Origin of the sequence: Zoogloea ramigera (assembly GCF_006539865.1) — a bacterium.
GTDB lineage: Bacteria > Pseudomonadota > Gammaproteobacteria > Burkholderiales > Rhodocyclaceae > Zoogloea > Zoogloea ramigera.
This window is the reverse complement of sequence record NZ_BJNV01000004.1, coordinates 1-53053: the sequence shown is the minus strand read 5'-3', so window position 1 is coordinate 53053 and position 53053 is coordinate 1. Positions and strand designations below refer to the sequence as shown.

59 protein-coding genes (1 of these 59 cut by a window edge) are annotated in these 53053 nt (G+C 67.5%); 32 read left to right on the top strand and 27 right to left on the bottom strand.

What is annotated here, in order from left to right:
- The 8 genes in view from lpxD to ZRA01_RS20795 are tightly spaced (at most 19 nt apart) and all read left to right on the top strand, a layout consistent with a single transcriptional unit that may run on beyond the window.
- Nucleotides 1-777: the 3' portion of a UDP-3-O-(3-hydroxymyristoyl)glucosamine N-acyltransferase gene (gene lpxD / locus ZRA01_RS01285; RefSeq protein ID WP_141348937.1), read on the top strand. The gene continues 252 nt to the left of window position 1, outside the view; the window shows 777 of its 1029 coding nt (coding positions 253-1029); its start codon lies off the left edge, out of view; it ends in the stop codon at nt 775-777.
- An 8-nt stretch (nt 778-785) separates the two neighbouring features.
- On the top strand, nt 786-1217 hold the full coding sequence (fabZ, locus tag ZRA01_RS01280; protein ID WP_141348985.1) for a 3-hydroxyacyl-ACP dehydratase FabZ: 432 nt from the start codon (nt 786-788) through the stop codon (nt 1215-1217).
- The gene (gene lpxA / locus ZRA01_RS01275) at nt 1214-1987 is read left to right on the top strand and encodes an acyl-ACP--UDP-N-acetylglucosamine O-acyltransferase (protein ID WP_141348936.1); all 774 of its coding nucleotides are present in this window, start codon (nt 1214-1216) and stop codon (nt 1985-1987) included. The genes fabZ and lpxA overlap by 4 nt, the downstream gene beginning before the upstream one ends.
- 3 nt (nt 1988-1990) lie before the next feature.
- Nucleotides 1991-3142 (top strand): lipid-A-disaccharide synthase, encoded by a 1152-nt coding sequence (gene lpxB / locus ZRA01_RS01270; RefSeq protein ID WP_141348935.1) that lies wholly within the window; start codon nt 1991-1993, stop codon nt 3140-3142.
- Nucleotides 3139-3747 carry a ribonuclease HII gene (gene rnhB / locus ZRA01_RS01265; RefSeq protein WP_141348934.1) on the top strand — a complete coding sequence of 203 codons (609 nt, stop codon included), beginning with the start codon at nt 3139-3141 and terminating at the stop codon, nt 3745-3747. Before lpxB ends, rnhB begins: the two co-directional genes overlap by 4 nt.
- Nucleotides 3744-4199 (top strand): CopD family protein, encoded by a 456-nt coding sequence (locus ZRA01_RS01260; RefSeq protein WP_141348933.1) that lies wholly within the window; start codon nt 3744-3746, stop codon nt 4197-4199. Before rnhB ends, ZRA01_RS01260 begins: the two co-directional genes overlap by 4 nt.
- Nucleotides 4200-4214: 15 nt before the next feature.
- A complete protein-coding gene (locus ZRA01_RS01255; RefSeq protein ID WP_141348932.1) occupies nt 4215-5042 on the top strand; it encodes a TrmH family RNA methyltransferase in 828 nt (275 codons plus the stop codon).
- A gap of 19 nt (nt 5043-5061) precedes the next feature.
- Nucleotides 5062-5571 carry a hypothetical protein gene (locus ZRA01_RS20795; RefSeq protein WP_218028628.1) on the top strand — a complete coding sequence of 170 codons (510 nt, stop codon included), beginning with the start codon at nt 5062-5064 and terminating at the stop codon, nt 5569-5571.
- Here ZRA01_RS20795 and ZRA01_RS01245 read toward each other — a convergent pair.
- The 10 genes from ZRA01_RS01245 to ppk1 all read right to left on the bottom strand — a co-directional run bounded on the left by ZRA01_RS01245 (nt 5548) and on the right by ppk1 (nt 18780).
- The gene (locus tag ZRA01_RS01245; RefSeq protein ID WP_141348931.1) at nt 5548-6903 is read right to left on the bottom strand and encodes a KAP family P-loop NTPase fold protein; all 1356 of its coding nucleotides are present in this window, start codon (nt 6901-6903) and stop codon (nt 5548-5550) included. The two genes, ZRA01_RS20795 and ZRA01_RS01245, sit on opposite strands and share 24 nt — an antisense overlap.
- Nucleotides 6904-7107: 204 nt before the next feature.
- Nucleotides 7108-9174, bottom strand: a complete 2067-nt coding sequence (locus ZRA01_RS01240; RefSeq protein ID WP_141348930.1) for an ATP-binding protein — start codon at nt 9172-9174, stop codon at nt 7108-7110.
- A 200-nt stretch (nt 9175-9374) separates the two neighbouring features.
- On the bottom strand, nt 9375-9740 hold the full coding sequence (locus tag ZRA01_RS01235; protein WP_141348929.1) for a hypothetical protein: 366 nt from the start codon (nt 9738-9740) through the stop codon (nt 9375-9377).
- 641 nt (nt 9741-10381) lie between these two features.
- Nucleotides 10382-11050 carry a dethiobiotin synthase gene (gene bioD, locus ZRA01_RS01230; protein ID WP_141348928.1) on the bottom strand — a complete coding sequence of 223 codons (669 nt, stop codon included), beginning with the start codon at nt 11048-11050 and terminating at the stop codon, nt 10382-10384.
- The gene (gene bioC, locus ZRA01_RS01225) at nt 11047-11823 is read right to left on the bottom strand and encodes a malonyl-ACP O-methyltransferase BioC (RefSeq protein WP_141348927.1); all 777 of its coding nucleotides are present in this window, start codon (nt 11821-11823) and stop codon (nt 11047-11049) included. The genes bioD and bioC overlap by 4 nt, the downstream gene beginning before the upstream one ends.
- A gap of 2 nt (nt 11824-11825) precedes the next feature.
- Nucleotides 11826-12659: an alpha/beta fold hydrolase gene (locus ZRA01_RS01220; protein ID WP_141348926.1), complete on the bottom strand. Its 834-nt coding sequence runs from the start codon at nt 12657-12659 to the stop codon at nt 11826-11828.
- On the bottom strand, nt 12656-13840 hold the full coding sequence (gene bioF, locus ZRA01_RS01215) for an 8-amino-7-oxononanoate synthase (RefSeq protein WP_141348925.1): 1185 nt from the start codon (nt 13838-13840) through the stop codon (nt 12656-12658). The genes ZRA01_RS01220 and bioF overlap by 4 nt, the downstream gene beginning before the upstream one ends.
- The gene (bioA, locus tag ZRA01_RS01210; protein ID WP_141348924.1) at nt 13833-15155 is read right to left on the bottom strand and encodes an adenosylmethionine--8-amino-7-oxononanoate transaminase; all 1323 of its coding nucleotides are present in this window, start codon (nt 15153-15155) and stop codon (nt 13833-13835) included. Before bioA ends, bioF begins: the two co-directional genes overlap by 8 nt.
- Nucleotides 15156-15261: 106 nt before the next feature.
- Entirely contained in the window at nt 15262-16584 is a 1323-nt protein-coding gene (locus ZRA01_RS01205; RefSeq protein WP_141348923.1) for a WD40/YVTN/BNR-like repeat-containing protein, read from the bottom strand.
- Between the two features lie 108 nt (nt 16585-16692).
- On the bottom strand, nt 16693-18780 hold the full coding sequence (ppk1, locus tag ZRA01_RS01200) for a polyphosphate kinase 1 (RefSeq protein ID WP_141348922.1): 2088 nt from the start codon (nt 18778-18780) through the stop codon (nt 16693-16695).
- 162 nt (nt 18781-18942) lie between these two features.
- Here ppk1 and ppx point away from each other — a divergent pair, with 162 nt between their 5' ends.
- Genes ppx through ZRA01_RS01165 form a run of 7 tightly spaced genes read left to right on the top strand, consistent with a single transcriptional unit; the run spans nt 18943 to nt 25664 of the window.
- Entirely contained in the window at nt 18943-20454 is a 1512-nt protein-coding gene (gene ppx, locus ZRA01_RS01195) for an exopolyphosphatase (RefSeq protein WP_141348921.1), read from the top strand.
- A gap of 9 nt (nt 20455-20463) precedes the next feature.
- The gene (locus ZRA01_RS01190; RefSeq protein WP_371859281.1) at nt 20464-21594 is read left to right on the top strand and encodes an ABC transporter permease; all 1131 of its coding nucleotides are present in this window, start codon (nt 20464-20466) and stop codon (nt 21592-21594) included.
- 10 nt (nt 21595-21604) lie between these two features.
- On the top strand, nt 21605-22378 hold the full coding sequence (locus ZRA01_RS01185; RefSeq protein ID WP_141348920.1) for an ABC transporter ATP-binding protein: 774 nt from the start codon (nt 21605-21607) through the stop codon (nt 22376-22378).
- A complete protein-coding gene (locus tag ZRA01_RS01180; RefSeq protein WP_141348919.1) occupies nt 22378-23322 on the top strand; it encodes an MlaD family protein in 945 nt (314 codons plus the stop codon). The genes ZRA01_RS01185 and ZRA01_RS01180 overlap by 1 nt, the downstream gene beginning before the upstream one ends.
- 30 nt (nt 23323-23352) lie before the next feature.
- Complete coding sequence (locus tag ZRA01_RS01175; protein WP_141348918.1) at nt 23353-24000, top strand: ABC-type transport auxiliary lipoprotein family protein; 648 nt, start codon at nt 23353-23355, stop codon at nt 23998-24000.
- Nucleotides 24001-24041: 41 nt separating this feature from the next.
- Complete coding sequence (locus ZRA01_RS01170; protein ID WP_141348917.1) at nt 24042-24842, top strand: enoyl-CoA hydratase; 801 nt, start codon at nt 24042-24044, stop codon at nt 24840-24842.
- 15 nt (nt 24843-24857) lie between these two features.
- Nucleotides 24858-25664, top strand: a complete 807-nt coding sequence (locus tag ZRA01_RS01165) for a TatD family hydrolase (protein ID WP_141348916.1) — start codon at nt 24858-24860, stop codon at nt 25662-25664.
- Here ZRA01_RS01165 and ZRA01_RS01160 read toward each other — a convergent pair.
- Entirely contained in the window at nt 25633-26214 is a 582-nt protein-coding gene (locus ZRA01_RS01160) for a TetR/AcrR family transcriptional regulator (protein WP_141348915.1), read from the bottom strand. The genes ZRA01_RS01165 and ZRA01_RS01160 overlap by 32 nt on opposite strands.
- 228 nt (nt 26215-26442) lie before the next feature.
- Here ZRA01_RS01160 and ZRA01_RS01155 point away from each other — a divergent pair, with 228 nt between their 5' ends.
- From ZRA01_RS01155 to ZRA01_RS01140, 4 genes are all read left to right on the top strand, one after another.
- The gene (locus ZRA01_RS01155; protein WP_141348914.1) at nt 26443-27192 is read left to right on the top strand and encodes an electron transfer flavoprotein subunit beta/FixA family protein; all 750 of its coding nucleotides are present in this window, start codon (nt 26443-26445) and stop codon (nt 27190-27192) included.
- Nucleotides 27192-28133, top strand: coding sequence for an electron transfer flavoprotein subunit alpha/FixB family protein (locus ZRA01_RS01150; protein ID WP_141348913.1), 942 nt, complete (start codon nt 27192-27194; stop codon nt 28131-28133). The genes ZRA01_RS01155 and ZRA01_RS01150 overlap by 1 nt, the downstream gene beginning before the upstream one ends.
- 34 nt (nt 28134-28167) lie before the next feature.
- Nucleotides 28168-28833: an energy-coupling factor ABC transporter permease gene (locus ZRA01_RS01145; protein ID WP_141348912.1), complete on the top strand. Its 666-nt coding sequence runs from the start codon at nt 28168-28170 to the stop codon at nt 28831-28833.
- A 73-nt stretch (nt 28834-28906) separates the two neighbouring features.
- Nucleotides 28907-30703, top strand: a complete 1797-nt coding sequence (locus ZRA01_RS01140) for an acyl-CoA dehydrogenase (protein ID WP_141348911.1) — start codon at nt 28907-28909, stop codon at nt 30701-30703.
- Between the two features lie 61 nt (nt 30704-30764).
- Here ZRA01_RS01140 and ZRA01_RS01135 read toward each other — a convergent pair whose 3' ends face one another.
- The 9 genes from ZRA01_RS01135 to ompR all read right to left on the bottom strand — a co-directional run bounded on the left by ZRA01_RS01135 (nt 30765) and on the right by ompR (nt 36440).
- Complete coding sequence (locus ZRA01_RS01135) at nt 30765-31109, bottom strand: hypothetical protein (protein ID WP_141348910.1); 345 nt, start codon at nt 31107-31109, stop codon at nt 30765-30767.
- A 145-nt stretch (nt 31110-31254) separates the two neighbouring features.
- A complete protein-coding gene (locus ZRA01_RS01130) occupies nt 31255-32061 on the bottom strand; it encodes a peptidylprolyl isomerase (RefSeq protein ID WP_281279817.1) in 807 nt (268 codons plus the stop codon).
- A gap of 7 nt (nt 32062-32068) precedes the next feature.
- Nucleotides 32069-32332, bottom strand: coding sequence for a BolA family protein (locus ZRA01_RS01125; RefSeq protein ID WP_141348908.1), 264 nt, complete (start codon nt 32330-32332; stop codon nt 32069-32071).
- Entirely contained in the window at nt 32329-32628 is a 300-nt protein-coding gene (locus ZRA01_RS01120; protein ID WP_141348907.1) for a YciI family protein, read from the bottom strand. Before ZRA01_RS01120 ends, ZRA01_RS01125 begins: the two co-directional genes overlap by 4 nt.
- Nucleotides 32628-33164 carry a septation protein A gene (locus ZRA01_RS01115; RefSeq protein ID WP_141348906.1) on the bottom strand — a complete coding sequence of 179 codons (537 nt, stop codon included), beginning with the start codon at nt 33162-33164 and terminating at the stop codon, nt 32628-32630. The genes ZRA01_RS01120 and ZRA01_RS01115 overlap by 1 nt, the downstream gene beginning before the upstream one ends.
- A 36-nt stretch (nt 33165-33200) precedes the next feature.
- The gene (locus ZRA01_RS01110; protein WP_141348905.1) at nt 33201-33599 is read right to left on the bottom strand and encodes a group II truncated hemoglobin; all 399 of its coding nucleotides are present in this window, start codon (nt 33597-33599) and stop codon (nt 33201-33203) included.
- Nucleotides 33589-34299 (bottom strand): MBL fold metallo-hydrolase, encoded by a 711-nt coding sequence (locus ZRA01_RS01105; protein ID WP_281279816.1) that lies wholly within the window; start codon nt 34297-34299, stop codon nt 33589-33591. The genes ZRA01_RS01110 and ZRA01_RS01105 overlap by 11 nt, the downstream gene beginning before the upstream one ends.
- A 44-nt stretch (nt 34300-34343) precedes the next feature.
- The gene (locus ZRA01_RS01100) at nt 34344-35693 is read right to left on the bottom strand and encodes a sensor histidine kinase family protein (protein WP_246093244.1); all 1350 of its coding nucleotides are present in this window, start codon (nt 35691-35693) and stop codon (nt 34344-34346) included.
- Nucleotides 35694-35711: 18 nt separating this feature from the next.
- The gene (ompR, locus tag ZRA01_RS01095; RefSeq protein ID WP_141348904.1) at nt 35712-36440 is read right to left on the bottom strand and encodes an osmolarity response regulator transcription factor OmpR; all 729 of its coding nucleotides are present in this window, start codon (nt 36438-36440) and stop codon (nt 35712-35714) included.
- 209 nt (nt 36441-36649) lie between these two features.
- On the opposite strand from ompR, the gene ZRA01_RS01090 reads away from it, so the two are divergent.
- From ZRA01_RS01090 to ZRA01_RS01060, 7 genes are all read left to right on the top strand, one after another.
- A complete protein-coding gene (locus tag ZRA01_RS01090) occupies nt 36650-36958 on the top strand; it encodes a hypothetical protein (RefSeq protein WP_141348903.1) in 309 nt (102 codons plus the stop codon).
- 168 nt (nt 36959-37126) lie between these two features.
- Nucleotides 37127-37819: a tRNA (adenosine(37)-N6)-threonylcarbamoyltransferase complex dimerization subunit type 1 TsaB gene (gene tsaB, locus ZRA01_RS01085; RefSeq protein WP_141348902.1), complete on the top strand. Its 693-nt coding sequence runs from the start codon at nt 37127-37129 to the stop codon at nt 37817-37819.
- Nucleotides 37816-38283 (top strand): ribosomal protein S18-alanine N-acetyltransferase, encoded by a 468-nt coding sequence (rimI, locus tag ZRA01_RS01080; protein WP_307724328.1) that lies wholly within the window; start codon nt 37816-37818, stop codon nt 38281-38283. The genes tsaB and rimI overlap by 4 nt, the downstream gene beginning before the upstream one ends.
- A 10-nt stretch (nt 38284-38293) precedes the next feature.
- A complete protein-coding gene (locus ZRA01_RS01075) occupies nt 38294-39136 on the top strand; it encodes a uracil-DNA glycosylase (RefSeq protein ID WP_141348901.1) in 843 nt (280 codons plus the stop codon).
- A gap of 113 nt (nt 39137-39249) precedes the next feature.
- Nucleotides 39250-39876 carry a LemA family protein gene (locus tag ZRA01_RS01070; protein WP_141348900.1) on the top strand — a complete coding sequence of 209 codons (627 nt, stop codon included), beginning with the start codon at nt 39250-39252 and terminating at the stop codon, nt 39874-39876.
- Between the two features lie 19 nt (nt 39877-39895).
- Nucleotides 39896-40789 (top strand): TPM domain-containing protein, encoded by an 894-nt coding sequence (locus ZRA01_RS01065; RefSeq protein ID WP_141348899.1) that lies wholly within the window; start codon nt 39896-39898, stop codon nt 40787-40789.
- A gap of 1 nt (nt 40790) precedes the next feature.
- Nucleotides 40791-41288: a TPM domain-containing protein gene (locus tag ZRA01_RS01060; protein ID WP_141348898.1), complete on the top strand. Its 498-nt coding sequence runs from the start codon at nt 40791-40793 to the stop codon at nt 41286-41288.
- A gap of 66 nt (nt 41289-41354) precedes the next feature.
- On the opposite strand, the gene ZRA01_RS01055 is transcribed toward ZRA01_RS01060, so the two are convergent.
- Entirely contained in the window at nt 41355-43688 is a 2334-nt protein-coding gene (locus tag ZRA01_RS01055) for a PAS domain S-box protein (protein WP_141348897.1), read from the bottom strand.
- Nucleotides 43689-43793: 105 nt separating this feature from the next.
- Here ZRA01_RS01055 and tadA point away from each other — a divergent pair, with 105 nt between their 5' ends.
- The 3 genes from tadA to ZRA01_RS01040 are packed head-to-tail and all read left to right on the top strand — an operon-like array spanning nt 43794 to nt 45186.
- Entirely contained in the window at nt 43794-44276 is a 483-nt protein-coding gene (tadA, locus tag ZRA01_RS01050) for a tRNA adenosine(34) deaminase TadA (protein ID WP_141348896.1), read from the top strand.
- 5 nt (nt 44277-44281) lie between these two features.
- Nucleotides 44282-44761: a L,D-transpeptidase gene (locus tag ZRA01_RS01045; RefSeq protein WP_141348895.1), complete on the top strand. Its 480-nt coding sequence runs from the start codon at nt 44282-44284 to the stop codon at nt 44759-44761.
- Nucleotides 44758-45186, top strand: a complete 429-nt coding sequence (locus ZRA01_RS01040) for a GNAT family N-acetyltransferase (RefSeq protein WP_141348894.1) — start codon at nt 44758-44760, stop codon at nt 45184-45186. The genes ZRA01_RS01045 and ZRA01_RS01040 overlap by 4 nt, the downstream gene beginning before the upstream one ends.
- 442 nt (nt 45187-45628) lie before the next feature.
- Here the strand turns inward: ZRA01_RS01040 and ZRA01_RS01035 are convergent, their stop codons facing one another.
- Genes ZRA01_RS01035 through ZRA01_RS01015 form a run of 5 tightly spaced genes read right to left on the bottom strand, consistent with a single transcriptional unit; the run spans nt 45629 to nt 50128 of the window.
- Nucleotides 45629-46303, bottom strand: a complete 675-nt coding sequence (locus ZRA01_RS01035; RefSeq protein ID WP_141348893.1) for a dienelactone hydrolase family protein — start codon at nt 46301-46303, stop codon at nt 45629-45631.
- A 45-nt stretch (nt 46304-46348) separates the two neighbouring features.
- A complete protein-coding gene (amrS, locus tag ZRA01_RS01030; protein ID WP_141348892.1) occupies nt 46349-47422 on the bottom strand; it encodes an AmmeMemoRadiSam system radical SAM enzyme in 1074 nt (357 codons plus the stop codon).
- Between the two features lie 4 nt (nt 47423-47426).
- Nucleotides 47427-47993, bottom strand: a complete 567-nt coding sequence (gene amrA, locus ZRA01_RS01025; protein ID WP_141348891.1) for an AmmeMemoRadiSam system protein A — start codon at nt 47991-47993, stop codon at nt 47427-47429.
- Nucleotides 47980-48798, bottom strand: a complete 819-nt coding sequence (gene amrB, locus ZRA01_RS01020) for an AmmeMemoRadiSam system protein B (protein WP_141348890.1) — start codon at nt 48796-48798, stop codon at nt 47980-47982. Before amrB ends, amrA begins: the two co-directional genes overlap by 14 nt.
- A 37-nt stretch (nt 48799-48835) precedes the next feature.
- Nucleotides 48836-50128 carry an MgtC/SapB family protein gene (locus ZRA01_RS01015; RefSeq protein ID WP_246093243.1) on the bottom strand — a complete coding sequence of 431 codons (1293 nt, stop codon included), beginning with the start codon at nt 50126-50128 and terminating at the stop codon, nt 48836-48838.
- 48 nt (nt 50129-50176) lie between these two features.
- On the opposite strand from ZRA01_RS01015, the gene ispD reads away from it, so the two are divergent.
- Genes ispD through thpR form a run of 3 tightly spaced genes read left to right on the top strand, consistent with a single transcriptional unit; the run spans nt 50177 to nt 51898 of the window.
- Complete coding sequence (gene ispD, locus ZRA01_RS01010; protein WP_141348889.1) at nt 50177-50884, top strand: 2-C-methyl-D-erythritol 4-phosphate cytidylyltransferase; 708 nt, start codon at nt 50177-50179, stop codon at nt 50882-50884.
- Complete coding sequence (gene ispF / locus ZRA01_RS01005) at nt 50881-51372, top strand: 2-C-methyl-D-erythritol 2,4-cyclodiphosphate synthase (protein ID WP_141348888.1); 492 nt, start codon at nt 50881-50883, stop codon at nt 51370-51372. The genes ispD and ispF overlap by 4 nt, the downstream gene beginning before the upstream one ends.
- A complete protein-coding gene (thpR, locus tag ZRA01_RS01000) occupies nt 51365-51898 on the top strand; it encodes an RNA 2',3'-cyclic phosphodiesterase (RefSeq protein WP_141348887.1) in 534 nt (177 codons plus the stop codon). The genes ispF and thpR overlap by 8 nt, the downstream gene beginning before the upstream one ends.
- Here the strand turns inward: thpR and ZRA01_RS00995 are convergent.
- Nucleotides 51895-52704: a PEP-CTERM sorting domain-containing protein gene (locus tag ZRA01_RS00995; protein ID WP_141348886.1), complete on the bottom strand. Its 810-nt coding sequence runs from the start codon at nt 52702-52704 to the stop codon at nt 51895-51897. The two genes, thpR and ZRA01_RS00995, sit on opposite strands and share 4 nt — an antisense overlap.
- Nucleotides 52705-53053 lie beyond the last annotated feature (349 nt).

The following is a 53053-nucleotide window of genomic DNA, read 5'->3' as shown; positions in this document are numbered from 1 at the left end:
GCGGCCCAGCTGTTCAACCCGCCCAAGGCGGTGCCGGCGGGCATCCACCCGAGCGCGGTGGTGGCCTCCGAGCTGCCGGCGTCGGTGTCGGTGGGCCCCAACGCGGTGGTCGGCGTTGATTGCCACATCGGCGAAGGCGCCGTAGTCGGTGCCGGCTGCCTGATCGGCGACGGCGTCTCCATCGGTGCGGGGTCGCTGCTCCATGCGGGGGTCAAGATCTACGACGGCTGCACCATCGGTGCCCGCGCCATCCTGCATTCCGGCGCGGTCATCGGGGCCGACGGCCTGGGCTTCGCGCGGGACGCCGACAAGCGCTGGGTGAAGATCCCCCAGATCGGCGGCGTCGTCATCGGTGACGACGTCGAGATCGGTGCCAACACCACCGTCGACCGCGGCGCCCTCGAAGACACCGTGATCGGCAACGGCGTGAAGCTCGACAACCTCATCCACGTCGCCCATAACTGCCGCGTCGGTGAAGACACCATCATGGCGGCGATGGCCGGCCTGGCGGGCAGCACCACCGTCGGCAAGCGGGTGCAGGTCGGCGGCAAGGCCGGCTTCTCGGGCCACCTGGAGGTCGGCGACGACATCGTGATCTCCGCCGACACCAACGTCACCAAATCCATCGACAGGCCCGGGGTCTACACGGCCATGATTCCGCTGCAGCCGCATGCGGACTGGGTGAAGAATTTTTCGCACCTGCGTCGTCTCGACGCTATGGCCGAACGCGTGCGCGAGCTCGAGAAGAAGCTCGCCGAACAGGACAAAAAATCATGAGCGCCATCATCGACATCAACGAGATCAAGCAGTACATCCCCCACCGCTACCCCTTCCTGCTGGTGGATCGGATCGTCGAGCTGGAAATCGGCAAGCGCATCGTCGGCCTCAAGAACGTCACCATCAACGAGCCCTTCTTCCCCGGCCATTTTCCGCACAACCCAGTGATGCCGGGCGTGCTGATCATCGAAGCAATGGCCCAGACCGCCGCCGTGCTGGCCTTCAAGACCGACGGCTCGGTGCCCGACGAAGGCTCCACCGTTTACTTTGCCTCCGTCGACAACGTTCGCTTCAAGCGCCCCGTGGTGCCGGGCGACCAGCTCGTGATGGAAGCCCAGATCGTGCGCAAGATGCGCAACATCTGGAAGTTCTCGGCGGTTGCCCGCGTCGATGGCGAGCTCGCCACCGAGGCCGACTTCATGTGTGCGATCAAGCGATGAGCATCCACCCGACCGCCATCGTCCACCCGGGCGCGCGGATCGCCGAGGGCGTCCAGATCGGCGCCTATTCGGTGATCGGCGAGCATGTGGAGATCGGGGAGGGCAGCAGCATCGGCCCCCACGTGGTCGTCGAAGGCCACACCCGCATCGGCCGCAACAACCGGATCTTCCAGTTCTGCTCGATCGGCTCCGAACCCCAGGACAAAAAATACGCCGCCGAGCCCACCCGCCTCGAGATCGGCGACGGCAACACCATCCGCGAGTTCTGCAGCTTCAGCACCGGCACCGTCCAGGACGGCGGCCTGACCCGCGTCGGCAACGACAACTGGATCATGGCCTACGTGCACGTGGCCCACGACTGCATGGTCGGCAACAACACCATCTTCGCCAACAACGCCACCCTCGCGGGCCACGTCAGCGTGGGCGACTGGGCGATCCTCGGCGGCTTCACCGGCGTGCACCAGTTCGTGCGCGTCGGCGCCCACAGCTTCTGCGGCGTCGGCACCGTGCTGCTGCAAGACCTGCCGCCCTTCGTCACCGTGTCGGGCAACCCGGCCTCGCCCCACGGCATCAACAGCGAAGGCCTCAAGCGCCGCGGCTACAGCAGCGACGGCATCATGGCCATCAAGCGCGCCTATAAAACCCTCTACCGCAGCGGCCTGCCGCTGGCCGAGGCCCGGGCGCAGATCGCCGAGGCGGCGCAGGCGGCCCCCGAGCTGCAGCTCTTCTCCGACTTCATAGCCGATTCCGGGCGCGGCATCGTCCGCTGATCCATGGCTCTGCGCATCGCCATGGTTGCGGGCGAGGCGTCCAGCGACCTCCTCGCCAGTCACCTGATCAAGGCGCTCCAGCGCCACCTGCCGGATGCCGAGTTCTTCGGCATCGGCGGCCCCAAGATGCAGGCGGTCGGCTTCAAGGCCCTGTGGCCGGCGGAGAAGCTGGCCGTGCACGGCTACGTCGACGCCCTCAAGAACTACCGCGAGCTGTCGGGCATCCGCAGCAGCCTGCTCGATCTGCTCAAGAAAGACCCGCCGGCCGCCTTCATCGGCGTCGACGCCCCCGACTTCAGCCTGTGGCTCGAGAAGCGCCTTAAAGATCGCGGCATTCCGGCCATCCATTTCGTCAGCCCGTCGATCTGGGCCTGGCGCCGCGGCCGCCTGAAGGGCATCGCCCGCGCGGTGAGCCACATGTTGTGCCTGTTCCCCTTCGAGCCCGAGCTCTACCGGGCGGCCGGGGTGCCGGTGAGCTACGTGGGCCATCCGCTGGCCGATGTCTTCCCCCTCGTGCCCGACCGTGAGGGCATGCGCGAGGTGCTGCAGATCTCCCCGGGCGGCCCGGTGTTCGCCTTCCTGCCGGGCAGCCGGCAGTCCGAGGTGCGCAACCTCGCCGACACCTACATCGCCACCGCCGCGCAGCTCCATGAGCGCCACCCCGGCGCGCGCTTCCTGGTGCCCCTGGCCACCCGCGAGACCCGCCTGCTGTTCGAAGAGGCCCTGCGCCGCCACGCCCACCTCGATCTGCCCATCCGCATCCTGTTCGGCCACGCCGTCGAGGCGATGATCGCCGCCGACGTGGTGCTGGTGGCCAGCGGTACCGCCAGCCTCGAGGCCGCGCTGCTCAAGCGCCCGATGGTCATCACCTACAAGATCGGCAAGTGGTCCTACCGCCTGATGCGGCGGCTGGCTTACCTGCCGTGGGTGGGTTTGCCCAACGTGCTGGCCGGCCGCGAGGTGGTGCCCGAAGTGCTGCAGGATGCCGCCACGCCCCAGGCCCTCGCCGACGCCCTCGACGGCTGGCTCGCCGACCCGGCCCGGGTGGACGAGCTCACCCGCGTTTTCACCGACATGCACCTCCAGCTGCGCCAGGACACCGCCGCCAAGGCCGCCGCGGCGATCCTGCCCTACCTGCAGGGGCGCGCCCGGTGAGCCTCCCCAATGATCTCCTTTGCGGCGTAGACGAAGCCGGCCGCGGCCCCCTGTGCGGGCCGGTAGTGGCCGCCGCCGTCATCCTCGACCCGGCCCGGCCCATCGTCGGTCTGGCCGACTCCAAAAAACTCTCTGAAAAGCGTCGCAACGCGCTGGCCATCGAGATCCGCGAGAAGGCCCTCGCCTGGTGCATCGCTGAGGCCAGCGTCGCCGAGATCGACCGCCTCAACATCCTCCACGCCACCATGCTCGCCATGCAGCGCGCGGTGGCTGGCCTGGCCGTGGTGCCCGCCCGCGTGCAGGTGGACGGCAACCGCTGCCCCCGCCTCGACGTGCCCTGCGAGGCGGTGGTGAAGGGCGACTCGCTGGTGGCCGAGATCTCGGCCGCTTCCATCCTGGCCAAGACCGCCCGCGACGCGCTGCTCGTCGAGCTCGACCGCCGCTACCCCCAATACGGCCTCGCCGGCCACAAGGGCTATCCCACCGCCGCCCACCTGGCCGCGCTCAAGGCCCACGGCGCCTGCGAGATCTACCGCACCAGCTTCGGCCCGGTGCGCGACATCATCGCCAACCCGCCCCTGTGGACCGAGGACGACACCCGATGACCCTGCATCACCTCATGCTCTTCGTGCATCTGGCCGGCGTCATCGTGTGGGTCGGCGGCATGAGCTTTGCCCACTTCTGCCTGCGCCCGGCCTCGCTCGCGCTGCCGCCGCCCCAGCGGCTGGCCCTGTGGAACGGCGTGCTGGCGCGCTTCTTCCCCATCGTGTGGCTGGCCCTGGCCGCCATCGTCGGCTCCGGCTTCGCAATGCTGCTGGCGGTGGGCTTCGCCCAGGCCCCGCTGGCCTGGCACGCCATGGCAGGCGTCGGCCTGGTGATGGCCGCCATCTTTGCCAGCATCTGGTTCGGCCCCTGGAAGGCGCTGCAGCAGGCGGTGGCCCTTGAAAGCTGGGCCCAGGGCGCCCAAGCCCTCAATCAGATCCGCCAGCGCGTCACCACCAACCTGCTGCTCGGCGCCTTCGTGGTGGCGCTGGCCAGCCTCGGCCTCGCCATCTAGCTTGCGGGCCCCGGCATGAAGCTCATCACCTCCCGCGACAACCCCACCGTCAAGCAGCTCCACGCCCTCGCCACCTCGGCGCGGGAGCGGCGCCTGTGCGGCGAAACCCTCCTCGACGGCGCCCACCTGCTGGGCGTCGCGCTGGAGCGCGGCTGGCAGCCCCGGCTGGTGGTGGCCAGCGAAAGCGGCCGCGCCCAGCCCGAGATCGCCGCGCTGCTCGCCCGCTGCAACCCACAAAGCCTCATCGAACTCCCCGACCGCCTGTTCGCCCACGTCAGCCCCGTCGACTCGCCCAGCGGCGTGCTCGCCGTGGTCGCCGTGCCTGCCGCGCCCGCCGCAGGCACCGCAGTTGGGCCCCTCACCGGCAACTGCGTGCTGCTCGACAGCGTGCAAGACCCCGGCAACCTCGGCACCATCCTGCGCACCGCCGCCGCCGTCGGCATCCCCGAAGTCCTCCTCACCCCCGGCTGCGCCCAGGCCTGGGCCCCCCGCGTGCTGCGCGCCGCGATGGGCGCCCACTTCAGCCTGCGCATCCTCGAAAACGTCGCCGCCAGCGAAGCGCTGCAAGGCTTCAAAGGCCACATCCTCGCCGCGGACCTGCGCGACGCCGTCGACCTCTACGCCCTCGACCTCCGCGGCCCGGTGGCCTGGCTGTTCGGCTCGGAAGGGCAGGGCCTGTCCCCCGCCGTCGCCGCGCTGGCGACCCAGCGGGTGAAGATTCCGATGCCGGGGGGGATGGAGTCGCTCAATGTGGGGGTGGCGGCGGGGGTTTGTTTGTTTGAGCAGGTGAGGCAGTTGGGGCAAATGGGGCAAGTGGGGCAAGTGGGGCAGCGGGGCGCCTGAGCGGGGCAGGGCGGGCTTCGTGGTTGCGCCGATCTTCTGCGTCAACGACGAAGGGCAGGTCCAGGCCCTCGGCACGCTCATCCCCGTCCGCCCGGAAGGCTTCGTCATGGTGCAGGCCGCCGGCGCGGCCCTGCACAGCGACGGGCTGCCGTGGTGGCTGTTCGACATGCGGCCCCAGGGCTATCTCGGCCGCGCCTACGCCTCGACGCACGCTGCCGGCCTCGGCCTGCCGCCAAACCCCGAGCATTGGCGCGACGCCGACGTCCTCCGGGCGCTGCTCGCGCATGGCACACCCTGCCGCCGGCTGCTTTGTCTTCAGCGGTTGATGCTGGGCTCTGGCACGAAGCCCTGCTGCGGGCTGAAAGGTTTCATGCGCTGCTTAGCGATTGCCGGGGCTTTTCTGGTCGTTTCTTGCCGTGTATTGGGGCGATTCGCAGGCATATCGACGAGGCAGGGGCGAGGATTGGGAGGTTGGGGTGAGTGGGCGAGGGTACGTTATACACCGCTAGTTCACAGTGAACATGCTTAGCTTTTGACAGAATATTGGTATCAACCGCTCTCGATTTACGTTGTACTCCCAAAGCGACTGCCCGAATCCCTTGATTAGATCGTCTGCGTCGATCTCTTGATATTCGGATTCAGTGAGCATCGAAAATCGGATCCAACTCATCAGCCAGAACAAACTTTGATTTCTTTCCTGTCGTTCACTAGGCTCCCGAAATCCAAGTTGTTCGCAAAGACTTGGGAACGATATTTTTCCCAGCAGAAGACTGCCGAACACATTCGGGTTGATTGTTTTTACGACGGCGATAAAAACAATAATAGGAACAAGTCGGAGATGATTCTTGCCTGATGTGCTGTAGATGATCGCCAAGTTGGTAAAGACTTTCTCCAACTGTCTTAGCGAGAGACTGAAGTGCTCAGCAAGAGGAGTCAAGCAATCAACGATTTTCTGGTTGTCGCCCCAGGTTGTAATCTCGTGCAATTGAAGAAGCTTGTTAATGTAAATCTGTATATCGTTGCTATATGGATCATTAATTCTCTTTGGAATAGATGTCTCTACATTAATAAATTTTTGGAGATAGGTGTGGGCGTCAATGTTGTTCCCATATACGCTCTTGATTGCCTCTTCTAGTTGCTGTTTATGCATCACAAGAAGGAAGACAACATTCTTGACAGAGAAAAGATGTTTTATTTTCTCAAGAACTTCAACTGCAAAGGAGGGCCTGCATCTATCGAGTTCGTCGATTACGATAACAAGCCGACCGCTGCTGTTGTCTGTTAAGGTTGTTGGTAAATTAGAAAGAGACTCTCTAAATAATCGAATGAGCTCAGACTCTTTCTGGTGTGCGCTCAGGCGTTCCTCGACCAATTCTGAGATTGTTTCGGAAGTGTCGGCGGCAATGTCTTCATCTATCTCTGATAAGGCGTCAATGTCGGATTCCTTGATAATTCCGAGTGTTGCTGCCTTGATGCCGATTTTTGCTGACCATGAAAGAAGCCGAACACCAACTTTCTTCGCTTTTTCCTTAAACTCAGAACTCTTCTGAGATTTTGAAGAGTGCTGCTCTACGTATGAAGTGATTGCGCTCGCAATTGAAATGAATGCATCTTCCGTGTAGTCATTTTGAAATGCGTCAATGTAAATACTGGGAATTCCGTTCTCTTTTAAGAGACCCTGCCACATTTTTACGAATGTCGTTTTTCCCTCACCCCACTTGCCATCAAGCGAAATTACAAGTTCGTCCGTTGATCTAGTGACTAGATTTGACAGCGCTTCCCCAAATTGTTTGCGGTGGAGTACATCATTCTTGAATGCGTCAAGTTCTTCAACGACTAAGGAGGGTGTGACAAGCTTCATGGGTTCCTCGAATGGCGATGGTGTGCAAGATCCGGTTGGCCGGAGGTTCGGCAGTTCCGTAGGTCGTGTCAGCGCAGCGTGACCCGAAATTGCGGGGGTAGACTGGCACGGACGGATAACACTACCTCGATTACTGACTTATCGACAACTCAATCCCAAAGCAGATACTCAAATTACCGATGTCTCCAGTTTTGAAGCGAAAGGCTACGCGATCTCGCTCAATTCAACCTGAATGCCGAGAAGTAGTTCGTCTAACACGCATTGCTGCAATATGAAATCAAGATCGGGGACAGAGCCCGGCACTCGACCATCGAGATCCCGCTCAAGATAACGTAATAGTTCCTGTGTTACACCTGGCCGCAGGGCGACATGGAAGTTGTGATGTCGATACAACCTAATTCTATGCAGAGCATCAAAAAGTGCTGGATAGGTCATCTTGATGACATCAAAGAAGTAATGATTCTTCCCGACCGATGATCCATACGTATCACTTGGCTCCACAAAGCAGCGGTTGCATACGTTAATAAATTGTTCAAAGTCTTGGGCTGTCCTTACAACGCCCAGCGATGCAAAACGATCCGCTTCGGGAAAGGAGTTCGGGCCAAAAAGGGTATCTGTCTTTGCTCCTCGAATTGCATCCTCGAGAGCACGCAAGTCGGCGGATATGGACTCGACTCGTTTTTTGAGCCAAGTAGCGCGTTCAGGCTCTGGCACGACGCGCAATATGGATGATCGATTCTCCTTCCTGGCTAGTTCAAGTGCTACGTAACGACCAACAACTGGAATCGCTACGCGAGGGCGATTAGCCGAATCCTTGCCAAGTAGACCATACGCTTCAAGATGCTTAACGTATTCAGGGTACGGGGCTAGATCATTAAAGTCGATGGTTTGGCGAGATGAAAGCATCTCAAGCATTGCGTATTCGTCGGTATAAAATTGTTGAAGTTCCGACACTACGTGCCTGCAATAGAAGGTGAGGTCTGAATCGCGTTCCGTCTCGTGGGCTTTGAGTGAATCCGCAGTAAAGGATATCGGCTTTTCGATGCAATCCAGTTTTGCCTTCTTGTTTTCGAAGCTACAGGCCAGCCGAGTGAGTAATGGGTGCCCGCCGTATCGATTGTAAAGATAAGAATAAGCGGTATGGTCAAATCGCAACCCCATTCGCTTTCCAAGAACTCTGACCATATTTTTTATATCGTCTTCACTTAGCCCCCGGACAAATTCATAAGAAACAATCCCAAATAAAGGGTTTTGAATACCCTGAACTTGATCCATCTCGACGACCGTTGGATTGACGCCGGCTAGCAATATGGAGAGAGTGCGGTTACGGCTCTGGCATGCCCATATCGCCTGCCAAAAGTCGATGAAGTCCACATGCCAATGTTTGTCGTTTAAAGCAAAAGGCGAGATGTATTCAATTTCGTCGAAAATAAGAAGAGCTGGCTTTGTCCGTTTGCTTATAATTTTTATCAAAGAATCAGGGGCTCCGACTTCGTCGAATGAGAGCGATGAATTGCCTGCTGCATTTTTATCGAGGCCGCTACAGATCTTCTTAACAAGGTCAAACCAGCGAAGTTTTCGAACGGAAGGTAGCTTGCAGTCTAGGTATACGACATCAGCAATGTCGTTTGCCTTGAGCATCCGCTCTAGCTTGAAGAGAATTGATGTCTTTCCAGTCTTTCGTAGTCCAAAAATGGCTCTATTTTCGCCGCGCTTGATTGCGTCGAATAGCGGTATAACTAAATCTCCACGACCAAAAAAATACGTGTCATTTTCAAGAGGAAGGCGTATATCGAATAGGTCGCGTCCATGTAGAAATTCGCTTAGTTTGTTCCGCACAAACCAATTGTTTCCAAGGGCGGCGCGCAGATCACCTGCATATATCGGGATGATTTGTCGAGATTCCTTGTTGGTCAGGGAGTATTCTGCCAACCATTTCCCGACGTTTGGATCTTCAGAAAGTAAGATATATGAAAGTCGCTCTACGCGCCCCTTTGCAGGAGCCTCCGAAAGTATTTGCTCGGCGGCTTGGATGGCGCGTGGTTCTATGACATCAAATGGAGAATAGACAACAAGTAGTTCGCTGTCGAATCCAAACGATTCTGATATGTGTGGCTCTGGGTTGAGAAAATAGACTGAGACGTCTGTGTTACACACATGCCGTCGTCTCCCCCAGGTTACAAAAAAATTGGGAAGCAAAGGCTTTAGAAGTGCCTCTTCTTTAGGATAAGTAGCCAGATGTGGCAAAACATCGCTTCTAATATTGCCCATGTTAGTTCAATCGATTAAGTTGGAGAAAAATCCTTCAAATTCTTATGGGGTCACGGATTCAAAATGGCCAGAGGCTTATCGTAAACAACGCCAACGCCAACGCCAACGCCAACAAACGGCGAACGTCCACTTTTGACCGATTCCGCCATTTTCCCCGCCACGCCCATCCCTCCCGGCATGGCGGGGCACTTGTCTAAACCTTACTCACCCTGCTTCGGCAGATTCCGCTTTGGCCGATTGCGGTCCGACTTCTTCTTCAAACCGACGGCGGCGACTTGATCGGAGTCGGAGCCGTAGATCACGGTGACTTCGTCCTTGACGCCGATGGCGACGCCGTGGACGTTGGCGCGGGCGAGGAGGGATTCGGTGCGGGCGGCGGCGAGGGCGTTTTCGGCGAGGAGGACGGCGGTGGCGGTGGCTTCCATGCGATCGACGGCGGCCTCGGCGGCTTCGGCGCTGAACTCGGGGTTGTGGGGTTTGTAGTCGGGGATGCCCTTGAGGGCGCGGATGGTCTGGACGTCTGCGTCGAGCTGGACGTTGGAAATGCGGGGGATGCGGCCGGTCATCGTGATCTCCTCGTGGGTAGTGTGGATGGTTATCCACTCCGGGCAATCCTACCCCTTGTCATGTGGGGGTGTAAATGTCATTTTGAGGGTGGCACGGGGGATCGGATGCGATGCGGAGGCGGTGGGCGAGATCGCGGCGTGGTTGGGGAGAGGAGCCTTGGCGGTGACGACGGGGAAGGCTTGGGTGCGGGGAGACGACGGGCGGGCGGGGAGGGGGGCTCAGGCCGTGGCGGGGCTGGGTGAGCCGGAACTGCGTAGGACGCAGGAGTTCTGGCGCTTCTGCACGGGTGTGTGGAAGGAATCTAAGCCCGTGTAGAAGGAATATACGGGCGTGTAGAAGGAATCTAAGGCCTTGTAGAAGATATATACGGGCGTGTGGAAGGAATCTAAGGCTGTGTGGAAGGAATATACGAGCGTGTAGAAGGAATCTAAGGCCTTGTAGAAGGTATATACGGGCGTATGGAAGGAATCTAAGGCCTTGTAGAAGGAATATACGGGTGTGTAGGAAGACTCTACGGCCTTGTGGAAGGGATGCAGGAGGGTGGTGGGATGGTGTTCGAGGGGGTGTCGGAGATGGTCGGGGATGTCGGGTTACGCTGCGCTAACCCGACCTACGCCGTGTGCATGTGCTGCTGTCCTTGTCACTCCGGCAAGCGCAAGCCTGCTGCGGCGCCGGCTGCGTTGCCATCCGCTTGAAACGGCGTCACGCCCAGCAGCGGGGCGGGCAGGCGTTCGGTGAGGGCTTCCAGGTTCTGCTCAAAGCGCAGCATGGCTGGGTCGACCTGGTTGGCGACCCAGCCGGCGAGTTGCAGCCCGCGGGCCTGGATGGCTTCGGCGGTGAGGAGGGCGTGGTTGATGCAGCCGAGGCGCATGCCCACCACCAGGATCACCGGCAGGGCGAGGTCGCGGGCGAGGTCGGCGGTATCGTAACTTTTGCCCAGCGGGACGCGGAAGCCGCCGACGCCTTCGACCAGCACCAGCTCGGCCTGGGCCTGCAGTTTTGCGAAGGCGGCGAGGATGGGGGCGGGGTCGATCGCTACGCCTTCTTCGGCGGCGGCGATGTGGGGGGCGATGGGGCTTTTGAGGCAGTAGGGGTTGAGCAGCGCGAGGCCGGGGTCGAAGCTGCCGGCGGCGCGCAGGCGGGCGGCGTCTTCGTTGATGAGCTCGCCGGCCACCATGTCGGCCCCGGCGGCGATGGGTTTCATGCCGACGGCCACGCGCCCCTGGGCGCGGGCGGCGTGGAGGAGGGCGCAGGTGACGAAGGTCTTGCCGATCTCGGTGTCGGTGCCGGCGATGAAGAAGGCGGTCATGGGCGTTTCTCGGCGATCAGCCAGAAGGTGTCGTAGGAGGCGGGCAGGCCGGCGGCGCTGCGGTGCTGTTCGTAGGCGGCCTGCAGGCGGGCCCAGGCGGTTTTGCCGAGGGGCTTGCGGCGGGCGGCGCCGGTCTGGTGGGCGCCGAGTGTCTTGATGTCGGCGAGGAGCTGGCGCAGGTCGGGGGCCCAGGCCTGCAGGGTGGCGCGCTCGCTGGCGATCACCCGCAGGCCGGCGGCTTCGATGGCGGCGGTGATGGCCTCGGGGGGCTGGAAGGGCAGCACATGCTCGGCGTCGTCCACTTGGCGGAAGGCGTCGCGGAGTTCGGCCAGGGTGCCGGGGCCGAGGGTGGCGATCCACAGCTGGCCGCCGGGGCGCAGGCAGCGGGCGAGTTCGGGAAACGCGCGGCCGGGGGCGCACCACTGCAGCGCGTAGCTCGACCAGATGGCATCCACGCTGGCCGCGGCGAGGGGCAGGTGTTCGAGGTCGGCGCACAGGGGGCGGGCCAGGCCGGGCGGGTGGCGGCGCAGCATGGCCGGGGCGAAGTCGAGGGCGACGAGGTCGGCGGCGGGGAAGTGCTGCCGCAGGCCGGCCAGGGCGTAGCCGGTGCCGCAGCCGGCGTCGAGGATGCGGGCGGGCTGGTGGCCGTTGCGAACAGCGAGCTGAATCAGGCGGTCGCAGGCGGCGCGCTGCACCGAGGCGACGGCGTCGTAGCGGTCGGCGGCCTTGTCGAAAGCGGCGCGCACCGCGCGCTTGGGGGCGGGGGCTTGCATGGTCAGTGCCCGGCCCTCAAGGAAACGCAGGGCCGCCCCAAGTTTCCTTGAACCCCCTCGGGGGGCGGGCTGGGCAAAGCCCGGCCCTGGGGGCCCTCAGTGGCTTCTGTGGCGAAGGCCTGGATCAATGCAGCGCAGTCGGCGGGGCGGGACAGCAGCGGGGCGTGGCCGCAGTCCTTGAACACCGACAGGCGCCCGTCGGGCAGCGTGTCGGCCAGCCATTCGGCGGCGGCGGCGGGCATCAGGCGGTCTTCGGCGCCGTGGATGAGGCGCACGGGCTGGTGGACGCTGCCGATGCTGGCGCGCAGGTCGGTGTCGGCAAGGTGCTTGAGGCCCGTGGCGAGGGCGGCTCGGTGCGTATCGTCGGCGGGGGTGAGGGCGGCGTTGAGGGCGGCGGTGACGTCGCGGCGGCGGCTGTCGCCCATGGCCTGCAGGGCGGTGAAGCGGCGCTGGGTGGCGTCGGGGGTGGTGTCGAAGTCAGCGCGGAAGTCGGCGAGGGTGGCGGCGGGCAGCGCGGCGGGCCAGTCGGGCGCCTGCACGAAGCGCGGGGTGGCGGCGATCAGCACCAGGCGCGCCGCCTTGTGCGGGTGCTGCGCGGCGATGTGCAGCGCGAGCTGCGCGCCCAGCGACCAGCCGACCAGCACCGCACCGTCGGGCAGCTGGGCGACGAGGGCCTCGGCCCAGGCGGCCAGGCTGTCACCGGCGGGCAGCGCGCTGCCGTGGCCGGGGAGGTCGAGGGCGCTTGCGGCCGGCAGCTCGGCCTGCAGTGGCGCCCACACTTTTGACGACAGGCCCCAGCCGTGGAGCAGCACGATGGGGCGGGCGAGGGTGTTCATGGGTGGCGAGCCTCCAGGCGCTTGAGGGTGGCGACGAGGCGATCCACCTGTTCAAAACTGTGCGCCGCCGATAGCGTGATGCGCAGCCGCGCCGCGCCCTTGGGCACCGTGGGCGGGCGGATCGCCGGCACCCACAGGCCCTCGGCGTCGAGGGCGCGGGAGACGGCGAGGGCTTCGTGGTTGTCGCCGATCACCAGCGGCTGGATGGGGGTGTCGGAGGGCAGCAGCTGCCAGCGGGTGAGCGTGAGGCCGGCCTTGAAGCGGGCGATCAGCGCGGCCAGGTGGGCGCGGCGGGCGTCGCCGTGCTCGATGAGGTCGAGGGCGGTGAGCAGGGTTTCGGCCAGCAGCGGCGGCGCGCCGGTGGTGAAGATGTAGCTGCGGCTGGTATTCACCAGCCATTCGATGACGCTGTGGTGGCCGGCCACAAAGGCGCCCGCCACGCCGGCGGCCTTGCCGAGGGTGCCCATCAGGATAAGCCGCGGCGAAGTCAGCCCGAAGTGGGCGAGGCTGCCGCGCCCCTGGGGGCCGAGCACGCCAAAGCCGTGGGCATCGTCCACCAGCAGCCAGGCCTGGTGGGCTTCGGCGAGGGCCAAAAGCTGGGGCAGCGGGGCGAGGTCGCCGTCCATACTAAAGACGCTGTCGGTGACGATGAGCTTGCGCGGGGCCGTCGACGCGGCGAGGCGCGCCTCGAGGGCGGCGAGGCTGCAGTGGGGGTAGCGGATGAGCTCGGCGCGGGACAGCAGGGCGCCGTCGACAAGCGAGGCGTGGTTGACCTTGTCGGCGAAGATCGCGTCGCCGCGGCCGACGAGGGCCGGCATCACGCCGATGTTGGCCATGTAGCCGGTGGAGAAATACAGCGCGTCGTCCATGCCCACAAAGGCGGCGAGGCGGGCCTCAAGGGCTTCGTGGGCGGCGGTGTGGCCGCTGACGAGGTGCGAGGCGCCCGAGCCGACACCCCAGCGCGCCGCGGCGCGGGCGGCGGCGCTGGCCAGCGCGGGCTCGGCGGCGAGGCCCAGATAATCGTTGGAGCAGAAGGCGAGCACCGGCGCGCTGCGGTCGGCGAGGCCGGCCTCGGGCCGGCATGGCGTAGTCACAATGCGGCGGCGGCGGGTGAGGCCGGCGGCGTCGAGATCGGCGAGGCCGGCGTCGAGTTCGTCTAGCGGGTCGCGGCATTCAGCCAAGGCTGGCCTCCAGGGCGGCGGCGGTCTGGTTGGCCAGGTGGGCTATCTCGGCGCCGCTGAGGATGTAGGGCGGCATGGTGTAAACGGTGTTGCCGATGGGGCGCAGCAGCAGCTCGCGGGCCAGCGCTTCGGCAAAGAAGCGGCGGGCGAAGCCGGGCGGGGCGCCGGCTACGTCGAAGGCCAGCATCATGCCCTGCTGGCGCAGGTGGCGCACGGCCGGGTGGCTGCCGACGGCGCCGCAGAAGGCCTCGCCGAGGCGGGCGGCGGTGGCCCGGTTGCGGGCGATCACCTGGTCTTCTTCGAAGATGTCGAGGGTGGCCAGCGCGGCCCGGCAGGCCAGCGGGTTGCCGGTGTAGCTGTGGGAGTGCAAAAAGCCGCGGGCGGTGTCGTCGTCATAGAAGGCGGCAAACACGTCATCGGTGGTGAGCACGATGGACAGCGGCAGGTAGCCGCCCGAGATGCCCTTGGAGAGCAGCAGAAAATCGGGCCAGATGCCGGCCTGCTGGCAGGCGAAGAAGCTGCCGCTGCGCCCGCAGCCGACGGCGATCTCGTCGGCCACCAGGTGCACCCGGTAGCGGTCGCACAGCTGGCGGGCGAGGCGCAGGTATTCGGGGTCGTACATCACCATGCCGGAGGCGCACTGCACCAGGGGCTCGACGATCAGGGCCGCCGTTTGATCAGCGTGCTCGGCGAGGTGGGCGTCGAGGGCGGCGGCGGCGCGGCGGGCCACGTCGGCGGCGGTCTCGCCCGGCGCGGCGTTGCGGGCGTCGGGGCTGGGCACGCAGCTGCCGGCGCGCACCAGCGGGGCGTAGGCGTCGCGGAAGATCGCCACGTCGGTGACGGCCAGCGCGCCCACCGTTTCGCCGTGATAGCTGCCGGCCAGGCTGACGAAGCGGTTCTTGCCCGGCTGGCCGTGGTTGCGCCAGTAGTGGGCGCTCATCTTGAGGGCGATCTCGGTGGCCGAGGCGCCGTCGGAGGCGTAGAAGGCGTGGCCCAGGGCGTGGCCGGTGAGGGCCGCGAGGCGCTCGGACAGCTCGACCACCGGCGCGTGGGTGAAACCGGCCAGCATCACATGCTCAAGCGTGTCGAGCTGGGCCTTGAGGGCGTTGCCGATGCGCGGGTTGGCGTGGCCAAACAAATTGACCCACCACGAGCTGATGCCGTCGAGGTAGCGCCGGCCGTCCATGTCGATGAGCCACGCGCCTTCGCCCCGGGCGATGGGGATGAGGGGCAGCTGCTCGTGGTGCTTCATCTGGGTGCACGGGTGCCACACGGCGGCGAGGGAGCGGGCGAGGAGGCTGGCGTTGGCGGACATGGGGCGGACGTCGGGGTGTTGAAGTGAAAAGTGGAGCGGCCAGGGCTGGCAGCTCCACTTGTGGGCCGGCGCGACGCGGGGTCGGCCGGCCCCGGCCGGTACGGGGTCAGTAAGCGTGGTTGCTGGCGCCGGCCGCGCCAACGGCGGTGTAGATGTTCTGGGCGCGGATCATGCCGAGCATGTTGCCGCTGGCGCCGGTGCCGGCGGCCCAGGTGGTGCCGGCGAGTTCGCGGTACCACACGGCGCCGTTGTCGCCCATCGCGATGAGGCGGCTGCCCACCGCGGCGGTGCGCAGGGCGCTGCCCACGTTGGAGGCGGTCCAGGCGGTGCCGTTGGTGCTGGTGAGGACGGTGCCATCGGCGCCCACGGCCAGGTAGTAATAGGTGGTGACGCTGTTGAGGGTGTGGCTGCCGGAGGCGACGGCGGTGAGGTCACCGCTTTGGGTGCTCACCGTCCAGGTGCCGACGCTGGTGCTGGTGAGCACCTTGCCGTTGCTGCCCACCGCCACCCACACGCCGTTGGTGTAGGTGACGCCACGCAGGTCGATGGCGCTGATGTCTTCGCTGATCGATGCCGGGGTGGTCCAGGTGGTGCCGTTGGTGGAGTAGCGCAGGGTGCCCTTGTTGCCCACCGCCACCAGGGTGCCGCCGCTGCTGGCGATGGCGTTGAGGGTTTCGGTGGTGTTGGTGGCAGCGCTGCCGAGGGTGGTCCAGTTGTTGATGTCGCTGCTGTACACCACGCTGCCGTTGCTGCCCACGGCGTAGTAGCGGCCGCTGTTGGCGTCGTACGCAACGGCCTTCAGGTCGATGCTGGCGGCGGGCTTGGTGCCGGTGGGCGTCGTCCAGTTGAGGGCGTTGGTGGAGCGGTAGATGCGGTCGTCGTCGGTGTCGGGGGTGTTGTACACCGCGCCGCCGTCGCCCACTGCCACATACGAGTTGCGGCCGGTGCTGCCGATGCTGCGGCCGTAGGCGACGCCGTTCATGGTGGCGCTGGCGAAGGGGGTGGCGGCGTTCCAGGTGGCGCCAGCCAGACGCGGCGTGACGGGCCCGCCGACGGGGACGGCGCCCGGGCCGCCTTCACCACCGTCCTTGCGCCCGTTGATTACCAGGGCGTACTGGGTGCCATTGGTGAGCGGGGTGTTGGCGCGGACGATGTTGAAGATATAGGGGCTGTCGACGCCGTTGCCCTTGGTGCCGACCTTGGCCACGGCGGTCTTGTCGCCGACGACGACGGTGGCGCCTTCCTTGAGCCACATCCAGTATTCGACGCCGCTGAGTTCATCCCATTTGACGAAGATCTGCTCGTCACCGGCGGCTGCCGTCACGTTGAGGGGCGCGGGGGCGGAACTGCCACCGCCACCACCGCAGGCGGCGAGGAAGGCGGCACTGAGGGTGGCTGCGATGAGCAGGCGGCGCTTGGGAAGGAACATGGGGTTCGCCATCAATGAAAACGGAAGGCGCTGATTCTACAACAGCCAAAGCGCCTGCCCCGCCCCGGTGTGCGATGGGGCCGGGTGGGGCGGGGTGAGCAGGAGTGTTTAAGCTCCCGTGCTGCCGGTGAGCTCCTTGAGCAGGATCTCCTGCGCGGCGCGGCGCGTGCTGCGGGGGTTCTTGCGGCGATAGTGGTTGTCGCTGTCGAGCTCCCAGGCCTGGCAGTTGTCGCCCAGGTAGGGGCGCAGGCCTTCCTTCATTACACGCCGTTTCACTTTCGGGTCGAGGATGGGGAAGGCGACTTCGATGCGCTTGAAGAAGTTGCGCTCCATCCAGTCGGCGCTGGACAGGTAGAGCTTGTCGGCGCCGTCGGCCTGGAAGTAGAAGATGCGGTGGTGCTCAAGGAAGCGGCCGACGATGGAGCGCACCCGGATGTTGTCCGACAGGCCGGGCACGCCGGGCTTGAGGGCGCACACGCTGCGGGCGATCACGTCGATCTCGACGCCGGCCTGGGAGGCTTCGTAGAGGGCCTCGATGGTCTCGGGTTCGAGCAGCGCGTTGACCTTGACGATGATGCGGCCCTTGCGGCCGGCGCGGGCGATCTCGGCCTCTTCGCGGATCGCCGCCACCACGTTGGGCTGCAGCGTGAAGGGGGCCTGCCACAGGTGCTTGAGCTTGCCGGCCTGGCCCAGCCCGGTGAGCTGCTTGAAGACCTCGGCCACGTCGGCGCCGATTTCTTCGTTGGCGGTGAGGAGGCCGAAGTCGGTGTAGAAGCGCGTGGTGCGCGGGTGGTAGTTGCCGGTGCCCAGGTGCACATAGCGGCGCAGGCCGCCGTTCTCGCGGCGCACCACCAGCAGCATCTTGGCGTGGGTCTTGTAGCCCACCACGCCATACACCACGTGGGCGCCCACCTCTTCGAGCTGGGCGGCCCAGCCGATGTTGGCCTCTTCGTCGAAGCGGGCCATCAGCTCGACGACCACGGTGACTTCCTTGCCCTTCTGGGCGGCGCGGACGAGGTGCTCCATCAGCACGGAGTCGGTGCCGGTGCGGTAGACGGTCATCTTGACGGCGACCACGTCGGGGTCGTCGGCGGCGGCCTTGAGCAGGCCGATCACCGGCTCGAAGCTCTGGAAGGGGTGGTGCAGCAGGATGTCCTGCTTGCGCACCGAGGCGAAGATGTTGTCGCCCTTGGCGAGCTCCTTCGGCTGGGCCGGGCGGAAGCTGCGGTACTTGAGGTCGGGCCGCTCGACCCAGTCGGGCACCTGGTTGAGGCGCACGAGGTTGACGATGCCCGGCACGCGGTAGACGTCGGCGCGGTCGAGGGCAAACTGCTTCATCAAAAAGCCGGCCATCGCCTCGGAGCAGTTGTCGGCGAGCTCGAGGCGCACCGCGTCGCCGAAGTGGCGCTGCTGGAGTTCGCCCTTGAGGGTGGCGCGGAGGTCCTTGACCTCTTCTTCGTCGACGAACATGTCGGAGTTGCGGGTGACCCGGAACTGGTAGCAGCCGACCACGTTCATGCCGCCGAAGAGCTCGCCCACGTGGGCGTGGAGCAGCGACGACAGGAAGACGAAGGCGTCGTCGAGCCCGGTGAGCTCCTTGGGCACCCGGATGACGCGGGGCAGGGCGCGCGGGGCCTGCACGATGGCGGCGCCGGAGTCGCGCCCGAAGGCGTCGCGGCCCTCGAGCTCGACGGCGAAGTTGAGGCTCTTGTTGAGCACCCGCGGGAAGGGGTGGGCCGGGTCGAGGCCGATCGGCGTGAGCACCGGCATCACCTCGCGCATGAAGTAGTCGCGCGCCCACAGGTGCTGGGCGTCGGTCCAGGCGCTGCGGCGCAGGAAGACGATGCCTTCGGCCGCCAGCGCCGGCAGGATGGTGTCGTTGAGCAGCGCGTACTGCTCGGCGATGATGCTGTGCACCTCGCGGCTGGTGAGGGCGTGCAGCGCGGTGGGCGTGAGGCCGTCGGTGGTCATCGTCAGGCTGCCCAGGCGCATCTGCTCCTTGACGCCGGCGACGCGGACCTCGAAGAACTCGTCGAGGTTGCTCGACACGATGCACAGAAAGCGCAGGCGCTCGAGCAGCGGCATGGCCGGATCGGCGGCCTGGGCGAGCACGCGGCGCTGGAACTGGAGCAGGGAGAGCTCGCGATTGATGAAGTGATCGCGGCGGAACAGGGGTTCGGGTGTAGGTAGGGGCATGGGCTCTCCTCGGAATCTTCTGATTTGAGTGCAAGTATGTGACGGTTTTGTTGCATCAGCATGACGATTGCGCCCGCGCGCACCACGGGCGGCGGCGTTGCCATGGCGCGGTGCTAAAATCCGCGGCTTCCGCACTGCGCGTGCGAGCCTCGTAGCTGATTCATGAACCGTGAACTGATTGCCGCCATCGACCTGGGTTCCAACAGCTTCCGCCTGCAGATCGGGCGGATCGTGAACGACCAGATTTACCCCCTCGACGGGATCAAGGAGGCCGTCCGCCTGGCCGCCGGCCTGTCGCCCGACCGCATGCTGGACGCCGCGGCGCAGTTTCGCGGCATCAGCGCGCTGCGCTGCTTCAACGAGCGCATCCGCGACTATCCGCCCGAGGCGGTGCGGGCGGTGGCCACCAACACGCTGCGGGTGGCCAAGAACGCGCCGCATTTTCTGGTGCAGGCCGAGGCGGCGCTGGGTTTCCCGATCGAGGTCATCGCCGGCCGCGAGGAGGCCCGCCTGATCTACGTGGGCGTCGCCCACACCCTGCCCAACCCCCACAAGCAGCAGCTGGTGGTGGACATCGGCGGCGGCTCCACCGAGTTCGTGATCGGCAAGAGCTTCAAGCCGATCGCGCTGGAGTCGCTGTACATGGGCTGCGTGAGCTTTTCGCTGCGGCATTTCCCCAACGGCCGCGTCGACAAGCGCGGCCTGCGCGAGGCGGAGCTGGCGGCCCAGCGGGAGATCCAGACCATCACCCACGCCTACCGCGAGATCGGCTGGGAGGAGGCGGTGGGCTCGAGCGGCTCGGCCAAGGCGCTGGTGGACATCCTCGAACTCAACGGGCTCTCCGATGGCGGCATCACCCGCAGCGGCCTGGAGCGCCTGCGCAACCTGATGCTGAAGGCCGGCTCGGTGGACGCGCTGCAGCTCGAGGGCCTGCGCCCCGACCGGCTGCCGGTGCTGCCGGGGGGCTTCGCGATCATGTGGGCGGTGTTCCAGGAGCTCGGCCTCGAGCGCATGACCTTCTCGGAGGGCGCGCTGCGCCTGGGCGTGCTCTACGACCTGCTCGGCCGCTACCATCACCACGACCTGCGCGACGCCACGGTGTCGGCCTTCGGCGAGCGTTATGGCGTCGACCTGGCCCACGCGCGGGAGGTGGCCGCGACGGCGCGGGCGTTTCTGCTGCAGATCGACCCGGCGGCGGCCGACGAGGAGAACATCGACCGGCGCTTCCTCGAGTGGGCGGCGCGTCTCCACGAGACGGGCGTGTCGGTGGCGCACTCCAGCTACCACAAGCACAGCGCCTACATCCTCGGCAACGCCGACATGCCGGGCTTCTCGCGGATGGACCAGGGGCGGCTGGCGCGGATCGTGCTGGCCCATCGCGGCAAGCTGGCGCGGGTCGTCGGGATCGATCCGGAGAGCGCCGACTGGCGCCTGATCCTGTGCCTGCGGCTGGCGGTGGTGGTGCATCGGGCGCGGGACGGGCGGGGCGTGCCGCCGCTGCGCCTGAAGCGCGAAGGGCGCGGCTACGTGGCGGTCGCCGACAGCGAGTGGCTGCGTAATCTGCCCCTCACGGCCTCGGCGCTGGAAGAAGAAGAGCGCCAGTGGCAGGCCATCGGCCAGCCCCTCAAGCTGCGTGTCGAACGCGCGCCGGCGCGCAGCGCGGCGGGCGTGTAGGGCTGTTGCGTGGTCTCCGGTGGCCGTCCGCTCCCCACCCTGCACGTCGAGGGCGGGGGCGCTGCGGCCCGGGTTCTCCTGGCCGGCGACTGGACGCTGCGCTTCCTCGGGCCCCGGCTCGACGCGTTGCAGGGGCGTTTGCAGGCGGTGGGCGGTGAGGCCGGCTGGGACTTGAGCGGGGTGTCGCGCCTCGACAGCTTCGGCGCCATGCTGCTGTGGCGGCACTGGGGGCGGCGGCGGCCCGACGGGCTGGTGCTGCCGGCCGAGCTCGAGGGCGTCTTCGGGCGGCTGGCCGAGCTGGGCGACACGCGCGTCGAGGCACGGGCGCCCTATCGGCTGTTCGATGGCACGGCCCAGGTCGGGCGGATGGTGTTCGGCTTCGGGCGCCATCTGCTGCAGTTCGTGGCGCTGGTGGGCCAGCTGTGCCTCGATCTCGTTTATCTGCTGCGTTACCGGGGCCACTGGCCCCTGCTCGAGATCTCGGCCAACTTCTACAAGGTGGGCGTGCAGGCGATGCCCGTCACCGCGCTGGTGGGCTTCCTGATCGGGGTGGTGCTGTCTTATCTGTCGGCGCTGCAGCTGCAGCTCTTCGGGGCCGACGTGTTCATCGTGAACATCCTCGGCTTCGGCATCATCCGCGAGCTTGGGCCGGTGCTGGTGGCGGTGCTGGTGGCGGGGCGCTCGGGGTCGGCGATGACGGCCCAGATCGGCGTGATGCGGGTCACCGAGGAGATCGATGCGCTTACCACGATGGGCATCTCGCGCTATGTGCGCCTGGTGCTGCCGAAGGTGGTGGCGCTGACGCTGGCGATGCCGCTGGTGACGCTGTGGGGCTCGTCGATGGCGCTGTTCGGGGGCATGGTGTCGGCCAACCTGCAGCTCGGCCTGAGCTTCGATTTCTTCTTGAATGCGCTGCCCCGGGCGGTGCCGGCGGTGAATCTGCTGATCGGGCTGTCGAAGGGCGCGGTCTTCGGGCTCTTGATCGCGCTGGTGGCCTGCCATTTCGGGCTCCGCGTGCGGCCCAACACCGAGAGCCTGTCGGCCAATACCACAGCCTCGGTGGTGAGCTCGATCACCGTGGTGATCCTGGTGGATGCCGTGTTCGCGATCGCGACCCGCAGCATCGGGTTGCCGCGCTGAGGGCGGCGTGATGGCCTACCCCGTCGAACTCTGCGGCGTGTCGACCCGTTTCGGGCAGACCTGGGTGCATCGGCGCATCGACCTGGCCGTTGCGGCGGGCGAGGTGGTGGCGCTGGTAGGCGGCTCCGGCACCGGCAAGACCACCTTGCTGCGGCAGATGGTGGGCCTTTTGCAGCCGGCCGAGGGCGAGGTGCGGCTGTTCGGCGAGCCCCTGTTTGGCGGTAGCCGCGCCGACCAGCTCGCCCGGCGGCGGCGCTTTGGCATGTTGTTCCAGCAGGGGGCGCTGTTCTCGGCGCTCAACGTGTTCGCCAACGTGGCGTTTCCGCTGCGCGAGTTCGGCATCCGCGACGAGGACATGCTGCGCGACCTGGTGCTGCTCAAGCTGGCGATGGTCGAGCTCGGCCCCGAGGTGGCCCTGCGCATGCCGGCCGAGCTGTCGGGCGGGATGGTCAAGCGGGTGGCGCTGGCGCGGGCGCTGGCCCTGGAGCCCGAGCTGCTGCTGCTCGACGAACCCACCGCGGGCCTCGACCCCGACCGCAGCGCCGGCTTCGTGCGCCTTATCCGGGGGCTGCATCAGGCGCTCGGGCTGACGGTCATCCTGGTCACCCATGATCTCGACACCCTGGCGGCGCTGGCCACCCGCGTGGCCGTGCTGTCCGAAGGGCGTATACTCGCCTTCGGCTCCCTCGAAGAGATCATGCGCGTGCAGGACCCATTCATCGAACGTTTCTTCCATAGCGAGCGCAGCCAGGCGGCGCTGGCCCGCGGGCGGGGGCTGGGCTGATGGAGAGCCGGTCCCACGCGATTGCCGCCGGCCTGTTTGCAATCATCCTCGGCGCCGGGGTGGTGCTGGCGCTGTGGTGGTTTTCCGACAAGCGCGAGGCGACCCGCGAGCTGGTGCTGGTGACCTCCAGCAGCGTCAATGGCCTCAACCCCCAGGCCACCGTGCGTTACCGGGGCATCGTGGCCGGCAAGGTGGCCGGCATCGGGCTCGACCCGGGCAACCCCCGCGATGTGCTGGTTACCGTGCGCATCCGCGCCGACCTGCCGATCACCCAGGGCACCCGCGCCCGGCTGGCAACCCAGGGCGTCACCGGGCTGGCCTTCATCGCCCTCGACGACAACGGTGAAAACGCCGCACCCCTTGCCGACGTCGGCGGCGAGCCGCCGCGCATCCGGCTGGCGCCGGGGCTGATCGACGAGGTGAGCGCCGCGTCGCTGCAGACGCTGTCCCGCGTGCGCGAGCTGGCCGAGCGCCTCGCCGGCCTGGCGAGCCCCGACAACCTGGCGCGCATCGAGCGTACCCTGGCCCACCTCGAACGCTCCAGCCAGGGCCTGGAGCGCACGCTCCACGAGGCGCCGCAGACGCTGGCGGCGGTGCGCCAGGTGTTCTCCAAGGACAACCTCGCGCGGATCAGCCGCTCCCTCGACAACCTCGAGCGCCTGAGCGCCGAGACGGTGCCGCTGGCCCGCGAGGGGCGCACGCTGCTGACCCGCCTGCAGACGGTGAGCGAGCGCATCGACACGCTGGCCGGGGCGACTGGCGAAGGCGTCGCCACCAGCACCCTGCCGCGGCTCAACGGTTTGCTGCAGGAGCTCACCACCACCTCGCGGCAGCTCTCGGATCTGCTCGACGAGATCGACAACTCGCCGCAGCTCCTGTTGCTGGGGCGCGGCAAGCCCGTGCCGGGCCCGGGCGAGGCGGGGTTCCGCCAGCCGGGCCGCTGATTGCCATCCCCTTGCCGGAGTCCTCACTAAATGGCCACGCCGCGCTCTTCCCGCTTCCTGACGGCTTCCGCCGGCCTGCTCATGGTGGCCCTGCTGGCGGCCTGCACGGGCCTGCCCAAGGTGGCGCCCAGCTACGCGGTCCATGACTTCGGCGGCCCGGAGCCCGTCGCTGCCCGCAGCCTGGGCTTTCCGCTGCGCAACGTCGAGGTCGTGGTGCCCCCCTGGCTGGCGTCCACCGCGATGCAGTATCGTCTGGCCTACGCCCAGGCGACGCGCCGCCAGGCCTATGTCGAGAGCCGCTGGGCCGCCCAGCCGGCCCAGCTGGTCGAGCTCGCGCTCAAGCGGGCGATCCGCACCGGCGAGGCCGGGGCTGGCGGCGCCTGCCGGCTGCGGGTCGAGCTGGACGAGTTCGCGCAGGTTTTCGACGGCGAGGCGGTGAGCCGCGGGGTCGTCGAGGCCCGCGCCGTGCTGCTGGCGCCGCGCACCGACCAGATCATTGCCAGCCGCAGCTTCTCGCTGGCCCGCCTGGCCCCGTCGGCCGATGCCCTGGGCGGCGTGAGTGCGCTGCGGGGCGGCGTGCAGGAGCTCGGCAGCGAGCTGTTCGGCTGGCTCGACGGGCTCGACCGGGAAGGCGCCGCGCGCACCGGCGGCAGCCTGCGCAGCCGCTGCGGAGCCTGAAGATAAAACGATTCATACGATTCAAACGAGGAGACAACACGATGAACGCCGTACCCGATTCCAGCACCGAACCCATGATCCTCCGCGCCGATGCCGAAGGCGTCGCCACCCTCACGCTTAACCGCCCAGGGCAGTTCAACGCCCTGTCTCAGGCCATGCTCGAAGCCCTGCTGGCCGAGCTGCAGGCCATCGCCGCCGACAAGTCGGTGCGCGTGGTGGTGCTGGCCGGCGCCGGCAAGGCCTTCTGCGCCGGGCATGATCTCAAGGAGATGCGCGGCAACCACACCAAGGCCTTCATGCAGGCCCTGTTCCGCCTGTGCGGCAAGGTGATGATGCAGATCGTCGGTATGCCGCAGCCGGTGGTGGCGCGCATCCACGGCATCGCCACCGCGGCGGGCTGCCAGCTGGTGTCGATGTGCGACCTGGCGGTGGCCTCGGATGTGGCGCGTTTTGCGGTGTCGGGCATCAACGTGGGCCTCTTCTGCGCCACGCCGAGCGTCGGCCTGTCGCGCAACATGGGGCGCAAGGAGGCCTTCGAGATGCTGGTTACAGGCGACTTTATCGACGCGGCCGAGGCGAAGCGCCGGGGGCTGGTGAACCGCGTTGTACCGCTGGAGGCCCTCGACGACGAGGTGGCTAGGCTCACCGCGTCGATCTGCGCCAAGTCGCCGGTGGCCATCGCGATGGGCAAGCAGATGTTCTATTCCCAGCTCGAGATGGGCCTCGACGCCGCCTACCAGCAGGCCTCCGAGGTGATGGCCTGCAACATGATGTGCGAGGACGCCGCCGAGGGCATCGACGCTTTCATGGCCAAACGCAAGCCGGTGTGGACCGGCAAGTGACGTAGCTGCCCCACCGTGCTGATCGACACCCACTGCCACCTCGACGCGGCCGAGTTCGACTCCGATCGTGCCGCGGTGCTGCAGGCGGCGCGGGCCGGCGGGGTGGGGGGCTTTCTGGTGCCGGCGGTGGGCGCCTCGAACTTCGACGCGGTGGCCGCATTGTCGGCCGCGCATCCGGATGTCGCGCACGCCTTCGGCATTCATCCGATGTACGTGGGGCAGGCCAGCGAGTCCGACCTGGATGTCTTGCGCCAGCGGCTCGCCGGCGGCGGCGTGGTGGCGGTGGGCGAGATCGGCCTCGACGGCTTCGTGCAGGATGGCAGCATGCCCCTGCAGCTGCGTTACTTCGAGGCGCAGTTGCGGCTGGCGAAGGCCTTCGAGCTGCCGGTGGTGCTGCATGTGCGCCGGGCCCAGGACGAGATCCTCAAGCTCCTGCGCCGGATTCGGCCGCCGGGCGGCATCGCCCATGCCTTCAACGGCAGCGTGCAGCAGGCAGAGGCTTTCATCAAGCTGGGGTTCCGGCTGGGGTTTGGTGGTGCGATGACCTACGCCGGGTCGCGGCGCATCCGCCAACTGGCTGCCGAGCTGCCGCTGTCGGCGATCGTGCTGGAGACCGACGCGCCGGACATTCCGCCGGCCTGGGGCGCCGGGCTGCGCAACGATCCCGCCAACCTGCCGCGCTTTGCCGAGGTGCTGGCAGGGCTGCGGGGCATGTCGGTGGATGAGGTGATCGAGGCGACGGGCGCCAATGCGCTGGCTGCAGTCCCCGGGCTGAAGCAGCTCGCCGGGGTCAGCGCGGCGTTGCCGCCGGAATCGCGATGAGATTGAGGATGTCGGATTTCATGCGGGCGATGTCGCCGTCGAACTTCTCGCAGTTCATCATCGACACGCCGAACACGTAGGCATACAGCAGCATGCTGCGGGTGGAGGCTTCATGGAGGGGCAGGCCGATCGCCAGAAAGAGCTCGCGGGCACAGCGCAGGCGCCAGGCGTCGACCTCTTCGACGGTGGCGGCGGCCTGGGCGTCGCGGCGGGCCCATTCGCGCATGGCAAGCTCGATCAGGATGCCCTTTTTATTGCGGCTCGCGCTGTAAACGTCGATCACGTGGAAGATCTGAGCCTCCGCCTTGCCCGGCTCTGGCCGCGTCTGCTTGATGATGTCGCGGATACGGCCGTCCTTCCAGGTCTCGAGCACGCCGGCGAGGAGATCCTGGCGGTCCTTGAAGTGCCAGTAAAAACTGCCCTTGGTGACGTGCAGGCGCTTGGCGAGGACTTCGATCCGGATGCCCGTCACGCCCTCGTCGGCGAGGGTGTCGAGGGCTGCCTGGGTCCAGGCGGCGCGGTCGAGCTGAGGGCGGGCGGGCTTTTCCATACGCATTAGTATTGACGCTTTAGATACCATACGCTACCGTACGGACCGTGACAAGGCAAGGTCGCCTGTGAGAAGCTGTGCAGTGTAAGCCGGCTTTCGTGGCGGGTCGCGGCTACCTGAGGAGGAGCTCGGTTGCAATGTCTGTCTACCGCTTGAGGTTGGCAGCGTTCGCTCAAGGCCGCAAACCCGGAAGATGTTGGAAAAACTCTAAATGGAAGGAGTGCAGCATTGAAGATTCTGGTTCCCGTTAAGCGCGTGGTCGACTACAACGTCAAGGTCCGCGTCAAGAGCGACGGTTCGGGCGTGGATACGGCCAACGTCAAGATGTCCATGAACCCCTTCGACGAAATCGCCGTCGAAGAAGCCGTGCGCCTCAAGGAGGCCGGTGTGGCGACCGAGGTGGTGGCCGTGTCCTGCGGCGTGGGTGCCTGTCAGGAAACCCTGCGCACCGCGATGGCCATCGGCGCCGACCGCGGCATTCTCGTCGAGACGGACGTCGACCTCCAGCCGCTGGCCGTCGCCAAGCTGCTGAAGGCCCTTTGCGACAAGGAGCAGCCCCAGGTGGTGATCTGCGGCAAGCAGGCCATCGACGATGATGCGAACCAGACCGGTCAGATGCTGTCTGCCCTGATGGGCTGGCCGCAGGCCACCTTTGCATCCAAGGTTGCCGTGAGCGCCGGCAAGGCCACCGTTACCCGCGAAATCGATGGCGGCCTCGAGACCCTCGAGATCTCCTTGCCGGCCGTGGTGAGCACCGACCTGCGCCTCAACGAGCCGCGCTACGCGACGTTGCCGAACATCATGAAGGCCAAGAAGAAGCCCCTCGAGACGGTCAAGCCGGCCGATCTGGGGGTGGACGTGACGCCGCGCCTGACGACCATCAAGGTTGCCGAGCCGGCCAAGCGTAGCGCAGGCGTGATGGTGGCTGACGTGGCTCAGCTGGTCGAAAAACTCAAGAACGAAGCGAAGGTGCTGTAATGACGATTCTGGTTGTTGCCGAGCACGACAATGCGTCCCTGAAGGGCGCGACCCTCAACACCATCTCCGCTGCCGCCAAGCTCGGGGGCGACGTGGTCGTCCTCGTGGCCGGTGCTGGTGCCGTAGCTGCGGTTGAAGCTGCTGCCAAGGTGGCCGGCGTCGCCAAGGTGCTTTCCGTCGATTCCGCGGCCTTCGCCGACCTGGGGGCCGAGAACCTGGCCGCTCAGGTGCTGGCCGTGGTCAAGGCGGCCGGCGGTGCGATCAGCCATGTGCTGGCCCCGGCCACCACCTTCGGCAAAAACGTGCTGCCCCGTGTCGCTGCGCTGCTGGATGTGGCGCAGATCTCCGAGATCGTCGCCATCGAATCGGCCGACACCTTCGTCCGTCCGATCTACGCCGGCAATGCGCTGGCCACGGTCAAGTCGGCCGATCCCGTCAAGGTCATCACCGTGCGCACCACCGCCTTCGAGGCGGCAGGTGAGGGCGGCGCTGTGGCCGTCGAGCAGGTGGCTGCAGCGGGCGATCTGGGCCTCTCGAAGCTGGTGGGCCGTGAGCTGACCAAGTCGGCGCGTCCTGAACTCGGCGCCGCCAAGATCATCGTTTCCGGTGGTCGCGGCATGGGCAGCGGCGAGAACTACCAGAAGGTGCTTGAGCCCCTGGCCGACAAGATCGGCGCCGCGCTTGGTGCGAGCCGTGCAGCGGTCGATGCGGGCTATGTGCCCAACGACTACCAGGTCGGCCAGACCGGCAAGATCGTCGCCCCGCAGCTCTACATCGCGGTGGGCATCTCCGGCGCCATCCAGCACCTGGCGGGCATGAAGGATTCCAAGGTGATCGTGGCGATCAACAAGGACCCGGAAGCCCCGATCTTCCAGGTCGCCGACTACGGCCTGGTGGCCGATCTGTTCGAGGCGGTGCCGCAACTCGTGGCGGCTGTCTGACAAGAAAGGCAGCGGACGCCACGGAACTGTCTGAATGAACTTCGCGCCCGATCTCTTCTCCCTGGCGTGGCACATCGTTGCCGCGATCGTCGGGGTCGGGGTCGCGGCGTGGGTTGTGCGGACGGCGCCGTGGCAGCGCCTTAAAGACGGGCGTCAGCTCAACGCACTGTTCGGCGCAGCGGTCATCCTGACCCTGCTCTGGAGCCTCAACGCCGGGGTCTATCCCGGCCTCAACCTCCATCTGCTCGGCGCCATGGCGACGACCCTCATCTTTGGGCCGCAGCTTGCCCTGGTCGTGCTGGCGCTTGCGCTGGCGGGCATCACGCTCAACGGCAGCACCGAGTGGTCGGCTTACCCGATCAACCTCCTGGCGATGGCGGTTATTCCTGTCGGTGCAAGTGCTCTTTACACCCGTATCGTCGGGCGCTGGCTTCCCAGGCATTTCTTTGTCTATATCTTCGTCAATGCCTTCATTGGCGCCGCCCTCATCGTCCTGATCCAGGGCGCAGTGGCGTCGCTGGGGCTTGCCGCCGCCGGGGCTTATCCGGTGGATCTGCTGTTGTCCGACTATCTCCCGTTCTTCCTTTTGCTGGGTTTTGCCGAGGCCTGGTTGTCCGGCATGACGCTGACGCTGCTGGTCGTCTACTGCCCTGAATGGGTGGCAAGCTTCGACGACCGGAGCTACCTCATGAACAAATGAGGCGCAGGTAAGAACGCGGTGGTCCGGAATGTCGTGTCGTAAAAATCTAAAACAATATTAGTGGAGAAAAACGATGAGCAATTACAACGCACCGATTCGTGACATGCAGTTCGTGATGCGGGAACTCGCCGGCCTGGACGCCGTTGCGGCGCTCCCCGGCTGCGAGGACGCCTCGCCCGACGTCGTCGACGCCATCCTCGAAGAGGCCGGCAAGTTTGCCGGCGGCGTGCTCGCTCCCCTCAACTGGACCGGCGACCAGGAAGGCGCCCGCTGGGACAACGGCGTGGTGCACACCGCGACCGGCTGGAAGGAAGCCTACAAGCAGTTCGCCGAGGCCGGCTGGACGGCGCTCGCCTGCGAGCCTGAGTTCGGCGGCCAGGGCCTGCCCAAGCTCGTGTCCACCGCGGTGATGGAGATGTGGAAGTCCGCCAACATGGCCTTCTCCCTCTGCCCGATGCTCACCAACGGCGCGATCGAGTCCATCAAGCTGCGCGGCACCGACGAGCAGAAGGCGGCCTACCTGCCCAAGATGGTCAGCGGCGAGTGGACCGGCACCATGAACCTGACCGAGCCCCAGGCCGGTTCTGACCTCGCTGCCGTGCGCACCCGTGCGGTGCCCCAGGGTGATGGCACCTACAAGATCTTCGGCCAGAAGATCTTCATCACCTACGGCGAGCACGACATGACCGACAACATCATCCATCTGGTGCTGGCACGCCTGCCGGACGCACCGGAAGGGGTGAAGGGGATCTCCCTGTTCGTCGTGCCGAAGTTCCTGCTCAACGCCGACGGTACGCCGGGCGAGCGTAACGACGTGCATTGCGTGTCGATCGAACACAAGCTGGGCATCCACGCCAGCCCCACCGCGGTGTTGGCCTTCGGTGACAAGGGCGGCGCGATCGGCACCCTGGTGGGCGAAGCCAACCGCGGCCTGGAATACATGTTCATCATGATGAACGAGGCCCGTTTTGCGGTGGGCATGGAAGGCCTGGCGCTCTCCGAGCGTGCCTACCAGCAGGCTCTGGCCTATGCCAAGGATCGCGTCCAGGGCACCGAGGCCGGTGTGCGCGGTGGCCCGAAGGTGAGCATCATCCACCACGCCGACGTGCGCCGGATGCTGATGAGCATGAAGTCGCAGATCGAAGCCCAGCGTGCGCTGGCCTACGTGGTCGGTGCGGCTACCGATATGGCCCACCATCACCCGGACGAGGCGGTGCGTGCCCAGAACCAGGCCTTCATGGATCTGATGATCCCGGTGGTCAAGGGCTGGCTCACCGAGAGCAGCATCGAGCTCACCTCCACCGGCGTGCAGGTGCATGGCGGCATGGGCTTCATCGAGGAAACCGGCGCTGCCCAGCACTTCCGTGACGCCCGCATCACCTCGATCTACGAGGGCACGACGGCGATCCAGGCCAACGACCTGATCGGCCGCAAGATCGCCCGCGAGAGCGGCCAGACCGTGAAGGCAGTGATTGCCGAGATGCGCAAGGTCGAGGCCAGTCTGGCCGAGGCTTCGGGTGACGAGTTCGCCGCGATGCGCAAGTCGCTGTCCGCCGGCGTGACCGCCCTCGAAGAAGCGGTGGCCTACATCGTTGCCACCTACGGTCAGGACATCAAGGCCGCCTCCGTGGGCTCCGTTCCCTTCCTCAAGCTGCTGGGCATCGTTGCCGGTGGCTGGCAGATGGGGCGTGCGGCGCTCGTCTCGGCACGCCGCCTCGCCGAAGGCGGCGGTGATGCCGGCTTCTACCAGGCCAAGATCACCACCGCGCGCTTCTACGCCGACCACGTGCTGTCGCAGGCACCGGGCCTGGCTTATTCGGTGGTGAATGGCGCTGCCGCTGCGCTGGCGCTGCCCGAAGAGATGTTCTGATCCTTCGGCTTGGGTTGTTGTCGTAAAACAAAAAAGGAGCCTTCAGGGCTCCTTTTTTACGTCAATGCAGCTCTGGAAAGCGCTGCAGCCACAGCCACGCCACGGTGAGCTGGACGAATATCGTCAGTGTCCAGGTGCTGGTCACGTAGCAACAGGCGGCCGGCAGGACGATTTCGAGGAGCTCCTCGCACAGGCAGCCCAGGGCGAAGAAGAAAAGTGTGAGGCACGCCCACTTCAGCATGAATCGCGGCAGGTGGGTGCCCATGCGGCGGTTGTAGCGGTAGTTTTGCTGTCGTTCGAGGAGACTGCCCCGGGTGACATCCCGAAAGTAGGGGAAGGGCCATAGGAAGCGATACAGCAGATGCCAGAACGCTTCCTGGCCGGGGGGCTGATGGATGTCATCCATGATGTTCTCCTTCGATGCGCGAGAGACGAAGCACAACGCAGAGTTACGCTATCAGTGTGCTCCTGCCCATGGCTTGACGGAAGACAGCCCGAATGAAAAAAGCCGACGCAGGCGTCGGCTTTGATCTGCCTGGGCGGTGTGCCGCTTACTTGACCGTCGCCTTGCTGCGCAGCTCGGCCATGTGCTTTTCGACACGCTGCTGCTCGAGACGCTGCTTGAGCTGGCCCTTCACCTCGTCGAAGGCCGGCGCCTTCAGGGGGCGGCTGTCTTCGAGCTTGATGACGTGGTAGCCGAAGTCGGTCTTGACCGGGGCGGCGGTGTATTTGCCCTTTTCGAGCTTGGACAGGGCCTCGGCGAAAGGCTTCACGAAGCCGGCCGGGTTGGCCCAGCCCAGGTCACCGCCCTTGTCTTTCGAGCCCGGGTCTTTGGATTGCTTGGCCAGGTCTTCGATCTTCTCGCCCTTGTCGAGCTTGGCGATGATGGCCTTGGCGTCTTCTTCCTTCTCCACGAGGATGTGGCGGGCCTTGTATTCCTTGTCGCCGAGCTGGGTCTTGATCTTGTCGTATTCGCTCTTGACCTCTGCGTCGCTGACCGGATGCGCCTTCACGAAATCCTGCAGGTAGGCGCGGATCAGCACGGCCTGGCGGGCCATCTCCATCTGGGCCTGGACGGGGGCGGATTTTTCGAGGCCCTTCTTGCGGGCTTCCTGGCTCAGGACCTCCCGGCGGATCAGCTCTTCCTTGATCGCGGCGCGCAGCTGGTCCGAATCGGGGGCACCCTGGTTCTTCTGTTCGGTGACCAGCACATCGACGCGGGACTGGGGAATGGCGGTGCCGTTGACGGTTGCGACGTTCTGGGCAAAGGCCGGCAGCGCAATGGCGGTGGCAAAAAGGGACACGGCCAGACGGCTCGGGACGATCTTCATCAGTTTTCCTTGCTTGGTGGAGCGGATTGAAAGTTTACAGCTCTTCAGGGCTGCGTGCCTGGATGGCCAGGGCGTGGATGTCCCGGTGCATCAGCTCGCCGAGTGCATCGTAAATCATCCGGTGGCGGGCCACCGTGTTTTTGCCAGCGAAGGCCGCCGCCACGATGGTGAGGCGGAAGTGCTTGCCACCGGCGCGGGCGCCGGCGTGGCCGGCGTGGAGGGCGCTGTCGTCGATGAGCTCGAGCTGCTCCGGGGCGAGCACGGCGAGGCGCCGCTGGATCTCGTCGGCCAGCGTCACGGCAGGGTCTTCCGGAAGGGTTTGACGGTGCAGCGGGTGAACACCCCGGTTGTCATGTAGGGGTCGGCGGCTGCCCAGGCCTCGGCGTCGGCGAGGGAGGGGAATTCGGCGATGATCACGCTGCCGGTGAAGCCGGCCGGGCCGGGGTCGTTGGCGTCGATGGCGGGGCAGGGGCCAGCGAGCACGAGGCGCCCGTCGGCCTGCAGCGCCTGCAGGCGGGCGACGTGCTCGCCACGCGCGGCGAGGCGCTTGTCGAGGGCGTTGGGGGCGTCTTCGCCGATCAGTACGTACAGCATTACTTGGGTTCCTCTTCGATGTAGCGGGACAGGAGCATTCCCTGGGCCAGGACGAACACGAGCATCAGGCCCATGCCGCCGAACAGCTTGAAGTTGACCCAGGTTTCCTCGGAAAAGTTGTAGGCGACGAGCAGATTGAGGCAACCCATCACCGCGAAAAAACCTGCCCAGGCGAGGTTGAGCGGGCTCCACAGGGGCTCGGGCAGCTTCATCTGCGCCTCCAGCATGGTGCGGATGAGGTTCTTGCGCAGCCCGTAGGCCGACACCAGCAGCGCCGTGGCAAAGAACCAGTAGAGCACCGTGGGTTTCCACTTGATGAAGGTCGGGTTGTGGAAGAGCAGCGTGGCGCCACCGAAGATGGTAACGATGGCCAGGCTGACCCACAGCATGGTGTCGACCTTGCGGTGGCGGAACCACACCCAGGCGATCTGCCCGACGGTGGCGGCGATGGCGACAGCGGTGGCGGCGAAGATGCCGGCAAACTTGTAGGCGGCAAAAAACAGGATGATCGGGAACAGATCGAAGAGAAATTTCATTGCTCGAGGGGCAGGGCGGTTACGGGGGGCGGCGCTTCAGGCCGGGTCGGCGCGGTTGCGCATGTGGTCGGCGAGGCCTTCGATCGCCCCCCACAGACGGGCCCGCAGGGGGCCGTCGGGGATGCACTCGTCGAAGGCCAACTGCATGCACATCAGCCACTGGTCGCGCTCGGCGCTGGCGATGCTGAAAGGCAGGTGGCGGGCGCGCAGGCGCGGGTGGCCGAACTCCTGCTCGTAGAGCGGTGGGCCGCCCAGCCAGCCGGAGAGGTACTTGAAGAGCTTCTCTTCGGAGCCAGAGAGGTCTTCCGGGTGCATCTGGCGTACGTCCCAGGCTTCCGGCAGGGTGTCCATCAGTTCGTAGAAACGGCGCACCAACTGGCGGATGCCGTCTTCGCCGCCCAGCTGGCCGTAGGGCGTGCTGGGGTCAGGCTTCATGGGTTTCGGACATTCCGGGTTTGCCGCAGCGCAGGTTGGCCGGTAGGGCTTCGCCGATCAACTTCGGGGGGGCGAGATCGAGCCTGGACATCAGTTCGATGAACTCCTGTCGGCTGCGGCCTGCCAGGCGTGGGTTGCTGTCTTTTTCCTGGCCGATGCAGGACACCCGCGCGCCTTTGTAGTCGTGGCCGGGGTAAACCAGCGTTTCATCGGGAAGCGAGAACAGCCGCTTGGTGATGCTGTCATAGAGCTGGCCGGCGTCGCCGCCCTGGAAGTCGGTCCGCCCGCAGCCGGCGATCATCAGGGAGTCCCCGGTGAACAGGCGGTCACGCCAGTGGTAGGTGACGCAGCCCGGCGTGTGCCCCGGCGTGGGGATGACGCGGATGACTTCGCTGCCGAAGACGATGGTGTCACCGTCAATGAGCTGACGGTCGGCACAGAGGACGCCGCCCACCGCGCTGACGGCACTGCGGGCGCCAGTCATTTCGCGCAGGCCGGCGGCGCCGGTGACGTGGTCGGCATGGACGTGGGTTTCCAGCACCCAGGCCAGCTGCAGCTCCTGCTCCTGCAGGAAGGTGAGGTAGGCGCCCAGGTGTTCCTTGACCGAGTCGATGATGACTGCATCGCCGCTGAGGGGGTCGGCCAGCAGATAGGTCAGGGTTGAACTGGTCTGATCGAAGAACTGGTGAAACAGGATCATGGGGCGCCCACAATGAAGGTTATTGCCACGATTCTAGCTTTAACTCAGGCCTTTGGTGCGGCGGGAAGCTCAATGCAGGCGTCGAGACCGCCACCGGCGCGGGCGGCGAGACGAAATTCACCGTTCTGGCCGCGCACGATGCGATCGACGATGGCGAGCCCCAGGCCGGAACCCTTGGTGTTGCTGCGCGCGGATTCCAGGCGGGTGAAGGGGCGCTTGACCCGCTCGGCCTCTTCGGCCGGAATGCCGGGGCCACGGTCGAGCACGTGGATGGCCGGCCTCGCGCCCGCCCCGCCGACCTCCAGCTCCGGCGCGTGGCCGGCGTAGTTGATGGCGTTTTCGATGAGGTTGGTGAGGGCCCGGCGCAGGGCCTGGGGCCGCGCGAGGGCCAGGGCCGGGCCCTTGCTGCGCACCTCGATGTCGACGCCCCGGCGGGCGTAGAGGGTGGCCAGCTCGTCGGCCAGGCCGGCGAGGTCGAGGGCCTCGATCTGCTCGCCGCCGTCTTTCTTCGAGAACTCGAGGAACTGGTTGATGATGCGGTCCATGTCTTCAATGTCGGAGACCATCGCGTCCACCTCGGCCGGGTCGGCGCCGCACATCTCGACGCCCAGGCGCAGGCGGGCGAGGGGGGTGCGCAGATCGTGGGAGACGCCGGCCAGGATCAGTGCCCGGTCGGCGTCGAGCTGCTGCAGGTCGTGGGCCATCTGGTTGAAGGCGTGGGCCAGGTCGGCGACCTCGGTGGGCCCGCTCTCGCTGAGGCGTGGGGGCACCTCGCCCCGCCCGACGGTGCGGGCGGCCATCACCATGGCCCTGAGCGGGCGGTTGAGGCGCGAGACGATGGCGTAGGCGCCGAGCATCGCCAGGCTCAGTGCTGCCAGCCCCCACCACAGCCATTCACGGGCGTGGGGCCGCATGACCCGCTCGATGGGCAGCATGACCCAGAAGTCTTCGGTGTCGGCCGGGTCGTCGGCGCCGATGCGGAAGCTCACCCAGAAGCCGGACAGCCCTTCCCACGAGGCGGCGAAGCGGGTGTCGGCGCCGAGCTGCAGGCGCACCTCCCGGGTGACCGTGCGTAGCGCCGGGGTGTCGTCCATCGGGGTGGTCTTGTCCTGGGCCTCGGCGGGGTAGATGCGGATGCCCTCGAGGGTGGCGAGGTCGAGCAGCAGATCCTTGCGCAGGGCCGGATCGGCATTGAGCAGTGCGGTGCGGGTCAGGTTGATGATGCTGACCACTGTCTGGGCCGTCTGGTGGGCCTGCCGGGCCTGGTCGAAATGGCTGAAGATGGCCGACCACACGCCCACCGAGGCCAGCATCAGCACCGCGACCAGCAGGAAGATACGCCACAGCAGGGTGCGCGGCGCCCCGAGCAGGAAGGCGCGATAGCGGGGCTGCACGATCACTCCGGCGGTGGCTTACTGGCTGTGCTTGTTGCCGTCGGGCACGAAGACGTAGCCGAAGCCCCAGACGGTCTGGAGATAGCGGGGCTTGCTCGGGTCTTCCTCGATGAGCTTGCGCAGGCGCGAGATCTGGACGTCGATGGAGCGGTCGAAGACGTCGTACTCGCGGCCCCGGGCGAGCTCCATCAGGCGGTCGCGCGACAGCGGCTGGCGGGGGTGCTGCAGCAGCACCTTGAGCAGGGCGAACTCGCCGGTGGTGAGCAGGGTCTCCTCGCCGTTGCGGACGAGGATGCGGGTGCCCAGCTGGACCACGATGCTGCCGAAGCGCACGTCCTCGTCGTCGGTGGCCGGCGCGCCCGGCGGCGTCTGCGGCTGGCGGCGCAGCACCGCGTGGATGCGGGCGACGAGCTCGCGGGGGTTGAAAGGTTTGGGCAGGTAGTCGTCGGCCCCCATCTCGAGGCCGACGATGCGGTCCACGTCGTCACCCTTGGCGGTGAGCATCACGATGGGAATCCGGTTGTTGGTGCCGCGCAGACGCCGGCAGATCGACAGGCCGTCTTCGCCGGGCAGCATGAGGTCGAGCACCATCAGGTCGAAATGCTCGCGCAGCAGGGCGCGATCCATCTGGGTGGCGTCACTCACCGTCTTCACGTTGAAGCCCTGCTCGCTGAGATAGCGCTTGAGCAGGTCGCGCAGGCGGAGGTCGTCGTCGACGACGAGAATGCGAAAGCTTTCTTTTTCCATGGGCCGAATCCTAGCGCCTCCCTCGTCGGGCGGCTAGCCGGGCCGTGGCGGGCCGGTAAGCAAAGGTAAACGAAAGAGGCCGAATCACATCCCCTTACAAAGCCTGCAGCCACCCATGGTGCGGGCTGCCACAATTGTTTCAAGGAACCCGGGACTGCCCGAATAGCTTCATAACGGGTTAGGATTCATTCCATGGGAGCGAGCTTTCTGTGACGAAGAAATTTCATCGTGCCGCGCTGGTTGGCGTGGTCGTGGCGGCGTGGCTGGGTAGCAGTGTCGTGCTGGCCCAGGGGCCGTACGGTGAGCGTGGTGGTTCGGGTCTGCGGCCGAGCTTTCTCCCGCCGGATCGTCCGGGCGGCGAGATGTCGTCCCTGATGCCTGATTTCCCCCGGCGCCCGGACGCCGACGAGGCCCGCAACCCCCGGCGCCTCTCGCCCGAAGAGCGCCGGCAGTTGCGGCGCGATGTCCAGGACGCCGGCCGTGACGTTTACGGCAACCCGCCGCGCCGCCCGGATTAGTCGATCCCTGAGGTGCCCGGCCACGGTGCGGGCGCCCGGCTACGCCCCGACAGCGCCTAGCTGATTCCGTCAAATCCCGGGTATCGCGCCGTGTCTCCCGGGGTGTGCGTCTGGTGGCGCCGCATCCGCGGCGCCTTCGGCCCCCAGGGGCGGTAGAATGCGGGCGCTATGAAGATCCTTGCCCTTGAAACCTCCACCGAGACCGCCTCGGTCGCGCTCCTCGACGGCGACCGCCTCCTCGAGCGCAGCGTGGCCGGCCGTCCCGGTCATTCCGAAACCATCCTCCCCGAGATCCGCCTGCTGCTTGCGGAGGCCGGCGTGGCCCTGGATGCTCTTGACGCGATCGCCTTCGGGGCCGGGCCGGGGGCCTTCACCGGCCTGCGCCTCGCCTGTGGTGTGGCCCAGGGCCTGGCGATGGGGCTGGGCAAGCCGGTGATTCCGGTCGGCACGCTGGCCGCGCTGGCCAGCCAGTGCAGCCATGATGCGATTTTCGTGGCGGCGGATGCGCGGATGTCGGAGGTCTATTTTGCAGCCTATCGCCGGGTCGACGGCGTGCTCGAAGAATGCCTCGCGCCGAGCTGCGCGGCGCCGGGCGCAGTGGCGCTGCCGGCAGAGGGCGACTGGTTCGGCTTTGGCTCCGCCTTCAAGGCCTACGGCGAGGTGCTGGTGCCGGGCCTCGGCGCACGGCTGGCCGGCCATGACGCCACGCCGGTGCCGCTGGCCTCCAGCGTGGCCCGGTTGGCCGCCTGGCATTTCAGCCGCGGTGAAGTCGTCGATGCCGCCCTGGCGGCGCCCCTCTATGTGCGTGACAAGGTGGCCCTCACCACCGCCGAGCGCCTGGCCAGCGGAGGCAAGGCGTGAGCGCGTCGCTAGCCGTGGCGGCCGGGCTGCAGTTCCGGCCGATGGACGAGTCCGATCTGGCCTGGGTCGCCGCGCAGGACGTTGAGCTTTACCCGTTTCCCTGGTCCGCAGGCAATTTTGCCGATTCCATCAGCGCCGGCTACGGCTGCTGGGTGATGCTCGACGGCGCCGAGCGGGTTGGCTACGGTGTGTTGATGATGCTGATCGACGAAGCCCACATCCTCAACATCAGCGTGGTCGCCGCCCGCCAGAAGGGTGGCCTTGGGCGTCGCCTCCTCGAGCACTTCGCCACGCGTGCCCGGCAGGCCGGCGCGCGCAGGCTGCTGCTCGAGGTGCGCCCCTCCAACGGGCCGGCCCTCGCGCTTTACGGGCGCACTGGCTTCCAGACCATAGGCCGCCGCAAAGGCTATTACCCGGCGCACGGCGGCCGCGAGGATGGCCTCGTGATGAGCCTCGCCCTGTGAGCACGCTGCCATGACCCGACGACGCGACGCGATCCTGCGCGAGATGGGCCTGGCGCCCCTGTGGCGGCTGCGGGGCGGGGCGGAAGAGTCTGGCGAGCCCGTCGTCGAGGCCCCGCCGCCCCCGGCGGTGGCAGAGGCTCCACTGGCTCGGCCGACGGCGGTTCAGCGGGGGCACGGAGACTCCCCGGCGCCAGCTCGCCGGCCGGCTGCACCCCAGATGCCGCAGCGGGCAGCGGTGCCCGAGGTGGTTCCGCCACCCCGCGTCCAGCCTGCCGGCGACCTGGCCAGCCTCGGCTGGGACGCCCTGGAGGCGCGCATCCTCGGTTGCGAAGGCTGTGTGCTGTGCCAGCGCCGCAAGCAGGCCGTGCCCGGGGTGGGCGACCGCCAGGCCGACTGGCTGTTCGTCGGCGAAGGCCCGGGCGCCGAGGAGGACGAGCGGGGCGAGCCCTTCGTCGGCCAGGCCGGGCGCCTGCTCGACGCGATGCTGGCCACCATCGGCCTGCAGCGCGGGCACGACGTGTACATCGCCAACGCGGTCAAGTGCCGCCCGCCCAACAACCGGACGCCGGAGGCCGACGAGCTGGCCGCGTGCTTCCCCTACCTGCGCCGGCAGATCGAGCTGATCCAGCCGCGCCTGATCGTGGCCCTCGGCCGCCCGGCGGCCCAGGCCCTGCTTAACCAGGAGGTCAAGATCTCGGCCGCCCGGGGCAAGACCTTCCGCTACGGCGACATCCCGGTGGTGGTCACCTACCACCCGGCCTACCTGCTGCGCAACCAGCCCGACAAGGCGAAAGCCTGGGAAGACCTGTGTTTTGCCCGTAAAACCATGCGGGCGCTGCGGGACGAGGCGTGACAATCCTTTGCAAGATTTGAGCATCGCCGCTGCCGGCGGGGGCCGCTGTGGCTAGAATGACTGCTGCGTAGCACCGGCGGGCTTCCGCCGCGTTCAATTTTCGAGGACACATCATGCGCATCAGGCTCTTCCTGTCCCTGCTTCTTTCGGTGCTGCTGCTCTCCGGCTGCGGTTACAACCAGATCCAGATCAACGACGAACAGGTCAACGCTTCCTGGTCGGAGGTGCTCAACCAGTACAAGCGGCGTGCCGACCTGATCCCCAACCTTGTCCAGGTGGTGCAGGGCTACGCCGCCCACGAAAAAGAGGTGCTGACCCGCGTCACCGAGGCCCGCGCCAACGTGGCCGGCATGAAGGTCACCCCCGAGCTGGTGAACGACCCCGAGGCGATGGCCCGCTTCCAGAAGGCCCAGGGCGAACTCTCCGGGGCCCTGTCGCGGCTGCTGGTGGTCACCGAGAACTACCCCAACCTCAAGGCCGACGCCAACTTCCGCGATCTCCAGGCCCAGCTCGAGGGCACCGAGAACCGCATCACCGTGGCCCGCAACCGCTACATCAAGGCGGTGCAGGACTACAACGTGTCGGTGCGCACCTTCCCCAACAACCTCACCGCGATGGTCATCGGCGCCAGGACCAAGGCCAATTTCGCGGTCGACAACGAAGCCGCCATCAGCGAGCCGCCAAAGGTGGACTTCGGCGCTGCGCCTGCACCGGCGCCTGCCAAGCCGGCAGCCCAGTAAGCCGACGCCGGCCCGCGCCATGCTTCGCGCGTTCCTGCTGCCGCTGCGCCTGTTCTTCGCGGTGAGCCTGCTTGCGCTGCTCATGGGCGGCGCCCAGGCCCAGGACGTGCAGCCGCTGCCGCCCCTCGCGGCCCATGTCACCGACACCGTGGGCCTGCTGTCGGTGGACCGGCGGGAGGCCATCGAGGCGCGGCTGGTGGCGCTGGAACGCGAGAAGGGTGCCCAGGTCGCGGTGCTGCTGGTGGCGACGACGCGGCCGGAGGCGATCGAGGAATACGCGCTCCGCGTCGCCGAGGCCGGGCGCTTGGGCCGCAAGGGCGTCGACGACGGCGTGCTCTTCGTGGTGGCCCGGGACGACCGGCGGATGCGCATCGAGGTCGGCCGGGGCCTGGAGGGGGCGATCCCCGACGCGATCGCCAAGCGCATCATCGCCGACGTGGTGACGCCGTATTTCAAGGCGGGTGATTTCCCGCGCGGCGTCGAGGCCGGCGTCGACGCCATCGCCGCCCGCGTGTCCGGCGAGCCGCTGCCCGCGCCGCCGGTGCCCGGGCAGGGCGGTGACGGGGCCATGGGCCTGGAGGAACTGCTGGTGGTCGGCATGATCGTGACCATCGTGATCGGCGGCATCCTGCGCGCCATCTTCGGCCGCCTGCTGGGCGCCACCCTGGCCTCGGGTCTCGTGGGTTTTGGCGCCTGGACGCTCACCGGCGCGCTGGCGATCGGCGTCGTCGGCGGGCTGCTGGCCTTTGTATTCGTGCTCGTGATGGGCTCCGGCGGTGGCACCCGGCACACCGGTGGGCCGTGGAGCGGTGGCGGCATGGGCGGCATGGGCGGCGGAGGTTTCGGCCGCGGGGGCGGCTGGTCCGGCGGCGGCGGTGGCTTTGGCGGCGGTGGCGCCTCGGGAGGGTGGTGAGATGCGTTTCACGCGCTTTGTCCGGCACATGCTCGTGCCGTCCTGGCGGGTCGATCGGGCCTTCACGCCCGAGGTGATGGCCGCTATCGAGCTGGCGGTCCAGGATTCCGAGGCGCGCCATCGGGGCGAGATCCGCTTCGCCGTCGAGGGTGGGCTGGATTTCCCGGCGCTTCTGCAGGGCGTCGATGCGCGGTCGCGGGCGGTCGACGTCTTCGCCCACCTGCGGGTGTGGGACACCGAAGAGAACACCGGGGTGCTGATCTACGTGCAGTGGCTAGACCGGCGCGTCGAGATCGTCGCCGACCGGGGCATTGCCCGTCGGGTGCCCCAGGCCGACTGGGATGCCGTCTGCCGGCGCCTGGAGATGGCCTTTCGCGAGGGCCGCTATGGCCCGGGGGCGGTGGAGGCGGTGCGGGCGGTAGGCGAGCTGCTCGCCGGGCCGTTCCCGGCGCGGGGCGACAACCCCGACGAGCTGCCCAACCGGCCTGTCAGGCTGTGAGCCTCTATCAACCCACTCCCCACTCCCCACTCCCCACTCCCCACTACCCACTACCCACTTCCCGCCTTAACCGCTGCCCTGCAGCGGCGTCTGCCCGATGCTGAAGTAGAGCGAGGCGCCCTTGCCGACCTCGCCTTCGGCCCACACTTCGCCGCCATGGCGCCGCACGATGCGGGCCACGGTGGCCAGGCCGATACCGGTGCCCGGAAACTCCCGGTCGGAGTGCAGGCGCTGGAAGGGCCGGAACAGGTTGTCCCGATAACGCATGTCGAAGCCCGCGCCGTTGTCGCGGATCACGAAGGCGTCCACGCCGGCGTGGCGGGTGGCCTCGAAGCGGATCTCCGGCATGGCCACGCGGCCGGTGAATTTCCAGGCGTTGCCGAGCAGGTTTTCGAGCACCGTGCGCATCAGGCTCGGGTCGCCCTCGACACACAGCCCCGGGGCGATGTCGACGCGGACCGGCCGCGCCGGGTCTTGCTGGCGGAGCTCCTCGCAGATCACCAGGGCCAGCGTGGTGAGGTCCACCGGGCGGCGCTCGAGCGCCTTGCGGCTGACCCGCGACAGCGTGAGCAGGTCGTCGATCAGCTGGCCCATGCGATGCACGGCGGCGCGAACGCGGCGCAGCAGCTCCTTGGCCTCGTCGTCCAGGTTGTCGCCGTAGTCCGAGCCGAGGATTGCGCTGTAGCCTTCGATGGCGCGCAGCGGCGCGCGCAGGTCGTGGGAGACCGAGTAGCTGAAGGATTCGAGCTCGTTCAGGGCCGCGCTCAGCTGCGAGGTGCGCTCGGCCACCCGCCGTTCGAGTTCAAGGTTGAGGCGCTTGATGGCCTTTTCGGCAAACTTGCGTTCGGTCAGGTCGGTGCCCACGCCGACGATGTGGGGCTTGCCGTCCAGCAGCACCCGGCGGCCGACGACCAGGAAGGGCACCGGCTCGGCGCGGTCCCGCCGCAGCATCACCTCCACCGAGGCTTCGCCGGTGCCCAGCGCAGATTCGATGCGGTGGGCCAGCACGGCCTCCTGCTCGGCGATCACCAGGCTGCCGGCCTCGGCGTTCTGCAGCTGGGCGTCGTCGAGGCCGGTGAGCTCGCTGACGAAGCGGTTCCACAGCACCAGCCGGCCGTGCTGGTCGAAGAGGAAGAAGGGCGCTGGCAGGCTGTCGATGAGGCCGCGGGAGAAGTCCCGTTCGGCCTTCAGCTGCTCTTCGGCCCGCTTGCGGGCGGTGATGTCGCTGATCGAGCCGACGATGCGCACGGCGCGCCCGTCGGGCCCCCGGTGGGCCAGGCCGCGGGCGAGCACCCAGTGGAAGTTGCCGTGCTTGTCGGCGACCCGGTATTCGGATTCGAAGTGCTCGGTCTGGCCGCGCAGGTGGGCGATCACGTCGGCGCGGTAGCGCTTGCGGTCGTCGGGGTGGATGAGCTTGAGCCACTCGGCGCCGGTGGTCTTGAGGGTGTCGCTGTGCAGCCCGAGCAGGGCCAGCAGGCGGGGCGACAGATACAGCAGCTGGGTGTTCGGGTCCCAGTCCCACAGGCCTTCGTTGGCGCTGCGCTGGGAGAGCACGTAGCGCTCCTTGGCGTCCCGCCGCTGCTCGTCGGTGCTCTGGAAGGCGGCGCGGTCTTCGACGATGCCGACGCCGCCGTAGATCTGGCCGGCTGCGTCCCGCTCGGGGGCCACATGGATCGACAGCAGGTGCACCTCCGGCGACAGGGGGAGGGCGAAGGGCCCGTCGTAGGCGCCGCGCTGGCCGCCGAGGGCGCCCTGCAGGATCGACAGGATGCTCATGTCGTCCAGGGTGTGGAGATCGAAACCCTGGATCGCCTCCGGCGAGGCGCCGAGGATCTCGGCCAGCCGCTTGTTGCTGTAGGTGATCCGCAGGTCGGTGCCGAAATGGAAGATGCCCACCGGCGAGTTCTCGACCAGCGCCCGGTAGCGCGCTTGCGGGCTCGAGGTGCTGCGCTGGGGCGCACGGTCGGCGGCTTCGCCCCGGACGATCAGCACCACCCCGGGCTGGGCCTGCCCCGCTGTGCCGGGGATGTCGGCACAGCGCACCGAGACCGCGTGGCGTCTTCCCTGGCGGTCAATGAGCTGCACCGGGGTCCAGTCGGGCGCGGCTTCATCCGGCCGGGTGGGCGCGAGACACAGCGGCTCGCCGGTCAGGTCGCTGACCACCGGAAAGACATGGGCGAGGCGCTGGCCGCTGGCCTCGAAGCCGGACCAGCCGGTGAGGGCTTCGGCGAGCGGGTTCATCAGGGTGACCAGGCCCTGCCCGTCGCTGACGATGACGGCGTCGCTGATGTGGCGCAGGGTGACTTCGAGGCAGCTGCGGCTGGTGTCGCCGCCGCCGGGCGCCGACGGGGGCGGCCCATCGGAGGCGGAGGCGGGCGCTGCGTCCAGGGGGCCGTTCATCGGAGTGCTTCCGGGGTGGCGAGGCGCGGCATTGTCGGGGCCTGTCTTTTCACGATGCTGCTTTAGAATCTCTCGTCCAGCTTCCAGGTAAAGTTCTTCTGTCCCATGACTCTTTTCAGTCCCGAGCAGGACGCCGCCTTCATGCGTGAGGCCATGGCGCTGGCCCAGGAGGCCGGCCGCTGCGGCGAGGTGCCCGTGGGGGCGCTGATCGTGGCCCCCGATGGTAGCGTCGCCGGCCGCGGTTTCAACCAGCCCATCCTGCGTCACGACCCCACCGCCCACGCCGAGGTGATGGCGCTGCGCGCCGCCGCCGAGGCCCTGGGCAACTATCGCCTGCCCGGCTGCACGCTGTACGTCACCCTCGAGCCCTGCATCATGTGTGCGGGGGCGATCATGCATGCCCGCATCGGGCGGGTGGTGTTTGGTGCGCGCGACCCCAAAACGGGTGTTGCGGGTAGCGTACTCGATCTTTTCGCCGAGACACGTCTAAATCATCACGCCGTGGTGGCTGGCGGCGTGCTGGCCGACGAGTGTGGCGGCCTGTTGTCGTTCTTTTTCGCGGCCCGACGCAAGCGGGCCGGAGCGTGAGCAGCATGCAGATCCTGATCGATATCCCCTCCCAGACCCTCTCCCTGCTGGGCGACGACGGCGCCTGCATCCGCCGTTACAGCGTGTCCACCGCCCGTAACGGGGCCGGCGAGGCAAGCGGGAGTTTCTGCACGCCGCGGGGTCGCCACATCATCCGGGCCCGCATCGGGGCCGGTGCGCCCATCGGCGCGGCCTTCCGCGGGCGGCGCCCGACCGGCGAGGTGTGGACACCCGAACTCGCCGCCGCCAACCCCGGGCGGGACTGGATCCTCACCCGCATCCTGTGGCTGTCCGGCACCGAACCGGGGTTCAACCGCCTCGGCGAGGTGGACTCCATGCGCCGCTACATCTACATCCACGGCACCCCCGACACCGAGCCGATGGGCGTGCCCCTGTCCATCGGCTGCGTGCGGATGCGCAACCGGGACGTGGCCGAACTCTTCGAGCTGGTGCCGGCCGGCACAGCGGTGGACATCCGGGCATGAGCGCGCCGTCGCTGGTGGTGCGCCTGGGGAGCTGGGCCGAGCTGGCCGCCGAGGCCGGGCCGATCCGCTTCGAGGTGTTCGTGGAGGAGCAGAAGGTGCCGGCCGAGATGGAGCTCGACGAGTTCGACGCGCTGTCGTGCCACGCGCTGGCGCTGCTTGACGGCCAGCCGGTGGGCACCGGCCGCCTGCTGGCCGACGGTCACATCGGGCGGATGGCGGTGCTGGCGGGCTGGCGGGGCCAGGGCGTCGGCGCGGCCCTGCTGCAGGCCCTGATCGACGAGGCGGGCCGGCGGGGCATGGCGCAGCTTGCCCTCAGCGCCCAGACCCACGCGTTGGGCTTCTACAGGCGTTTCGGCTTTTTGCCCGAAGGCGAGGTGTATGAAGAAGCCGGCCTGCCGCACCAGGTGATGACGCGGCGGGGTTGAGGGGGGCGGGCTTCGTCGCGGGGTGTCGGGTGACGCCCTGCGGGCTGCCCCGACCGAGGTGGCTGGGTCGCCGTGAACCCGAGTCAGGTTGAAGGGGGCGCGGGTCGGGTTTGAGCGAACTCAGGTCGGGTTTGAGCTGACTCGGGTCAGGTTGAAGGTGACCCGAGTCAGGTCTGACCGAACTCGGGTCTGGTTCAAGCTGACTCGGGTCGGGTCGAGGGGAGCTCGAGTCGGGTCTGACCGAAGCTGAGTCAGGTTGAAGCCGACTCGGGTCAGGTCTGAGCTGACTCCAGTCGGCTTGAAGGTGACCCCGGTCGGGTTGAGCTGAGGATGGGTCGGGTCGAAGTGCACCGGGCACGGGAGGCCAGGCATCGGTCATCTGGGCTGCGGTGCCCGCCCTATGGGGGCCGCGCGGGGGTTATGTGACTACGGGTCTATGGGACTACGGGGCTGCGGTGGCGGCCGCGGGCCGGGCGCGCAGGTGGCGGCGGAACCAGTCGATGGCGCCATCGGCGGCGTCGTCGAGGGCGCCGGGCTCCCGGAAGAAGTCGTCGGTGCCGGGCACGCTGTACCAATCCTTGGCGCACTCCAGCAGGTCGTAGGCCTGGTGCAGCGCGGTGAGGGCCTCGTCGTGCTCGCCGGCGATCACGCGGGTCGGGCAGCTCACCTGGCGCAGCGGGGCGATGCCGGCGAGGCTAGGCCGGCCGCCGCGGCAGACCAGGGCGCCGACCATCTCGGGCTCTTTTGCCACCGCGCGCACGGCGGCGGCGCTGCCGGTGCCGCTGGCCACCAGGCCGACGGGCAGCTCGGCGAGGGGCGGCTGGTGGCGCAGCCACTCGAACACCGCGCCGATCCGCGTGCCGAGCAGCGGCGCGTTGTAGCGGGTGTCCGGGTCGCGGTTCTCCTCGTAGCGGGTGAGCAGGTCGAAGAGCAGGGTGGCGTAGCCGGCCTTTTGCAGGCGCTGCACGAAGTGGGCCTCGCGGGAGTCGCGGTGGTGGCCGACCGTCGTCTGGGCGACGAGGATCAGCCCGGGGGCGTCGGGCGAGTGGGCCTGCATGGCCTCCAGCCAGATTGGGCCGGCGGCGATGCTGAGGGGGCTGTGGCGCAGTTTCATCATGGTCGAACGGGTGTTGCCGTGGGTTGCCGTCGACGATGGCAGAACCTAGATTGGGCGCACGTGCACTGGGACACGGCGCGGGCCGAATGCGCCGTGGAATTCGCCATAGCGGCCGGCAATCGCGTGGCCGCAGGCCTGGCAGGCGCCCCGAGCGTCGAGCCGATAGGCGAGGATGGCGTACCAGTCGCGCTCGATGAGCTTTACTCCGCAGCCCGGGCAGTAAGTGGTGCCGCCCTCGGGGTCGTGCACGTTGCCGGTGTAAACGTAATGCAGGCCAGCATCGCGGGCGATCTGCCGGGCGCGGCGCAGGGTGGCGGGCGGCGTGGGCGGCAGCTGGTCGAGCTTGTAGTCGGGGTGGAAGGCGGTGAAGTGGAGCGGCACATCGGGCCCCATCTCGGTGGCGACCCACTTGGCGAGGGCGGTGAGCTCGGTGTCGGAATCGTTGAGGCCGGGGATCAGCAGGGTGGTGATCTCGACCCACACGTCGGTCTCGTGGTGCAGCCAGGCCAGGGTGTCGAGCACCGGAGCGAGGTGGGCGCCGCACTGGTGCACATAGAAGTCGTCGGTGAAGGCCTTGAGGTCGACGTTGGCGGCGTCCATCACCGCGTAGAAGTCGCGGCGGGCCTCGGGGTGGATGTAGCCGGCGGTGACCGCCACGGTGGCGACGCCCTGCGCGTGGCAGGCGACGGCGGTGTCGATGGCGTACTCGGCAAAGATCACCGGGTCGTTGTAGGTGAAGGCGACGCTGCGGCAGCCGTGCTCAGCGGCCACCCGGGCGATCTCGGCGGGCGAGGCGGCGTCCATCAGCCGGTCCATGTCGCGGCTTTTGGAGATGTCCCAGTTCTGGCAGAACTTGCAGGCCAGGTTGCAGCCGGCGGTGCCGAACGAGAACACGCTGGAACCGGGGTAGAAGTGGTTGAGGGGCTTCTTCTCGATGGGGTCGATGCAGAAGCCGGAGCTGCGGCCGTAGGTGGTGAGCACCATCCTGCCGCCCTCCATCTGGCGCACGAAGCAGGCGCCACGCTGGCCTTCATGGAGCCGGCAATCCCGCGGGCACAGGTCGCACTGGATGCGGCCGTCGGCGAGGGCATGCCAGTAACGCGCGGGGTGCTCGGTCATGGTTTTACTCCTGTTTTTCGCCCTCGTGCCACTTGCGCACCTGGTAGCGGGCGATCATCACGTTGGGGCCCCAGAAATCCACCGGCAGCCGGGCCTTCTGTTTGAGGGCGGCCATGAACTGGCGGCGCTCGGGCAGTTGTTCCCACACCTGGGGCAGGAAGGTGGCGCGCTGGCAGCCGTTGAAGAAGATCACGCCGTCACGCCCGGGCACCAGCTGGGCGAGGGCGTCGGCCTCGTCGCGGAACTCGATGAAATCGGGCTCGGTGAGCAGCGACACCTCGACCTGCACGCTGGCAAACTCGGCCGCAGTAAGGGGCGGGAAGCGCGGGTCGCGGAGCGCCGCCGAGACGGCGTTGTTGCGCACGTCCTGGCCCAGCGGGCGGTGGGCGTTGAGGCTGCCGATGCAGCCGCGGAGCTCGCCGTCGAGCGTCAGGGTGACGAAGGTGGCGCCGCGCTCGGCGAGCTGGGGGTGGTCCGGCGCAGCTGGCGCGGGCAGCCCGAGGGCGTCGGCGATGGCCTTGCGGGCCTGGGCGAGCAGCACCTGGCCCAGCTGGGTGTCAGTGGTGGGCATGGTTGTTGTCGTCCGAGAAGGCGATGGAGGCGTAGCCGACCACGCGGCTGCGGTCGCCGGCGGTGTCGCCCGAGTTGCGCAGGTCGAGCAGATGCGGCGTGAGGTGGTGGCGGCGGGCCGCCAGCAGCAGGCCGTTGATGGCGCCGGCGCCGCAGGCCTGCTCGCCGTCGAGGGTGGCGTCGAGCTGGCGGATCTGGGTGATGGTGGCCTTGTCGCGGAACTGGGCCTGGCGGTAGGGGTGGTAGTGGGAGAGGTCCGAGCTGATCACGATGAGGGTCTCCGGCCCGCCCCACAGGGCCTCAAGTACGGCGGCCACCTGGGCCGGGTCGGCGTCGCCCACGGCGATGGGCAGGATCGTGAAATGGTCGAGGGTGGACTGCAGGAAGGGCAGCTGCACCTCGATGGCGTGCTCCTCGGCGTGGGGCTGGTCGTCCACGATCACGCCGGGCAGGCTGCTCGCGGCGAGCCAGGCCTCCCGGTCGACCGCCACCGCGCCCAGCGGGGTGAGGAAGGACTGGGCCGCCGGCACCGCCATCCCCCGCACATACACCCGATGGGTGGGGCACAGGATGAGCACGCGCCGGATGGTGTCTCGGCGCTGGGTGAGTTCGGCGTAGGCGCTGGCCGCCACAGCACCCGAGTAGATGTAGCCGGCGTGGGGTACGACCACCGCCTTGGGGGCCGCGACCATTTCGCCGGGCATGGCGGCGGCCAGAAAACCGGCCACCTGTGCGTGCAGGCTGTGGGGGTCGGCCGGGTAGAACAGCCCGGCTACGGCCGGTATGCGCTGGGAGGCTTGAGCCATGATTTCCTTTTCCCAAGGGTGCAAGAGGATGTTTTCATTATAGGGTTGTATTGAGCAGCCAGATGATTCCTCCGGCGAGCCCCGCTCCCACGGCGAACATGCCCACGATCACCCGGCGCCCCAGCCCGGCACCGCCGAGCAGGAAGGCGAGGAAGGTCTTGAAGCCCAGGTTGGCCAGCATCGCCAGCAATATGGAGACGGCGGTGGGCAGGCCCTCGAGCTTGTTCAGGTTGTAAAGGCGCAGGGTGGACAGGGCGATCGCGTCCACGTCGGTGAGGCCCGAGGCGAAGGCCAGCAGATACAGCCCGCCGCGCCCGGCGATGTCCGACAGCCAGGCGGCGCACAGCAGCACCGCCGCGTAGAGCAGGCCGAAGCCGAGGGCCGCGCGGAGTTCGGTGGGGTTGCGGGTCTGGGGCACGGGCAGCTCGCCCTGGCTGGCCATCTGGCGCCAGTCGAGGCCGATCACCACGGTGCCGATGAGCACCGCCAGCAGGCTGCCCGGCACCAGCAGGCCCACCACCTGCGGCGACAGGGCCCAGGCGATCGCCAGCACCCGCAGCACCATGATCAGGTTGGCGAGCAGGATCACCAGCGTGGCGGTGGAGGCCATGGCCGGGTTCTCGCGGGCGTGGCGCGAGAACACCATGGTGGTGGCGGTGCTCGACACCAGCCCGCCCATCAGGCCAAGCAGCGGCGCGCCGTAACGGGCCCCGACGAAACGCAGGGCGGCATAGCCGGCCAGGCTGACGCCGGAAATCAGCACCACCATCATCCACACCTGGTGCGGGTTGACCGCGTCGTAGGGGCCGAAGCCCCGGTTGGGCAGGATGGGCAGGACGATCAGCGACAGCACCGAGAACTGCAGCACCGAGCGCCAGTCCTGGCTGGTGAGCCGGGAGGCCACGCCGCGCAGCTCCGACTTGAAGTAGAGCAGCATCGTCGAGCCGACCGCAGCCATCACCGCCAGCCGGCCGTAGCCCAGCCACACCATGGCGCCCAGGCAATAGCAGACGAGGAGGGCGATCACCGAGGTGGTGCCGGGGTCGTTGGGCTCGGGCTGGCGGAAGTTGGCGGCGATGATCATCACCGCCACCAGCACGAAGCCGGCGATCATCAACGCCGGGGTGGCGAAGTGGTCGCCGAGCAGGCCGGCCAGCGCGCCGAGCAGCCCGGTGAGGCCGAAGGTGCGGACGCCGGCGAGGGCCGCCGGGCGGCGCTCGCGCTCGAGGCCCATCAGCAGGCCGATCAGGGTGGCCAGGCCCAGGGCCTCGAGCTGGCGGGGTTCGAAGGGCAGAGAGAACAGCACGGTGGGCACTCCCGCGGTGGTCATGGTGCATTCTGCGGCAGAAAGGAGCACGACATTAAGTAGAATTGCGCCATGCGAACCCAGACCAGCCGCTGCTTTGCGATTGTTCCGGCCGCCGGTAGCGGCAGCCGGATGAAAAGCGAGCAACCCAAGCAATATCTTTCCCTGCTCGGCCAGCCCCTGATCCGCCACACCCTGGCGGCCCTGTGCGCTGCGCCGGTGATCGACCGCGTTTATGTGGTGCTTTCCGTCGGCGACCAGGAGTGGGACAAGCACGACTGGCGTCCGTTCGGCGACCGCCTGGTGCCGCTGTTCTGCGGCGGGGCGTCGCGGGCCGACAGCGTGCTCAACGGCCTGCGCGCGATCGCCGACGACACCAGTGAGTACGACTGGATCCTCGTGCACGACGCGGCCCGGCCCTGCCTGGCGCCGTGGCACGTCGAGTCCCTGGTGCGCGAGCTCCTCCACGACGAGGTGGGCGGCATCCTGGCGGTGCCGGTGGCCGATACCCTCAAGCGCGAGGACAGCACCCACCGGGTCGCCGCCACCGTGCCCCGCGAGGGCCTGTGGCAGGCCCAGACGCCGCAGATGTTCCGCAACGTGATGCTCAAGCGGGCCCTCGAATCGGCCCGCAATGTCACCGACGAGGCCAGCGCCATCGAGGCGATGGGCCTGCGCCCGCGGCTGGTGCGGGGCGATCCGACCAATCTCAAGGTTACCTTCCCCCTCGACCTGCACCTGGCCGAGTGGATTCTCCAGCACCGCGAGGACAAGGCATGAATGTTCCGTTCCGCATCGGCCAGGGCTTCGACGTGCACGCCCTGGTCCCCGGCCGCCCGCTGATCGTCGGCGGCGTCACGATTCCCTTCGAGCGTGGCCTGCTCGGCCACTCCGACGCCGACGTGTTGCTGCACACCATCACCGACGCCATCCTCGGCGCGGCGGGGCTGGGCGACATCGGCCGGCATTTCCCCGACACCGACCCGCGCTTCGAGGGCGCCGACTCCCGCGTGCTGCTCCGCGAGGCCGCCGCCGCGGCGCGCGCCGCGGGTTGGCAGACGGTGAACGTGGACGCCACCGTGATCGCCCGGGCGCCCAGGATCCTGCCCTTCGTGCCGGCGATGGTGGCCAACATCGCCGCCGACCTGGGGGTCGATCCGGCCGCCGTAAACATCAAGGGCAAGACCACCGAGAAGCTCGGCTTCACCGGCCGCGGCGAGGGCATCGCGGCCCAGGCGGTGGCGCTGTTGGCCCGGGCGGATGGCTGAAGCCTGCTGGCGGCTGTTCCTGGCCCTGTGGCCGGACGAAGCCGTCACCGGGGCCCTCGACGCCGCCGGGCTCGCGGCCCAGCGTCTGGGCGGCGGGCGCCGGATGCGCCGCGACACGCTGCACCTTACGCTGGTCTTTCTGGGCGACGTCGAGGCCTCGCGCATCCCCGGGCTCGTGGAGGCCCTCGGCGCGGTTGGGGGCGATGCCTTCCGGCTCCAGCTGGATACCCTGGGTTACTGGCGCCATAACCATATCGTGTGGGCCGGCTGTGCCGAACGGCCGGCGGCCCTCGACGGCCTGGTTCAAGCGCTGCGTTTGCGCCTCGCCGCGCTGGATTTTTCCGTGGCAGAAACCGGCTTCGTGCCCCACGTCACCCTGCTGCGCAAGGCTGGCGTGGCCGGGGCCTTGCCTGGCTTCGGGCCGATCGCCTGGCCGGTGGCCGAGTTCGTGTTGATGGAATCGTGCCGGTCGGATGCCGGTGCGCGTTACCGGCGCCTCGCGGGCTGGCGTCTGCAGGCGGTCTAGCCGCCCGAGCGCCGGGCGGGTCGCCGGCTGCAGCGACCGAGGCCGGCCAGCCCCAGGGCACCGAGGGCGAGGCCCAGGGTTGACGGTTCCGGGACGGCCTGGCTTGTCGCGTTCCGGGCGGTGATCACCGGGGCTGTCGGCAGGGCCAGCGGTTCCCCGCTGCTCTCGGCCGGCGTCGCGCCGGGTGACGCGGCGGTGAGGACGGCGACCGGATTGTCCGGTGCGTAAAACAGCTGCGGGGTGCCGGGAGCGCTCGGGCCGCTCGCCGGGTTTTCGCTGCCCGGAGTGGTGCCGGAGCTGACGGAGCTCCCTGAGGTGCCCGTTGGGGCCGTGAAGGCTCTGCTGACACCCGGTTGGCCGGCGTTCCAGAAAGCCTGAGGGGTGCCGATCCAGTGGCGTCCGTAGGGGCTTGCCGCGTGGGCGGAGGGTGCCAGATCGGCGGCCCACTGGTCGGCGTGGCCAGGTTCGGTGCTGCCGTCCTGCCGGCCACGCAGGCCGGTCGGGGTGATGGCGCTACGCGTCGGGGCCGGGGTGGCATCGGGGTCGCTGGCGCGGCCAAAGACGAGGGCTTCCGCGCTGTAGCCGATGCTGTCCAGGGTCGGATCGGCAGCGCGCAGCGGCGGTACGGGCCGGGGCTTCGTGGGGGTTCCGGTTTGTGCGGTGGTTTCGGGGGCGACGGCAAGACCGCGCTGGCCGCTGGTTTGCCCGGCATGGCTGCCGTCGATCCAGATCAGGGCCGAGACGAGGGTCAGGGGGGCGACGGCGATGCCGGCGGTGGCGAAACGGGTGAAGAAGGCTTTGTGCATGATGCGCACCAGTCCGGGGAGTGGTGGTGAGAATAGGGGCAACTCCCGGGGCGTCGTGGGCACTGGCTCACGCCAGGCGGCGTGAATGCAGGGAAAAAGCGGGCGGATGTGACGAGAGTCGCATCCGCCACGCAAGCGCGGCGAGGTCCCGACGCCTGGCTTCGGGGGGCCGCGGGGAGGAAATGATTGCAGCGTGCGGGTTGGTCCGGGCCCGGACGCTTACGGTGCAGGCCTGCCTCTGGCGGGCCGGAGCGGTGGGGGCTGGCCGCCACACCGAGGTCCGGCGCGAGGGCCTTCAAGAGCCCGGTTGCGAACTCTCAAGGAAACGCAGGGCCGCCCCAAGTTTCCT

What these genes read in the sequence shown, in the direction of transcription:
- lpxA (WP_141348936.1), top strand. Translation starts at nt 1,214, where the DNA reads ATGAGCATCCACCCGACCGCCATCGTCCACCCGGGCGCGCGGATCGCC.
- lpxB (WP_141348935.1), top strand. Translation starts at nt 1,991, where the DNA reads ATGGCTCTGCGCATCGCCATGGTTGCGGGCGAGGCGTCCAGCGACCTC.
- ZRA01_RS01260 (WP_141348933.1), top strand. Translation starts at nt 3,744, where the DNA reads ATGACCCTGCATCACCTCATGCTCTTCGTGCATCTGGCCGGCGTCATC.
- ZRA01_RS01255 (WP_141348932.1), top strand. Translation starts at nt 4,215, where the DNA reads ATGAAGCTCATCACCTCCCGCGACAACCCCACCGTCAAGCAGCTCCAC.
- ZRA01_RS01245 (WP_141348931.1), bottom strand. Translation starts at nt 6,903, where the DNA reads ATGAAGCTTGTCACACCCTCCTTAGTCGTTGAAGAACTTGACGCATTC.
- ZRA01_RS01240 (WP_141348930.1), bottom strand. Translation starts at nt 9,174, where the DNA reads ATGGGCAATATTAGAAGCGATGTTTTGCCACATCTGGCTACTTATCCT.
- ZRA01_RS01235 (WP_141348929.1), bottom strand. Translation starts at nt 9,740, where the DNA reads ATGACCGGCCGCATCCCCCGCATTTCCAACGTCCAGCTCGACGCAGAC.
- bioD (WP_141348928.1), bottom strand. Translation starts at nt 11,050, where the DNA reads ATGACCGCCTTCTTCATCGCCGGCACCGACACCGAGATCGGCAAGACC.
- bioC (WP_141348927.1), bottom strand. Translation starts at nt 11,823, where the DNA reads ATGCAAGCCCCCGCCCCCAAGCGCGCGGTGCGCGCCGCTTTCGACAAG.
- ZRA01_RS01220 (WP_141348926.1), bottom strand. Translation starts at nt 12,659, where the DNA reads ATGAACACCCTCGCCCGCCCCATCGTGCTGCTCCACGGCTGGGGCCTG.
- bioA (WP_141348924.1), bottom strand. Translation starts at nt 15,155, where the DNA reads ATGTCCGCCAACGCCAGCCTCCTCGCCCGCTCCCTCGCCGCCGTGTGG.
- ZRA01_RS01205 (WP_141348923.1), bottom strand. Translation starts at nt 16,584, where the DNA reads ATGTTCCTTCCCAAGCGCCGCCTGCTCATCGCAGCCACCCTCAGTGCC.
- ppk1 (WP_141348922.1), bottom strand. Translation starts at nt 18,780, where the DNA reads ATGCCCCTACCTACACCCGAACCCCTGTTCCGCCGCGATCACTTCATC.
- ppx (WP_141348921.1), top strand. Translation starts at nt 18,943, where the DNA reads ATGAACCGTGAACTGATTGCCGCCATCGACCTGGGTTCCAACAGCTTC.
- ZRA01_RS01185 (WP_141348920.1), top strand. Translation starts at nt 21,605, where the DNA reads ATGGCCTACCCCGTCGAACTCTGCGGCGTGTCGACCCGTTTCGGGCAG.
- ZRA01_RS01180 (WP_141348919.1), top strand. Translation starts at nt 22,378, where the DNA reads ATGGAGAGCCGGTCCCACGCGATTGCCGCCGGCCTGTTTGCAATCATC.
- ZRA01_RS01175 (WP_141348918.1), top strand. Translation starts at nt 23,353, where the DNA reads ATGGCCACGCCGCGCTCTTCCCGCTTCCTGACGGCTTCCGCCGGCCTG.
- ZRA01_RS01170 (WP_141348917.1), top strand. Translation starts at nt 24,042, where the DNA reads ATGAACGCCGTACCCGATTCCAGCACCGAACCCATGATCCTCCGCGCC.
- ZRA01_RS01160 (WP_141348915.1), bottom strand. Translation starts at nt 26,214, where the DNA reads ATGGAAAAGCCCGCCCGCCCTCAGCTCGACCGCGCCGCCTGGACCCAG.
- ZRA01_RS01150 (WP_141348913.1), top strand. Translation starts at nt 27,192, where the DNA reads ATGACGATTCTGGTTGTTGCCGAGCACGACAATGCGTCCCTGAAGGGC.
- ZRA01_RS01145 (WP_141348912.1), top strand. Translation starts at nt 28,168, where the DNA reads ATGAACTTCGCGCCCGATCTCTTCTCCCTGGCGTGGCACATCGTTGCC.
- ZRA01_RS01140 (WP_141348911.1), top strand. Translation starts at nt 28,907, where the DNA reads ATGAGCAATTACAACGCACCGATTCGTGACATGCAGTTCGTGATGCGG.
- ZRA01_RS01135 (WP_141348910.1), bottom strand. Translation starts at nt 31,109, where the DNA reads ATGGATGACATCCATCAGCCCCCCGGCCAGGAAGCGTTCTGGCATCTG.
- ZRA01_RS01120 (WP_141348907.1), bottom strand. Translation starts at nt 32,628, where the DNA reads ATGCTGTACGTACTGATCGGCGAAGACGCCCCCAACGCCCTCGACAAG.
- ZRA01_RS01115 (WP_141348906.1), bottom strand. Translation starts at nt 33,164, where the DNA reads ATGAAATTTCTCTTCGATCTGTTCCCGATCATCCTGTTTTTTGCCGCC.
- ZRA01_RS01110 (WP_141348905.1), bottom strand. Translation starts at nt 33,599, where the DNA reads ATGAAGCCTGACCCCAGCACGCCCTACGGCCAGCTGGGCGGCGAAGAC.
- ZRA01_RS01105 (WP_281279816.1), bottom strand. Translation starts at nt 34,299, where the DNA reads ATGATCCTGTTTCACCAGTTCTTCGATCAGACCAGTTCAACCCTGACC.
- ompR (WP_141348904.1), bottom strand. Translation starts at nt 36,440, where the DNA reads ATGGAAAAAGAAAGCTTTCGCATTCTCGTCGTCGACGACGACCTCCGC.
- tsaB (WP_141348902.1), top strand. Translation starts at nt 37,127, where the DNA reads ATGAAGATCCTTGCCCTTGAAACCTCCACCGAGACCGCCTCGGTCGCG.
- ZRA01_RS01075 (WP_141348901.1), top strand. Translation starts at nt 38,294, where the DNA reads ATGACCCGACGACGCGACGCGATCCTGCGCGAGATGGGCCTGGCGCCC.
- ZRA01_RS01070 (WP_141348900.1), top strand. Translation starts at nt 39,250, where the DNA reads ATGCGCATCAGGCTCTTCCTGTCCCTGCTTCTTTCGGTGCTGCTGCTC.
- ZRA01_RS01065 (WP_141348899.1), top strand. Translation starts at nt 39,896, where the DNA reads ATGCTTCGCGCGTTCCTGCTGCCGCTGCGCCTGTTCTTCGCGGTGAGC.
- ZRA01_RS01060 (WP_141348898.1), top strand. Translation starts at nt 40,791, where the DNA reads ATGCGTTTCACGCGCTTTGTCCGGCACATGCTCGTGCCGTCCTGGCGG.
- ZRA01_RS01055 (WP_141348897.1), bottom strand. Translation starts at nt 43,688, where the DNA reads ATGAACGGCCCCCTGGACGCAGCGCCCGCCTCCGCCTCCGATGGGCCG.
- tadA (WP_141348896.1), top strand. Translation starts at nt 43,794, where the DNA reads ATGACTCTTTTCAGTCCCGAGCAGGACGCCGCCTTCATGCGTGAGGCC.
- ZRA01_RS01045 (WP_141348895.1), top strand. Translation starts at nt 44,282, where the DNA reads ATGCAGATCCTGATCGATATCCCCTCCCAGACCCTCTCCCTGCTGGGC.
- ZRA01_RS01040 (WP_141348894.1), top strand. Translation starts at nt 44,758, where the DNA reads ATGAGCGCGCCGTCGCTGGTGGTGCGCCTGGGGAGCTGGGCCGAGCTG.
- ZRA01_RS01035 (WP_141348893.1), bottom strand. Translation starts at nt 46,303, where the DNA reads ATGATGAAACTGCGCCACAGCCCCCTCAGCATCGCCGCCGGCCCAATC.
- amrS (WP_141348892.1), bottom strand. Translation starts at nt 47,422, where the DNA reads ATGACCGAGCACCCCGCGCGTTACTGGCATGCCCTCGCCGACGGCCGC.
- amrA (WP_141348891.1), bottom strand. Translation starts at nt 47,993, where the DNA reads ATGCCCACCACTGACACCCAGCTGGGCCAGGTGCTGCTCGCCCAGGCC.
- amrB (WP_141348890.1), bottom strand. Translation starts at nt 48,798, where the DNA reads ATGGCTCAAGCCTCCCAGCGCATACCGGCCGTAGCCGGGCTGTTCTAC.
- ZRA01_RS01015 (WP_246093243.1), bottom strand. Translation starts at nt 50,128, where the DNA reads ATGACCACCGCGGGAGTGCCCACCGTGCTGTTCTCTCTGCCCTTCGAA.
- ispD (WP_141348889.1), top strand. Translation starts at nt 50,177, where the DNA reads ATGCGAACCCAGACCAGCCGCTGCTTTGCGATTGTTCCGGCCGCCGGT.
- ispF (WP_141348888.1), top strand. Translation starts at nt 50,881, where the DNA reads ATGAATGTTCCGTTCCGCATCGGCCAGGGCTTCGACGTGCACGCCCTG.
- thpR (WP_141348887.1), top strand. Translation starts at nt 51,365, where the DNA reads ATGGCTGAAGCCTGCTGGCGGCTGTTCCTGGCCCTGTGGCCGGACGAA.
- ZRA01_RS00995 (WP_141348886.1), bottom strand. Translation starts at nt 52,704, where the DNA reads ATGCACAAAGCCTTCTTCACCCGTTTCGCCACCGCCGGCATCGCCGTC.